Origin of the sequence: Streptomyces sp. NBC_00285, from assembly GCF_036174265.1 — a bacterium.
GTDB lineage: Bacteria > Actinomycetota > Actinomycetes > Streptomycetales > Streptomycetaceae > Streptomyces.
This window is the reverse complement of sequence record NZ_CP108055.1, coordinates 5597662-5652730: the sequence shown is the minus strand read 5'-3', so window position 1 is coordinate 5652730 and position 55069 is coordinate 5597662. Positions and strand designations below refer to the sequence as shown.

Annotated in this window: 56 protein-coding genes and 1 riboswitch (1 of these 57 cut by a window edge); of the genes, 26 read left to right on the top strand and 30 right to left on the bottom strand. The window is 70.9% G+C overall.

The features are described from left to right. Nucleotides 1-74 precede the first annotated feature (74 nt). Nucleotides 75-1349 carry a helix-turn-helix domain-containing protein gene (locus OHT57_RS26020; protein WP_328748911.1) on the top strand — a complete coding sequence of 425 codons (1275 nt, stop codon included), beginning with the start codon at nucleotides 75-77 and terminating at the stop codon, nucleotides 1347-1349. 19 nt (nucleotides 1350-1368) lie between these two features. Here the strand turns inward: OHT57_RS26020 and OHT57_RS26015 are convergent, their stop codons facing one another. Beyond that, entirely contained in the window at nucleotides 1369-2721 is a 1353-nt protein-coding gene (locus OHT57_RS26015) for a phosphatase PAP2 family protein (protein WP_328748910.1), read from the bottom strand. Nucleotides 2722-3383: 662 nt separating this feature from the next. On the opposite strand from OHT57_RS26015, the gene OHT57_RS26010 reads away from it, so the two are divergent. The 5 genes from OHT57_RS26010 to OHT57_RS25990 all read left to right on the top strand — a co-directional run bounded on the left by OHT57_RS26010 (nucleotide 3384) and on the right by OHT57_RS25990 (nucleotide 9769). Next, nucleotides 3384-3587: a cold-shock protein gene (locus OHT57_RS26010; RefSeq protein WP_007383480.1), complete on the top strand. Its 204-nt coding sequence runs from the start codon at nucleotides 3384-3386 to the stop codon at nucleotides 3585-3587. A 176-nt stretch (nucleotides 3588-3763) separates the two neighbouring features. Further along, on the top strand, nucleotides 3764-5185 hold the full coding sequence (locus OHT57_RS26005) for a DEAD/DEAH box helicase (RefSeq protein ID WP_328748909.1): 1422 nt from the start codon (nucleotides 3764-3766) through the stop codon (nucleotides 5183-5185). A 125-nt stretch (nucleotides 5186-5310) separates the two neighbouring features. Beyond that, nucleotides 5311-5613, top strand: a complete 303-nt coding sequence (locus tag OHT57_RS26000) for an SCO5918 family protein (RefSeq protein ID WP_328748908.1) — start codon at nucleotides 5311-5313, stop codon at nucleotides 5611-5613. A 433-nt stretch (nucleotides 5614-6046) separates the two neighbouring features. Further along, entirely contained in the window at nucleotides 6047-8533 is a 2487-nt protein-coding gene (locus OHT57_RS25995; RefSeq protein ID WP_328748907.1) for a SpoIIE family protein phosphatase, read from the top strand. Nucleotides 8534-8668: 135 nt separating this feature from the next. Next, nucleotides 8669-9769 (top strand): DUF3533 domain-containing protein, encoded by a 1101-nt coding sequence (locus OHT57_RS25990; RefSeq protein WP_328748906.1) that lies wholly within the window; start codon nucleotides 8669-8671, stop codon nucleotides 9767-9769. 330 nt (nucleotides 9770-10099) lie between these two features. Here OHT57_RS25990 and OHT57_RS25985 read toward each other — a convergent pair whose 3' ends face one another. The 4 genes from OHT57_RS25985 to OHT57_RS25970 form a co-directional block, all read right to left on the bottom strand. Continuing rightward, the gene (locus OHT57_RS25985; protein ID WP_328748905.1) at nucleotides 10100-10744 is read right to left on the bottom strand and encodes a class F sortase; all 645 of its coding nucleotides are present in this window, start codon (nucleotides 10742-10744) and stop codon (nucleotides 10100-10102) included. Nucleotides 10745-10927: 183 nt separating this feature from the next. After that, the gene (locus OHT57_RS25980) at nucleotides 10928-11332 is read right to left on the bottom strand and encodes a sortase-dependent protein (protein ID WP_328748904.1); all 405 of its coding nucleotides are present in this window, start codon (nucleotides 11330-11332) and stop codon (nucleotides 10928-10930) included. A gap of 179 nt (nucleotides 11333-11511) precedes the next feature. After that, on the bottom strand, nucleotides 11512-12771 hold the full coding sequence (locus tag OHT57_RS25975) for an acyltransferase family protein (RefSeq protein ID WP_328748903.1): 1260 nt from the start codon (nucleotides 12769-12771) through the stop codon (nucleotides 11512-11514). A 481-nt stretch (nucleotides 12772-13252) separates the two neighbouring features. Continuing rightward, nucleotides 13253-13474 carry a hypothetical protein gene (locus tag OHT57_RS25970; protein WP_328748902.1) on the bottom strand — a complete coding sequence of 74 codons (222 nt, stop codon included), beginning with the start codon at nucleotides 13472-13474 and terminating at the stop codon, nucleotides 13253-13255. Between the two features lie 252 nt (nucleotides 13475-13726). Between OHT57_RS25970 and OHT57_RS25965 the strand changes: the two genes are divergently transcribed. Next, the gene (locus OHT57_RS25965) at nucleotides 13727-15085 is read left to right on the top strand and encodes a hypothetical protein (RefSeq protein ID WP_328748901.1); all 1359 of its coding nucleotides are present in this window, start codon (nucleotides 13727-13729) and stop codon (nucleotides 15083-15085) included. A 52-nt stretch (nucleotides 15086-15137) separates the two neighbouring features. On the opposite strand, the gene OHT57_RS25960 is transcribed toward OHT57_RS25965, so the two are convergent. The 4 genes from OHT57_RS25960 to OHT57_RS25945 form a co-directional block, all read right to left on the bottom strand. After that, complete coding sequence (locus OHT57_RS25960) at nucleotides 15138-15668, bottom strand: TerD family protein (RefSeq protein ID WP_328748900.1); 531 nt, start codon at nucleotides 15666-15668, stop codon at nucleotides 15138-15140. A 119-nt stretch (nucleotides 15669-15787) separates the two neighbouring features. After that, nucleotides 15788-16582, bottom strand: coding sequence for an inositol monophosphatase family protein (locus OHT57_RS25955; RefSeq protein WP_328748899.1), 795 nt, complete (start codon nucleotides 16580-16582; stop codon nucleotides 15788-15790). Nucleotides 16583-16738: 156 nt separating this feature from the next. Further along, nucleotides 16739-17965, bottom strand: a complete 1227-nt coding sequence (locus OHT57_RS25950) for a sensor histidine kinase (RefSeq protein WP_328748898.1) — start codon at nucleotides 17963-17965, stop codon at nucleotides 16739-16741. A 115-nt stretch (nucleotides 17966-18080) separates the two neighbouring features. Beyond that, the gene (locus OHT57_RS25945) at nucleotides 18081-20291 is read right to left on the bottom strand and encodes an MMPL family transporter (protein WP_328748897.1); all 2211 of its coding nucleotides are present in this window, start codon (nucleotides 20289-20291) and stop codon (nucleotides 18081-18083) included. Between the two features lie 284 nt (nucleotides 20292-20575). On the opposite strand from OHT57_RS25945, the gene OHT57_RS25940 reads away from it, so the two are divergent. Continuing rightward, a complete protein-coding gene (locus tag OHT57_RS25940) occupies nucleotides 20576-22189 on the top strand; it encodes an alpha/beta hydrolase (RefSeq protein ID WP_328748896.1) in 1614 nt (537 codons plus the stop codon). A 92-nt stretch (nucleotides 22190-22281) separates the two neighbouring features. Here OHT57_RS25940 and OHT57_RS25935 read toward each other — a convergent pair whose 3' ends face one another. Continuing rightward, nucleotides 22282-22614 (bottom strand): ATP-binding protein, encoded by a 333-nt coding sequence (locus OHT57_RS25935; protein ID WP_328748895.1) that lies wholly within the window; start codon nucleotides 22612-22614, stop codon nucleotides 22282-22284. A 139-nt stretch (nucleotides 22615-22753) separates the two neighbouring features. Between OHT57_RS25935 and OHT57_RS25930 the strand changes: the two genes are divergently transcribed. After that, on the top strand, nucleotides 22754-22930 hold the full coding sequence (locus tag OHT57_RS25930; RefSeq protein WP_328748894.1) for a DUF397 domain-containing protein: 177 nt from the start codon (nucleotides 22754-22756) through the stop codon (nucleotides 22928-22930). A gap of 23 nt (nucleotides 22931-22953) precedes the next feature. On the opposite strand, the gene OHT57_RS25925 is transcribed toward OHT57_RS25930, so the two are convergent. Further along, a complete protein-coding gene (locus OHT57_RS25925) occupies nucleotides 22954-23496 on the bottom strand; it encodes a DinB family protein (protein WP_328748893.1) in 543 nt (180 codons plus the stop codon). Between the two features lie 131 nt (nucleotides 23497-23627). Beyond that, entirely contained in the window at nucleotides 23628-24116 is a 489-nt protein-coding gene (locus OHT57_RS25920) for a signal peptide protein (protein WP_328748892.1), read from the bottom strand. Between the two features lie 316 nt (nucleotides 24117-24432). On the opposite strand from OHT57_RS25920, the gene OHT57_RS25915 reads away from it, so the two are divergent. Next, nucleotides 24433-27270, top strand: a complete 2838-nt coding sequence (locus OHT57_RS25915; protein ID WP_328748891.1) for a golvesin C-terminal-like domain-containing protein — start codon at nucleotides 24433-24435, stop codon at nucleotides 27268-27270. 86 nt (nucleotides 27271-27356) lie between these two features. Here OHT57_RS25915 and OHT57_RS25910 read toward each other — a convergent pair whose 3' ends face one another. Continuing rightward, the gene (locus tag OHT57_RS25910; protein WP_328748890.1) at nucleotides 27357-27995 is read right to left on the bottom strand and encodes a phosphoribosylanthranilate isomerase; all 639 of its coding nucleotides are present in this window, start codon (nucleotides 27993-27995) and stop codon (nucleotides 27357-27359) included. A 137-nt stretch (nucleotides 27996-28132) separates the two neighbouring features. On the opposite strand from OHT57_RS25910, the gene OHT57_RS25905 reads away from it, so the two are divergent. Further along, nucleotides 28133-29704 carry a carbohydrate-binding protein gene (locus OHT57_RS25905; protein ID WP_328748889.1) on the top strand — a complete coding sequence of 524 codons (1572 nt, stop codon included), beginning with the start codon at nucleotides 28133-28135 and terminating at the stop codon, nucleotides 29702-29704. A gap of 75 nt (nucleotides 29705-29779) precedes the next feature. Here OHT57_RS25905 and OHT57_RS25900 read toward each other — a convergent pair whose 3' ends face one another. The 3 genes from OHT57_RS25900 to OHT57_RS25890 are packed head-to-tail and all read right to left on the bottom strand — an operon-like array spanning nucleotide 29780 to nucleotide 31803. Continuing rightward, complete coding sequence (locus tag OHT57_RS25900) at nucleotides 29780-30097, bottom strand: antibiotic biosynthesis monooxygenase family protein (protein WP_328748888.1); 318 nt, start codon at nucleotides 30095-30097, stop codon at nucleotides 29780-29782. Between the two features lie 36 nt (nucleotides 30098-30133). Further along, on the bottom strand, nucleotides 30134-31177 hold the full coding sequence (locus tag OHT57_RS25895) for a CU044_5270 family protein (RefSeq protein WP_328748887.1): 1044 nt from the start codon (nucleotides 31175-31177) through the stop codon (nucleotides 30134-30136). Beyond that, a complete protein-coding gene (locus OHT57_RS25890) occupies nucleotides 31174-31803 on the bottom strand; it encodes an RNA polymerase sigma factor (protein ID WP_328748886.1) in 630 nt (209 codons plus the stop codon). Before OHT57_RS25890 ends, OHT57_RS25895 begins: the two co-directional genes overlap by 4 nt. Before the next feature lie 120 nt (nucleotides 31804-31923). On the opposite strand from OHT57_RS25890, the gene OHT57_RS25885 reads away from it, so the two are divergent. Then, complete coding sequence (locus tag OHT57_RS25885) at nucleotides 31924-32274, top strand: hypothetical protein (RefSeq protein WP_328748885.1); 351 nt, start codon at nucleotides 31924-31926, stop codon at nucleotides 32272-32274. 138 nt (nucleotides 32275-32412) lie between these two features. On the opposite strand, the gene OHT57_RS25880 is transcribed toward OHT57_RS25885, so the two are convergent. The 3 genes from OHT57_RS25880 to OHT57_RS25870 all read right to left on the bottom strand — a co-directional run bounded on the left by OHT57_RS25880 (nucleotide 32413) and on the right by OHT57_RS25870 (nucleotide 35438). Continuing rightward, nucleotides 32413-33327, bottom strand: a complete 915-nt coding sequence (locus tag OHT57_RS25880) for a CPBP family intramembrane glutamic endopeptidase (protein WP_328748884.1) — start codon at nucleotides 33325-33327, stop codon at nucleotides 32413-32415. A gap of 115 nt (nucleotides 33328-33442) precedes the next feature. Then, nucleotides 33443-34102 (bottom strand): response regulator transcription factor, encoded by a 660-nt coding sequence (locus OHT57_RS25875; RefSeq protein ID WP_328748883.1) that lies wholly within the window; start codon nucleotides 34100-34102, stop codon nucleotides 33443-33445. A 130-nt stretch (nucleotides 34103-34232) separates the two neighbouring features. Next, entirely contained in the window at nucleotides 34233-35438 is a 1206-nt protein-coding gene (locus tag OHT57_RS25870; RefSeq protein WP_328748882.1) for a sensor histidine kinase, read from the bottom strand. A gap of 188 nt (nucleotides 35439-35626) precedes the next feature. Here OHT57_RS25870 and OHT57_RS25865 point away from each other — a divergent pair, with 188 nt between their 5' ends. Then, nucleotides 35627-35785 carry a hypothetical protein gene (locus OHT57_RS25865; RefSeq protein ID WP_328748881.1) on the top strand — a complete coding sequence of 53 codons (159 nt, stop codon included), beginning with the start codon at nucleotides 35627-35629 and terminating at the stop codon, nucleotides 35783-35785. 15 nt (nucleotides 35786-35800) lie between these two features. On the opposite strand, the gene OHT57_RS25860 is transcribed toward OHT57_RS25865, so the two are convergent. Beyond that, nucleotides 35801-36895 carry a sugar ABC transporter substrate-binding protein gene (locus OHT57_RS25860; RefSeq protein ID WP_328748880.1) on the bottom strand — a complete coding sequence of 365 codons (1095 nt, stop codon included), beginning with the start codon at nucleotides 36893-36895 and terminating at the stop codon, nucleotides 35801-35803. A gap of 111 nt (nucleotides 36896-37006) precedes the next feature. Further along, on the bottom strand, nucleotides 37007-37657 hold the full coding sequence (locus OHT57_RS25855) for a DUF4328 domain-containing protein (protein WP_328748879.1): 651 nt from the start codon (nucleotides 37655-37657) through the stop codon (nucleotides 37007-37009). Nucleotides 37658-37905: 248 nt separating this feature from the next. Between OHT57_RS25855 and OHT57_RS25850 the strand changes: the two genes are divergently transcribed. From OHT57_RS25850 to OHT57_RS25840, 3 genes are all read left to right on the top strand, one after another. After that, a complete protein-coding gene (locus OHT57_RS25850) occupies nucleotides 37906-38685 on the top strand; it encodes a class I SAM-dependent methyltransferase (protein ID WP_328748878.1) in 780 nt (259 codons plus the stop codon). A 170-nt stretch (nucleotides 38686-38855) separates the two neighbouring features. Further along, a complete protein-coding gene (locus OHT57_RS25845) occupies nucleotides 38856-39254 on the top strand; it encodes a luciferase domain-containing protein (protein ID WP_328748877.1) in 399 nt (132 codons plus the stop codon). Between the two features lie 7 nt (nucleotides 39255-39261). After that, entirely contained in the window at nucleotides 39262-39633 is a 372-nt protein-coding gene (locus tag OHT57_RS25840; RefSeq protein WP_328748876.1) for a DUF6479 family protein, read from the top strand. 119 nt (nucleotides 39634-39752) lie between these two features. Here OHT57_RS25840 and OHT57_RS25835 read toward each other — a convergent pair whose 3' ends face one another. Further along, on the bottom strand, nucleotides 39753-40433 hold the full coding sequence (locus OHT57_RS25835) for a DUF6445 family protein (RefSeq protein ID WP_328748875.1): 681 nt from the start codon (nucleotides 40431-40433) through the stop codon (nucleotides 39753-39755). A 341-nt stretch (nucleotides 40434-40774) separates the two neighbouring features. Here OHT57_RS25835 and OHT57_RS25830 point away from each other — a divergent pair, with 341 nt between their 5' ends. Further along, nucleotides 40775-41536, top strand: a complete 762-nt coding sequence (locus OHT57_RS25830) for a DUF4142 domain-containing protein (RefSeq protein WP_328753330.1) — start codon at nucleotides 40775-40777, stop codon at nucleotides 41534-41536. On the opposite strand, the gene OHT57_RS25825 is transcribed toward OHT57_RS25830, so the two are convergent. Beyond that, nucleotides 41537-43210 carry a glycoside hydrolase family 13 protein gene (locus OHT57_RS25825; protein WP_328748874.1) on the bottom strand — a complete coding sequence of 558 codons (1674 nt, stop codon included), beginning with the start codon at nucleotides 43208-43210 and terminating at the stop codon, nucleotides 41537-41539. It lies immediately after the preceding gene. A gap of 289 nt (nucleotides 43211-43499) precedes the next feature. Between OHT57_RS25825 and OHT57_RS25820 the strand changes: the two genes are divergently transcribed. Then, nucleotides 43500-44444, top strand: a complete 945-nt coding sequence (locus OHT57_RS25820; protein WP_328748873.1) for an LAETG motif-containing sortase-dependent surface protein — start codon at nucleotides 43500-43502, stop codon at nucleotides 44442-44444. A gap of 167 nt (nucleotides 44445-44611) precedes the next feature. On the opposite strand, the gene OHT57_RS25815 is transcribed toward OHT57_RS25820, so the two are convergent. Beyond that, complete coding sequence (locus OHT57_RS25815; RefSeq protein WP_328753329.1) at nucleotides 44612-45709, bottom strand: MerR family transcriptional regulator; 1098 nt, start codon at nucleotides 45707-45709, stop codon at nucleotides 44612-44614. Between the two features lie 403 nt (nucleotides 45710-46112). On the opposite strand from OHT57_RS25815, the gene OHT57_RS25810 reads away from it, so the two are divergent. The 4 genes from OHT57_RS25810 to OHT57_RS25795 all read left to right on the top strand — a co-directional run bounded on the left by OHT57_RS25810 (nucleotide 46113) and on the right by OHT57_RS25795 (nucleotide 48962). Then, nucleotides 46113-46337 carry a hypothetical protein gene (locus tag OHT57_RS25810; protein WP_328748872.1) on the top strand — a complete coding sequence of 75 codons (225 nt, stop codon included), beginning with the start codon at nucleotides 46113-46115 and terminating at the stop codon, nucleotides 46335-46337. 110 nt (nucleotides 46338-46447) lie between these two features. After that, a complete protein-coding gene (locus tag OHT57_RS25805; protein WP_328748871.1) occupies nucleotides 46448-47617 on the top strand; it encodes a ThiF family adenylyltransferase in 1170 nt (389 codons plus the stop codon). Then, a complete protein-coding gene (locus OHT57_RS25800) occupies nucleotides 47614-48219 on the top strand; it encodes a GNAT family N-acetyltransferase (protein ID WP_328748870.1) in 606 nt (201 codons plus the stop codon). Before OHT57_RS25805 ends, OHT57_RS25800 begins: the two co-directional genes overlap by 4 nt. A 290-nt stretch (nucleotides 48220-48509) precedes the next feature. Beyond that, nucleotides 48510-48962 carry a peptidoglycan-binding domain-containing protein gene (locus tag OHT57_RS25795; protein ID WP_328748869.1) on the top strand — a complete coding sequence of 151 codons (453 nt, stop codon included), beginning with the start codon at nucleotides 48510-48512 and terminating at the stop codon, nucleotides 48960-48962. Between the two features lie 165 nt (nucleotides 48963-49127). On the opposite strand, the gene OHT57_RS25790 is transcribed toward OHT57_RS25795, so the two are convergent. From OHT57_RS25790 to OHT57_RS25770, 5 genes are all read right to left on the bottom strand, one after another. Then, nucleotides 49128-49673 carry a hypothetical protein gene (locus OHT57_RS25790; RefSeq protein ID WP_328748868.1) on the bottom strand — a complete coding sequence of 182 codons (546 nt, stop codon included), beginning with the start codon at nucleotides 49671-49673 and terminating at the stop codon, nucleotides 49128-49130. Beyond that, complete coding sequence (locus OHT57_RS25785; protein WP_328748867.1) at nucleotides 49657-50154, bottom strand: RNA polymerase sigma factor; 498 nt, start codon at nucleotides 50152-50154, stop codon at nucleotides 49657-49659. The genes OHT57_RS25790 and OHT57_RS25785 overlap by 17 nt, the downstream gene beginning before the upstream one ends. A gap of 104 nt (nucleotides 50155-50258) precedes the next feature. After that, nucleotides 50259-50894, bottom strand: coding sequence for a class F sortase (locus tag OHT57_RS25780; protein ID WP_443053486.1), 636 nt, complete (start codon nucleotides 50892-50894; stop codon nucleotides 50259-50261). 2 nt (nucleotides 50895-50896) lie between these two features. Then, entirely contained in the window at nucleotides 50897-51259 is a 363-nt protein-coding gene (locus OHT57_RS25775) for a sortase-dependent protein (RefSeq protein ID WP_328753328.1), read from the bottom strand. 159 nt (nucleotides 51260-51418) lie between these two features. Beyond that, the gene (locus tag OHT57_RS25770) at nucleotides 51419-51856 is read right to left on the bottom strand and encodes an ATP-binding protein (RefSeq protein WP_328748864.1); all 438 of its coding nucleotides are present in this window, start codon (nucleotides 51854-51856) and stop codon (nucleotides 51419-51421) included. A gap of 184 nt (nucleotides 51857-52040) precedes the next feature. Here OHT57_RS25770 and OHT57_RS25765 point away from each other — a divergent pair, with 184 nt between their 5' ends. The 3 genes from OHT57_RS25765 to OHT57_RS25755 are packed head-to-tail and all read left to right on the top strand — an operon-like array spanning nucleotide 52041 to nucleotide 53347. Further along, complete coding sequence (locus tag OHT57_RS25765) at nucleotides 52041-52922, top strand: helix-turn-helix domain-containing protein (protein ID WP_328748863.1); 882 nt, start codon at nucleotides 52041-52043, stop codon at nucleotides 52920-52922. A gap of 6 nt (nucleotides 52923-52928) precedes the next feature. Continuing rightward, nucleotides 52929-53120, top strand: coding sequence for a DUF397 domain-containing protein (locus OHT57_RS25760; RefSeq protein WP_328748862.1), 192 nt, complete (start codon nucleotides 52929-52931; stop codon nucleotides 53118-53120). 35 nt (nucleotides 53121-53155) lie between these two features. Further along, nucleotides 53156-53347 carry a DUF397 domain-containing protein gene (locus tag OHT57_RS25755; RefSeq protein WP_328748861.1) on the top strand — a complete coding sequence of 64 codons (192 nt, stop codon included), beginning with the start codon at nucleotides 53156-53158 and terminating at the stop codon, nucleotides 53345-53347. Here the strand turns inward: OHT57_RS25755 and OHT57_RS25750 are convergent, their stop codons facing one another. Beyond that, the gene (locus OHT57_RS25750) at nucleotides 53348-53695 is read right to left on the bottom strand and encodes an ArsR/SmtB family transcription factor (protein WP_328748860.1); all 348 of its coding nucleotides are present in this window, start codon (nucleotides 53693-53695) and stop codon (nucleotides 53348-53350) included. Nucleotides 53696-53775: 80 nt separating this feature from the next. Beyond that, a riboswitch (cobalamin riboswitch) is annotated at nucleotides 53776-53981 on the top strand. A gap of 29 nt (nucleotides 53982-54010) precedes the next feature. Between OHT57_RS25750 and OHT57_RS25745 the strand changes: the two genes are divergently transcribed. Beyond that, on the top strand, nucleotides 54011-55069 hold the 5' portion of the coding sequence (locus OHT57_RS25745) for a HoxN/HupN/NixA family nickel/cobalt transporter (protein ID WP_328748859.1). Its footprint extends 51 nt past the window's final position; the window shows 1059 of its 1110 coding nt (coding positions 1-1059); its start codon is at nucleotides 54011-54013; the stop codon falls past the right edge of the window.

Genomic DNA, 55069 nt, shown 5'->3' with positions numbered 1-55069 from the left:
GGAACACACGCTGAACAGGGAGAACACGGCGAGCCTGGAACGCGTTTCCGGGACGCGGGGGTTGAGGGGAACGGGTGTCGGAGGCAACGGCGAGCGGGGAGACGGAGGCGTTCGCGCGCCGGCTGCGGGAGCTCAAGGACCGCTCGGGACTCAGTTACGGGACGCTCGCCAAGCGCCTGCACATGAGTACGTCGACGCTGCACCGCTACTGCAACGGCACCGCGCTGCCGGTCGACTACGCGCCCGTGGAACGCCTCGCGCGGGTCTGCCGGGCCACGCCGCAGGAACTGGTGGAACTGCACCGGAGCTGGATCCTGGCGGACGCGGCGCGCGGACGCAGGGCGGATCAGGGCCCGGCGACGGACGCGCCCCGGGAAGCCGGTACGGAGAGCGGTGCGGGTGACGAGGGCGGCCAGAACGGCGATCCGGTCGTCGTCGGGCCGCCGCCCGAGGTCTCCTCGTCGCGCCCTTCGTGGCTCCGCCGTCGCCGTACCGCGCTGATCGCCTCCGTCGCGGTTCTCGCCGCGCTCGGAGCCGTCGCGTACACCCTGCGTCCGACAGCCGTGCGCGCCGGGGACACCGCGTTGCCGACGTACACCGGCACCCTGGACGTCGACACCGGGCAGCCCTCAGCCACCCCCTCCGCCGACGGAAGCGGACTCGAACCGTCCCCGTCGGCGTCCGTCTCCCCCACCGGGACCGGCACGTCTCCCAGCGTCGGCAAGCAGGCCACGAGCCGGCCGGAGAGCACCGCCGCCGCGCTCACCGTCGCCACCCGTCCCTATGTGTACGACAGCCCGTGCAGCCAGCGTTTCCTCGTCGACAGCGAACCCGCGCAGGTCGGCCCGCCGGCCACCGAGCCGGATGCTCCGCGCTGGGCCGCCGCGTACGGGGCGGTCTCCTCCGACGAGCAGGAGATCGCCCTCACCGTGCAGGGCACCGGCGAGGAGACCGTCGTACTGAACGCGCTGCACGTCCGCGTCCTCACCAAGAACGCGCCGCTCGCCTGGAACGACTACTCGATGGGCGTCGGCTGCGGCGGCGGCGTCGAGACCAAGTCGTTCGTCGTCGACCTGGATCAGGGCAGCCCCGCGCTCACCGTCAGGGGCGGCCAGCGCGCCTTCCCCTACAAGGTCAGCGAATCCGACCCCGAGGTCTTCTACGTCACCGCCCGCACCGGGTCGTACGACGTCCGCTGGGACCTCTCCCTGGACTGGTCCAGCGGCGACCGCCACGGGACCGTCCGTATCGACAACGGCGGCACCCCGTTCCGCACCAGCGCCGACGCCGACCGCCCCGGCTACGACTACCCGCTGGGCGGCAGCGAGTGGATCGAGCGACAGGGCTGACCGGGGCGTACGCCGCGGGTCACAGCAGTTCGGGCTGCCGCTGCGGCTGCGACGCCGGCTCCGGCTTCGTCTCCCACCGGGCGACGGTCCGTACATAGCCGTAGATCACCGAGGCCAGCAGCACCAGGAGCAGCGGCCCGGCCACCCAGCGGTACTCGGCCATCTGCGAGGGCAGCCAGCGGTACGACACCAGGAGCGCGGTGAAGACCGCGGCACCGTAGGCGGTCAGCCGGATCCCCGCCCGGTCCCCGCCGCGGTCGTACGAGCGCAGGGCCGCCTCGATCGTGAGCGTGAAGACCACACCGGCGATGAGGTCCACGCCGTAGTGGTAGCCGAATCCCAGCGTCGCGCAGAGCGTGGCGGTCAGCCAGAACGCGCCCGCGAACCGCAGCGCCCGGGGCCCCTTGCGGGTGTGGATGAAGATCGCGGTGGCCCACGCGGTGTGCAGGCTGGGCATGCAGTTGCGCGGGGTGATCCCGTCGAACGGGATGGCGTGCGGGGCGGTGACCGGCGGCGCCGTACGCGGCCACAGATCGGCCACCGCCCAGTGCTCGCTGGGCGGCATCTTCGGCGCCCACAGGCTGATCGACGCCCAGTGCTCGGTGCCGGTGCCGTACGCGAAGACCGGTCCGACCACCGGGAAGATCATGTAGAAGGCCGGTCCGAGGAGGCCGATCACCAGGAAGGTGCGGACCAGGTGGTGGCGCGGGAAGCGGCGTTCGACCGCCACGTTGCGCAGTTGGTACAGCGCCACGAGGACCGCTGCCACCGCGAGCTGGCCGTAGACGACGTCGAGGAAGTTGAAGCCGAACGTGCCGGTGGCCGTGATGATCCGGCCCATGACCCAGGACGGGTTGCCCAGCGCGTGGTCGGCGAGCGCCACGTACGGGTCGAGTACGGTCGGCCGGGTCTTCGCGGTGATGAGCAGCCAGGTGTCACCGGTCTTGCGGCCGGCCACCAGCAGGAGACCCAGCCCGGCACCCTTCAGCAGCAGGGCGCGTTCCGGGCCGGTGCGGCGGGTGACGGCGACGACCGCACAGCCGATGATCACCCACAGCGCGCCGTTGCCGAAGGGGTGGCCGTGCTGCACCTCGATGCCGGACGCCGACCGGACCACGAAGAACGTCACGTCGACACCGATCGCGGCAGCGAGGGCGACGAACCGTTGGCGCCAGGTGAGGACCACCATCGTCAGCGCCATGCCGGCGTAGAGCACGGGGCCCGACTTGGGAGGCAGGACCAGCTCTCGCGCCTGGCTGGTGAGCGGGCCGGGCAGGCCGTAGCGACGCGCGGCGAACTCCAGCGCGACAAGGAATCCGAGCCCTGTAACGCCTACTACGACCCAGAGTTTGGGTATTTGTCTCAATTCCATTTCTCCTGCTGAGCCGCCCGTCCGACTGGAGAAGATGAACGGATTGTGGTCCGGGTTGCGGAAGGGCGCCCCATTGGCGAACGTGACGTACTTCCAGGTGTCGTACAGGGTGGTACTGACACTGTGCCCGGCGCCCACCGGGCGAGAAGTGACCGGCAGCGGATCCCCCCTCGCACCGACGACGGATGCGTGGACGCTGCCGAAGATTCAGCGTATGACATCGGCCGTGACGGTGGCCCCGACCGCCGTCCGGGAGGGCCTGGAGGGCCGCGAAGGCCGGACATCTACCACCATGACACCAAATATGCTTGCTCGGACACGCGAGGATTGTGATCGACCGGACGTCGAGGGGCAGGGCCCGACCCCGCCGCCGGACCCCCTCCGGATGGAGGTTCCGCGACCGCTGGACGAATAACTGTCGCAGTCGCGTCAGGATTGCGGACGGGGCCCGGAGAGATTTTCGGTCCGGGGTGGCCCCGGCCAGGGAGGGCGTAGATCCACCCGCCCGCCGTGTGTTAGCGTGGTAAGAGTTGCAGTTTTGGTTTCCGGGGGGCTTTACGAAGTCCTCCGAGTCTTTCCGGGTCTTCCGGAGGGGAGATCATCGCGGCGACTCGGGTTCCGCACAGTGCGGTTCCCGGCACTGCCCCCTAGGGAGATTCAATATGGCATCTGGCACCGTGAAGTGGTTCAACGCGGAAAAGGGCTTCGGCTTCATTGAGCAGGACGGCGGCGGCGCCGACGTGTTCGCGCACTACTCGAACATCGCCACCTCCGGCTTCCGCGAGCTTCAGGAAGGCCAGAAGGTGACCTTCGACGTCACGCAGGGCCAGAAGGGCCCGCAGGCCGAGAACATCGTTCCTGCCTGACGCTGACGCTTATCGGCTGGGGCCCGCACTCTTCGGGTGTGGGCCCTTGTCCATTGCCAGAATCTGTTTGTTTGCTTTCTCCTCGGCTCTTTCTTGCGAATTCTCGTGCGCTTTCGCCGCGCCCTCGGAGGAATTCCTCGACACGTGCCGCACGCATCGAGGAAGGTTCCCCACCCATGAACGGCGCTCGTCGCACTGGGAACAACACGCCCCGTGTCCGGTCCCGGGGGACGAGTCACCAGCGTTCCCGCCCGGCCGCCCCCGGCGGTGAGTTCACCCTCCCCGCCACCCTCACCGAGGCACTGCCCGCCGTCGAGGCGTTCGGCGACCTCGATCTGCCGGAGCGTCTGCAGGCCGCGCTGATCGCCGAGGGCGTCACCACGCCCTTCCCGATCCAGGCCGCGACGCTGCCGAACTCCCTCGCCGGACGTGACGTCCTGGGCCGTGGCCGCACCGGCTCGGGCAAGACGCTCGCCTTCGGTCTTGCCCTGCTGGCCCGGCTGGAAGGACAGCGGGCCGAGCCCCGTCGGCCCCTCGCCCTGGTCCTCGTACCGACCCGGGAACTGGCCCAGCAGGTCACCGACGCACTCACCCCCTATGCGCGGGCGCTGCGCCTGCGTGCGGCCACCGTGGTCGGCGGGATGTCGATCGGCCGCCAGGCGTCCGCGCTGCGGGCCGGCGCCGAGGTCCTCGTGGCCACCCCCGGCCGGCTCAAGGACCTCATCGAGCGCGGCGACTGCAGCCTGGACCAGGTGGCCATGACCGTCCTGGACGAGGCCGACCAGATGACCGACATGGGCTTCATGCCCCAGGTCACCTACCTGCTCGACCAGGTCCGCCCCGACGGCCAGCGGATGCTGTTCTCGGCCACGCTCGACCGCAACATCGACCTCCTGGTGCGTCGCTATCTGCACGACCCGGTGGTGCACTCGGTCGACCCGTCCTCGGGCACCGTCACCACCATGGAGCACCACCTGCTGCACGTCCGCGACGACGACAAGCACGCCACCGCCACCGAGATCGCCGCCCGCGACGGACGCGTGATCATGTTCCTGGACACCAAGCACGCGGCGGAGCGGCTGGCCAAACATCTGCTGTCGGTGGGAGTACGGGCCTCGGCGCTGCACGGCGGCAAGTCCCAGCCGCAGCGCACCCGCACACTCGGCCAGTTCAAGGACGGCCAGGTGACCGTCCTGGTGGCCACCAACGTCGCGGCCCGCGGCATCCACGTGGACGACGTCGACCTCGTCGTCAACTTCGATCCGCCCGCCGACCACAAGGACTACCTGCACCGCGGCGGCCGTACCGCACGCGCCGGCGAGTCGGGAACCGTCGTCACCCTGGTCCTGCCGCACCAGCGCCGCACGATGGACCGTCTGATGTCCGACGCCGGCGTCACCGCCCGGACCACCCGGGTCCGCCCCGGCGAGGCCGAACTGAACCGCATCACCGGTGCCCGCACCCCCTCCGGTGTGCCCGTCGTCCTCCCGGCGCCGGCCGTCGCCGAACCCGCCCGGCGCCCCGGTGCGCCCGCCGGGCGCGGCCGCAGCAGCCGCTCCGCTCGCGGCCGCCGCAGCTCCACACGCACCGGCCGATAGCCGCACGACCCACTGACCGGGCCCGGTGGCCTCGCCACCGGCATCCCCCGTCGCGAAGGAGACGAACAGGGCCGCACCCTGGCCGTTCTCACCGTCACGTCCCGATCGCTCCCTGTGGAGGCACCATGCGCATCGTCATCGCACGTTTTCCCTTCGACCTGACCATGAACGAGGTCGAGAGGTTGATGGAGAGCGTCCAGCCCGAACCCGCCACCGGCCAGTGCGTGACCATCGGTCGCCATGTGTACCCGGTCAAGCAGGTCGGCCAGGTGATCACCCGGCAGGACCGCCGTGACTTCACCGCGCACGAGGTGACCAGGGCGCTGGCCCGGCTCGGTTTCACCTGCCACGAGGTACAGCCGCCCCGCCCTGAGGCCTTCAACGACCCGTCGTCGTCCCTCCCCTGGGCCGACACCCCGCTGGGCTGACCCACCGACTGCGGCAGCCGCCACTGGTTCAGGGGGCGGCCGGCGCAGTGGTCCTCACCCTCGCCGTCCTCGCGCCCCGGTGAACCGGGGCGCGGTCGCGAATCCCGTCCCCTGTACGGCGCGCGACCGCACACCCGGTCACTCGGTCACTCGGTCACCCGGTCTTCGCCGTCAACGGCCCTACCGCCGACGGGAGTCGGGGGCGGCCGGCGCCGTGTCCTGGTCGCCGGTCGGCCGGCCGGGGCCGTACGGCGGCTGCTCCCCCGTCCCACCTGTCACTCCCGGAACCCGGCTCGACGCGTTCCGTTCCCCAGTCCCGCCGCCCCGTGCAAGACTGCGGCACCTCACGGCAGGGCCGCCGTACTCCTCCTGTCATCGCCTGAGCGAGCAGTCATCGCTTGAGCGGGGAGCTGCGCGGCGGGACGCTGGGAGCATGGACGGCAGGGGCAGCACATCCGGAGGCACCGTGGCAGGGCGCGTACCCGAGGACCTGGCGGTCGTCGTCGACGACGGCGGGAAGGTCACGGTGTGGAGCGCGGGGGCACGGCAGCTGCTCGGGTACGAGGCCGCCGAGGTCGTAGGGCATCCGGCCGCACGGCTGCTCGCCGCCGAGCTGCCCGAGTCCGCGCGGCGCCATGTGGCCGACGGGCGGCGGTGGGCCAGCGAGGTGGCGCTGCGGCACCGCGACGGCGAGCGGGTCGTCGTACGGCTGAAGGGCACTCCCCTCGCGGACGGCGTCGGCGCGCGGCCGTGGCTGGTGACCGCGGCCGCCCCGGAGTACCCGACCGGCCCCGCCGAACCGGCCGCCGAGGCCCTGTGGGACCTCACGCTCGCGCAGCTCCCCGTGCCCGTGGCGGTCTACGACCGTGAGGCCCGGCTGGTCGCCGCCAACGAGGTCATGACCCGGGTGATGGGCCGGACCATGGCCGAGATGCGCGGCCTGACCCTGTGGGAGATCGAGCCGACCCCGCCCTTCGACGAGTACGACCGTCTCCAGCGGCAGGTCCTGCGCACCGGCGAGCCGGTGTTCCACGAGAACCACGGCAAGGCTCCCGGCGAGGTGCGCGGACACGCCTGGTCGATGTACCTGTCCCCGCTGAAGGACGGGCGCGGCACGGTCCAGGGCATGTCGGCGGCCGTCTTCGACACCACGGAGCAGTACTGGGCCCGCCGCCGCCTCGTGGTCCTCAACGACGCCAGCCTCCGCATCGGCAGCACCCTCGACGTGACCCGCACCGCCGAGGAACTGGCCGACGTGGCCGTGACGGGCTTCGCCGACTTCGTCACCGTGGACCTGCTGGAGTCGGTGGCCCTCGGCGACGAACCGGGACCGGTGTCGCCGAACCGGCCGGTCACCGTACGCCGTACGGCCCAGCGGTCGGTCCTCGACGGCTGTCCCGAGTCGGTGATCCCCGCCGGCGGGACCACGCTCTACCCGGTGGACACACCCCCGTTGCGGGCCCTGATCGCCGGCCGCGGCACCCTGCCGCAGCCCGGGGACCCCGGACTGCGGGCGTGGACGGAGTCCTCCCCCGCCCGCGCCGAGTCCGTCTCCAAGTACCGGATCCACTCGGTGATGATGGTGCCGTTGCGCGCCCGCGGCGTCACCCTGGGCCTGGTGCACTTCCTGCGGCACCGTACGCCGGAGCCGTTCGGCGAGGACGACCTGCTGCTCGCTGAGGAGATCGCCGCGAGGGCGGCGGTGAGCGTGGACAACGCCCGCCGCTACACCCACGAGCGCCGCACCGCGCTCACCCTCCAGCGCAGCCTTCTCCCGGACCGCCCGCCGGACCTCCCGGCCATGGAGGTCGCGTACCGCTATCTCCCGGCGGGCGCGGGCGCCGACGTCGGCGGGGACTGGTTCGACGTGATCCCGCTGTCCGGCGCCCGGGTCGCCCTGGTGGTGGGCGACGTGGTGGGCCACGGCATCCACGCCTCGGCGACGATGGGCCGTCTGCGGACGGCCGTACGGACCCTCGCGGACGTGGATCTCGCCCCCGACGAACTCCTCACCCAGCTCGACGATCTCGTCGTCCGGCTCGACCGCGAGGAGGGCCCGGAGGCGCGGGAGCGGGCGGCCGGGGCCCCGGGAGCGTCCGGGGCGGACGGCGCGCGCGGGCGGGTGCCGGAGGCCGTGACGCCGGGCGAGGTGGGTGCCACCTGCCTGTACGCCGTCTACGACCCGGTGTCCCGGCGTTGCACGATGGCCCGCGCCGGCCACCCGCCCCCCGCCGTGGTCACCCCGGGCGGCGACGTCCGCTTCCTGGACCTGCCGTCCGGTCCGCCCCTGGGTCTCGGCGGTCTGCCGTTCGAGTCCGTCGAGGTGGAGCTGGAGGAGGGCAGCCTGCTCGCCCTCTACACCGACGGCCTGGTCGAGGCCGCCGACCGGGACATCGAGGTCGGCCTGGAGCTGCTGCGCGGGGCGCTGGCCGACAAGGCGGGCCCGCTGGAGGAGACCTGCGACGACGTACTGCGTAAGGTCCTGCCGGTCCGCCCGGCCGACGACATCGTCCTGATGCTGGCCCGCACGTCCGCCCTGGACCAGGCGAGCGTCCGCACCTGGCAGCTGCCGCGCGACCCGGCCGCGGTGGCCCGTGCCCGCAAGTCGGCGAGCGAGCAGGTCACGAACTGGGGCCTCGGGGACACCGCGTTCGCGACGGAACTGATCGTCAGCGAGCTGGTCACCAACGCGATCCGCTACGGCGCCGATCCGATCGTCCTGCGGCTGATCCGCGACTCGACGCTGATCTGCGAGGTCTCCGACGGCAGCAGTACGGCTCCGCATCTGCGGCGGGCGAGGGTGTTCGACGAGGGCGGGCGCGGGCTGCTGCTGGTCGCGCAGATGTCGGAGAGGTGGGGGAGCCGGCAGACGGCCACGGGGAAGACGATCTGGGCGGAGCTGGGGCTGCCGAACGAGTAGGGCACTCCTGACGGACACCGCGGAGATCCGTCGGAGGAGCCTCGCGCGCCGCGGCACGACAACAGGGTGGCAACGGGACGACAACGGCATGTCAAACGGAAGGTCCAGTTCACCCACCTGTGCGACGATGCGCCCGTGAACGCACCCCCCACCCCCGCCTCAGACAGACCCCCGACCCAGGCGGCCCCCAAGTCATCCGGTTTCGCAGCGGAGTTCAAGGACGCCGTGACCTTCCGGGCCTTCGGACTCGTCCTGGGCGGCCTCCTCGTACAACTGGCTTTCGTCGTGTCGTACGTGGGCGCCTTCCACTCCCCCACCCCCCACCGCATCCCGGTGGCAGTGGCAGCCCCGCAGCAGGTGTCCGCGAAGATCGTCGCGAAACTGAACGCGCTGGACGGCGACCCGGTGAAGGCAACCGCGGTGTCCAGTACGGCTGTTGCCCGCGAGTGGGTCCTGACCCGGCGCACGGACACAGCCTTCCTCTTCAACGCCGCCGGCACCAAGGACACCCTCCTCGTCGCCTCGGCGGGCGGCCCGTCGGTCTCCCAGACGGCCACCCAGATCGCCCAGAAGATCGAGGCGTCGCAGAAACGCCAGATCACGGTGACGGACATCCGCTCCCCCAACGCCGGCGACGGCCGCGGCATGACGTCCTTCTACCTCGTCCTGGGCTGGGTGATCGGCGGCTACCTCACCGCGACGATCATGGGCATGGCGGCGGGCTCCAGGCCGACCAACCGTCACCGCACCCTGATCCGGCTGGCGGTCCTGGTCCTCTACGCCGTGGTCTCGGGCATCGCGGGCGCGGTGATCGTGGGCCCGGTCTTCGACGCCCTGGGCGGCCACTTCTGGGCGCTGAGCGCGATCGGCGCCCTCACCGTCATGGCCTCGGCGGCAACGGCCCTGGCCCTGCAGACCCTGCTGGGCCTGCTCGGCACCGGTGTCGTCGTCCTCCTCTTCGTGGTCCTCGGCAACCCGAGCTCGGGCGGCGTCTACCCGGCCCCCCTGCTCCCTGCCTTCTGGAGCGCGATCGGCCAGGCCCTTCCCCCGGGCGCCGGCACGACCCTGGTCCGCAACACGGTGTACTTCTCGGCCCACGCGACGACTTCGGCACTGTGGGTGCTGGGCGCGTACGCGGTGGGCGGGGCCGTGTTGGCCTGGGGGGCTTCCTGGTGGCGCGAGGAACGGGTCACCGACGGGGCTTCGGCGGCGCCGGAGCCGTCGCCGGCTCTCTGAGGGCGGTTCTGCTGCTCGGCGGCGGGTGCCGACTGCTCGGCACGACTCCGGTGTTCTGAGACAGCGGGAGGATTCCCGATCCACGGGCCATCGTTCCGGGGCCGGCGAGACGCGAAGGCGCCCCGCCGGCCCCGGCGCCTGCCGTCAAGCCGGCCGTGACCGTGAAGCAACGTGTTGATTCCTTACAGGCCCTTAGGCGCTGGAGAGACAGTTGGCGTATGCAATCGAGCAACTCATGGCAATTACCTGAGACTTCAGGCAGGGAGTGTCCGGACGTCACTCGTGGCGGCAGGACGAATCCGGCCCGACCCGCCCCTCCCGTACGCTCCCTCAGCTCCGCGTCGCGTACACGATGAGGTTGTTCACCGGGTGCCCCTGGGCGTCGAAGTCGCCGTCGCACGTGATGAGCCGCAGGGCGCGGTCCCGGGTCGGGCCGTAGACCTTCTCCGTGGGGAAGGCGGTCTTGCCGACACTCTCCGTGGCCGTGACGGTGAAGTGGACGGCTTCTCCCGTCATGTCGGTGACGGTGATGTCCGCACCCTTGGTGATCTTCTTGAGGTCGTGGAAGACGGCCTTGCCGAAGCGGGTGTCGTTGTGGCCGATGATGACGGCCGCGCCGACCTCACCGGGCACGGCACCGCCGGTGTACCAACCGGCGGTCATCCCCTTCTCGGCCGGCGGGACCTCCACCGTCCCGTCCGTGTTGAGGCCCAGCTTCATCAGCGAACTGGTGATCCCCACGGAAGGGACGGCGACCTCGGCAGGGGCGACCGGAGCGTTTGGGGCCGTCGGCCGCTCGGGCTCCGGGGCGCCCGGGGAGACGGTGCCGGCGGCGCTGGGGGCCACCTGGACCGTCGGGTCCGGGGTGGACGAGCAGCCGGTGAGCGCGGTGATGAGGACGAGCAGGGCGACGGTCGCGAGCAGGGCGACGGCAAGACGGCTCCGGGACGGGGCCGGACGGGGTGCAGGGGGCAACGCGAGCTCCAGAACAGGGTGGGTGCCAGGGCTGTCGTCACGTTCCCATCGTCCGGGTGGGTGCGTGCTCTCGGCGTGCCGGGCGGGAATCCGACGACAGGCCCCAGGGGTTCGGGGAACGCACAGGACGCCGCCTGGTGAAGGGCGGCGCCACCGTTTCGTACGAGAGGTCGTGCTGCCGGGTCAGCCTTCGCGGCGGGCGGTGGTGCGGCGGCGCAGTACGTAGGTGCCGGCGCCCGCGAGCAGCAGCGCGCCCGTGGCCGAGCCGATGAGGGTGCCGGTGTTGTTGTCGTCCTGGGCGGGGGCCTCGCCCGCGGCGACACCGCCACGCGGGTAGCCCTTGCGTCCGGTCTTCTGGGCTTCCATGGCCTTCCGGGCCTCGGCCTCCTTGAGCGTCCTGGCGTCCTCGGCCTTCTTCTTCGCCAGGGCCTCCTTGTCGGCCGAGGTCGCGGCGGTCGCGCTCGGCGTCGGAGTCGGGTCGGTGGCGAAGGCCGCGGTGGCCGGGACGAGCAGCGCGCCGGCCGCGACGCCGGTCAGGACGGCGATGCGAAGAGTGCTCAGCGGGCGCAGGGTGAGACGGCGGGACATGTAAGGGCTCCAGTTCCAGCCCGGCTTGGTCGTTCCTGGTTGCCGATCCGCACCAGGTTCCGGGCATGACCCCACCCTGACGGCCACTTGTGAGGAACCTGTCAGAGCGCCGTAGTCATCCGATCAGGGTCGGTGGCGGACCCCACCGGCAACCGCAGGGTGAAGGTGGCCCCGGTCTCCTACATGGCCGCCGCCAGTACCGGCCGGGGTGCCCTCGCCGTGTGTGCCCTTCGCAGGAAGGGTTTCTCGATGGCGTAGTAGGACAGCAGTGCCATCAGCAGGGTGAGGACCACCGTGGTCGCCAGTCGGCCCTCCTTCATGCCGAGGGAGGCGAGCAGCCGTACGACCGGGTAGTGCCACAGATAGATGCCGTAGCTCAGGTTGCGGCCCACCCAGGCGAGCGGGGCCAGGGCCAGCAGCCGGGAGAGCCGGTCCTCGGGGCGCAGTTCGAGCGCCGCGACCAGTGTGGCGGACAGGGCCGCCACCGCGAGGAACCCGATCGTGTACCACGCGGCCGTCCAGATGCCGAGGTCCTCGGTCACCGGTACCTGCCAGGCCACGAGCCCCAGCAGGGCGAGGGCCGGCCACGCGAGCCGGCCCGCCCAGGTGCGCAGGAGTGCGAGGCGGGGGTCGTCGGCCCGCAGCCGTGCCAGTGCTACGGCGATCAGGGCGCCGGCCAGCAGCTGGTCGGCGCGGGTGTCGGTGCCGTTGTAGATGCGGTGGGCCGCCTCGGGGTTCCACAGGACGCAGCGCCACAGCAGCGGCAGCACGCACAACGCCGCGGTGCAGAGCAGGACCGTACGGGCCCGGAACCGTCGTAGGAGGAAGAACAGGGCGAGCGGCCACAGCAGGTAGAACTGCTCCTCCACGCCCAGCGACCAGGTGTGCGCGAGCGGGCTGGTGAGGTCGGAGTAGGGGCCGGACTCCATGGCCCGTACGACGTTGGTGAGGAAGGTCGCCGACAGGCCCGCGGCCTGCAGGGAGCCGTCGAAGCCCCACAGCGAGGTCGTCATGCCCAGTACCGCGCAGACCGCGCACAGAGCCAGCAGTGCGGGGACGAGCCGCAGCCAGCGGCGCCGATAGAAGGACATGAGGGAGATGCCGCCGCGACGGACGTACTCGGCGAGCAGCAGCCGGGTGATGACGAAGCCGCTGATGGTGAAGAAGACGTCGACGGCGACCGCGCCGCCCGGCAGCACGTCGGGCTCCACGTGGTGGACGATGACCAGCGCGACCGCGAGCGTCCGCAGTCCGTCGAGACCGCCGACCCGCCCGCTGCGGGCCACCGCGGACGGAAAACCCCGGCTCGCACGTGGTGCGACCGGGGCTGCGGCTCTGCGGACGCCGACCGCCGTGTCCGCTCTTTCCCGCTCGGTGTCCGCCAAGGCCATCGAGTCCGTCAAGTCTGTCGAGTCCGTCGCGTCCGGTGCCTTCGCCACGAAAGAGATCTCTTCTCACCTGCCCGCTGGTTCGAGTAATCCCGGTGCGCCTGTCCGGAAATCACGCTCGCATGCGTCTCTGGGCGTCGGCTGTGGCGGATCGGAGCAGATCCACAGCCCGCACACAGGGAGAGGGAGGAGAAGGGGTGAAGCGGGCCGGTGCGCCCGGAGTGGTCACGGTGGCGCTGTCGACGGCCGGTTCAGGTCATGGCGAGGGCCGCACCCGGCCGGGTGCGGCCCTTCGTCCGTACGGTCGTCCCGGTGGTGGGCGTCAGGCCGCTTCGGACCGCGTCGCGGGCATGCCTGGGGCGGCGCTCCCCTGGTCGTCCTCGAACGGGTAGGTCCCGTTCTCGTCCTCCCCGAAGTCCGGGGCCTGGAAGGGGTTCGTCGTCGGAGGCGGCAGCGCTGCGGGGGAGCAGCGGATTTGCCCTTCCGGGGCGGAGAACAGCGAGGTCAGATCGATGAGAGGTGTTCCTTTCTTTTACAGCTTGGTCATCTTCGAGTACGGACTCGGGATCCGCATCTGCGACGAGCCGAAATCCACGAGTACAGCGATTCCGTCCTCGACGCCGATCACCCGGCCGAGACCGTACATGTCGTGCGTGACCTGGTCGCCCACCTCGAAGTGCTTGGGAGCGGGTGCGACCGGTGCTTTGAAGGGACTGGTGGCCAAATGGCGCTTCGGTGCAGCAGGCTTTGTCATCCTTCTCAGTATGCTCCTACGACCGCCCCGCCCGCGCCGCCTGTCCAAGACCAGGTACGGACACCATTTGGTCACGGGCGCCGTGACATCGGCTGGTTCCGGGCCGAAAACCCCGCCCAGTTGATCTAGAAGTCGGTAAGAATCACGCCCCGCAGGCCCCTCACCTACAACTTTCCGCCCCGGCGTCTCGTCCAACCCCCGCCCGGTGCCGGATCACCGTTCCGGGGTCCTTCTGTCCCATGTGGGGTTGTCATGAGTTCTGTCTCCGTTCGGCGCGCGACGCGTCGCGGGGCGTGTGCCGCAGTCGTGGGGGCGCTGGTCGTCGCCGGGCTCGGGAGCGGGGTCGCGTTCGCCGACGACTCGGCGCCGAGCGATCAACTGGAGATCCAGGCGCCGTACGAGCAGGCGGTCGTCCTGGCCCCCGACGGCGGCGGTGCGGCGCAGTACCGGTCGATGGCGCTCGGGCTCCAGCACTACAACAGCGACTACGCCGTGACCGACGGACGCCTGACCGTCGACGTCTCCGGGCTCGCGGGCGTGGCCGAGGTCGCCTGGCCCGCCACCTGCACGCCGGACGACGCCGGCACCGTCGCCGTGTGCGACACCGGTGACGTGCCGATCCGCTACAGCCCGCAGGTGCAGCTGAAGCTGCGGGCCGCGGCCGGCGCCGCCGCGGGCGCACAGGGCGCGATCGAGTACTCGGCCACGGCCACCGGCGGCCCCGACGGCACGCTCACCGCCCCCGAGTACTCCGCTGAGACCTTCGTCACTGTCGGCTCCGGCCCGGATCTCGGCATCGCCGGCACGCCGGACGTCACCGGCGTCGCGCCCGGCACCGGCCTCACCGTGCCGTTCTCCGTCACGAACACCGGCAACGAGACGGCCCACGGCTTCACCGTGAAGCTGTGGGCGACGTACGGCCTCGACGTCACCACCCGCTACCCGCAGTGCACCTACACCGGACCGGACGTCGACGACGCCCAGTACGCGGCGATGACGTACGTGACCTGCTCCTTCGACACCGACGTCGCGCCCGGCGCCACCGTGGAGCTGCCCGAGCCGCTGCGGCTCGCCGTGACCGGCCACGCGCTGCACGAGCGGTTCGACTACGAGGTCGAGCCCGGCGGCGACGTCGCCGACCTCGACACCTCGGACAACGGCCGCGCCTGGCACATCGACGCCGCCAACACCGCGGACTTCGCCGTGCACGGCACCAAGGTGAGCGCTGCGGTGGGCGACACCGTCACCGCCGGTTTCCGCTTCGTCAACCGCGGGCCCGCCTGGGTCGCCGACGTCGCCTCCGGTGACCCGGTCCCCGCGATCGACTACTTCCTGCCGCCGGGCACCACCGCCACCTCGGTGCCCAGCACCTGCCACAGCGCCGCACCGGCCGCCGACGCCCCGGCGATCCCCCACTACGTCTGCACCCTGCCGACCTGGACCAAGCCCGACCTGAAGGTCCGCTTCCCGTTCGAACTCCGTGTCGACCAAGTCGTCCCGGACGCCACGGGCCGGGTCGTCGTCCGGCCGTACGACGGCAGCGCGTCCTTCGCCTTCGACCCGAAGGTCAGGAACAACTCGGCCGAGGTCGTCCTCAACCCGTCGGCCTGACGGCGGGAGGGAGTCAGAGGGCAGGGAGTGACGGGTCGGCTTCGGGCCCCCCTCACCCCCGCTCTCTGCCCATCTCCGCCATGAACGCCGTCGGGGCGCTGTCGAACCCCCGGATCAGTTCCCTGAGGTGCCACGCGCCGGACCCGTCCCGGACGAACTCCGCGATCGTCGCGGCGGTGGCGTCGGCGACGCCCGCGAAGTCGTCGGTCATCAGACTGCGGTAGCCCTCGACCACGAGCACCCCGGTGTGGGAGAGGTCGCCGAAGGTGCGGAGGCCGCTGTTCTGGTGGATGGCGACGCCGACCACCACCAGCCCGTACGCCGACGGCATGCGCGCGAACTCCAGCTCCATGATCTCGACGTACCCGAGGCCGAGGCCGGTCTCGCTGTGCCGGGTCATGGTGATGGTGCCGTCCGGCGAGCGGCTCTCGGTGTGCACGACGTACTCCGGCCGCCCGTACGGGTCGCCCACCGCGTAGGTCGCGGCGACGATGTCGAGATGCCGGGCCGGCTCTCCGTAGGCACTCGGATCCCACTTCAGCCGCACCTGGACCTTGCCAAGACCCGCACCACCGGCATGCATCTAGCCGCTCCCCCTCACCACGCCCCGGGACCTTCCCGCATGCTGAAGTATGTGCTCTGAGCAGCCCGTTGATGCCTCCTTAACGGTTATCTCCTGGCCAGGTCCCGACCGGGCGGGCGTCAACCGGCCGCGGCTCCCGACCGGTGCCAGAGCTCGGCCGTCTCCTCGGCGGCGCCGGGTGCCACGAGCAGCAACGGCTGGTTGTGGTACGGGAGTTCGGGCAGCGCCACCGCCCCGGCCTCCTGTGCGATCAGCAGGGCGGGGAGTCCGTCGACCGCGTGGAAGCCGCCGATCGCCGCCGCGGTGGCCCGGCCCGCCGCGACCTGGGCCAGCGAGAGCGCGGTGGAGCCCATCACGCGGACCGTGCAGTGCCGGTCGGCCAGTTCGGTGAGGAGGGCGTCCATGCCGGGCCAGTGGGCGTGGGCCGCCCACTCGGTGAGGAAGACATGGCCGGTGAGGGTGGTGTGGGCGGCCGCGTGGACCCGGGTGCCGTTCAGGTGCGCGCCCCCGCCCCGGACCGCGGTGAACGTCTCGCCGCGCCACGGGTCCGCCACCACACCGAGCAGCGGGGTGCCGTCGGCGGCGGCCAGGCCCAGCGAGAAGGAGCACCAGCCCAGCCCGTGTGCGTAGTTGGTGGTGCCGTCGACCGGATCGATCACCCAGTGCGGGGCGCCCGCGGAGCCCTCCGTGGTGCCGTACTCCTCGCCCACGATGCCGTGGCCGGGAAAGGCCCGCCCCAGCACCTCGCGGACGTGTGTCTCCACCGCTTCGTCGGTGGCGGTCACGATGTCCGCGGGGCCGTCCTTCTCCCGCACCTCGGCATCCGGGTCGCGCGGGCGCCTGATCGCCTCCGACGCCCATGCCGCGAGCTCCGTCGCGACCTCCAGTGCCCGGTCGAGATCCACGTCGGCCACAGCTCGTCACCCGTCCCTCCACGTCGTTGCCGGTGATCGCGTCCACCGGAAGTCCACACCCCAGGAAACCAGCCCGCCGGACACGGGACCCGGCACGCGGCGACGTCCCGGTGAACCCGGGGTGACACCTGCGGTCCTGCCGCGGAGCCCCGCTCCTCAGACCGCCCGCTCCCCGCTCACCGACGGCTGCAACGGCAGTGCCGTGCTCACCTCGAAGCCGCCCTGCGGGCGCGGTCCCGCCCGCAGTTCGCCGCCGACGGACTCGGCGCGTTCCCGCATGCCCATGAGGCCGAAACCCTTCCGGGGCTCGGGGGCGGGTGCGGTGGGCGGGCCCTCGTCGGTGACCGTGATGAGGAGGCGGTTGCTGGCGTAGGCGAAGCCGACGTGCGCGGTCTGGGTGGCCGCGTGCTTGGTGACGTTGGTGAGCGCCTCCTGCACGATCCGGAAGGCGGTCAGGTCCACGCCCGGGGAAAGGGGCTGCGGCTCCCCCTTCGTGGTGACGGTGACCTCGATCCCCGCGGAGGCGCACGAGGAGACCAGTTCGGGCAGCCGGGCGAGGCCGGGGGCCGGTTCCAGCGGGGCGCCCTCGTCGCCGGTCTGCCGCAACAGGCCGAGCGTGGCCTTGAGTTCGCGCAGTGCGGAGGAGGTCGTACCGGTGAGGTCGTGCAGGATCTCCTTCGTCTGACGGGGGTTGACGAGCGCGAGGTGTTCGGCGGTACCGGCCTGGGCGTTGGCGAGGGCCAGGTGGTGGGCCACGACGTCGTGCAACTCCCGGGCGATCCGCATGCGTTCCTCGGTGACCCGGAGCCGCGCCTCCTCCTCCCGGGTGCGCTCGGCGTGTTCGGCGCGGGCCCGGGTGGCCGCGAGGTAGGCCCGCCGCAGCCGGGTCATGGTGCCGGCGGCCAGCGGGAGCAGCAGCCAGAAGACGGGCCCGATGGTCCTGAGGAGCAGCGACACGTGGTCCATGGAGTCGGAGAAGGCCGCGGCGAGCGTCAGCACCCCCATGGTCGTGAAGCCGTAGCGGCGGATGGTGGGGCGCTCGGCGAGGGTGGCCAGCCAGTACAGCGACGCCATGACGGGACTCAGCAGCAGGGGCGTGAGGAGGTATCCCTGCACGATCACGATCGCGGCGCAGACCCCGTTGACCGCGACGGCGGCGCGCGGGTGGGTGCGGTGCCCGAGCAGAGCGAGGCAGGACACGCCCATGAGGACCACGGCCAGTCTGTCATCGTCCGGCGGTACGGCCCCGGGCAGCGTGAGGGAGGCGCCGAGCGTCGCGGAACCCATCAGCGTCAGGACCAGTGCCAGGTCGACGAGGAAGGGATGACGGTCCGAGAACTCCTCCAGGCGGTCCGCGTAGCGCCGCTCCATGCTCGTGGTCATCGTGTTCTCCGGTGGGTGGGCTCAGGGCTCCATGGTGAGCGAGCGGGGCCGCCCGTGCCGTACGACACGGGCGGCCCCTGCTGGGGGGGGGAGGTGGGAGCGGACGCCCACGGCCTCAGACGCGCGCCGCCTCCTGGTCGGTGGGGGCCGGCTCGGGTTCGGGGGTGTCGGCGGTCCTGGTGAGCGCCTCGCCCTCGACGTCCACCCGGGGCAGGATCCGGTCCAGCCAGGCCGGCAGCCACCAGGCCCTGGCTCCGAGCAGGGCGAGCACGGCGGGCACGATGGCCATCCGGACGACGAAGGCGTCGAGCAGCACGGCGGTCGCGAGCCCGAACCCGATCATCTTGATCATGGACTCGCTCTCGCCGATGAACCCGGCGAACACCGCGATCATGATCAGCGCGGCGGCCACGACCACCCGGGCGCTGTGCCGGAATCCGGACGTCACGGCCTGGTCGGGCGTCTCGCCGTGGACGTACGCCTCACGCATCCGGGAGACGAGGAAGACCTCGTAGTCCATGGCGAGGCCGAAGACGATGCCCACCAGGAAGATCGGCATCAGGCTCATGATCGGCCCGGTGGTCTCCACGCCCAGCAGTGAGGCGCCGTGTCCCTCCTGGAAGACCACGACGACCGTGCCGAGGGAGGCCAGGACGGAGAGCAGGAAGCCGAGGGCCGCCTTCAGCGGGACCAGCAGGGACCGGAAGACGACGAGGAGCAGCACGATCGCCAGGCCCATCACGACGATCAGGTACGGCACCAGCGCGGACTGCACCTTCCCGGAGATGTCGATGTTGAGCGCGGTGGTGCCGGTGACCTCGTAGGTCGCGCCGGTCTCGGACTCGATGCCGGGGCGCTCGCCGCGGATCGTGGTGACCAGGTCCTTGGTCTTCTCGGCGGTCGGCGCGGTGGACGGCACGACGGAGAAGACGGCGGTGTCGCCTGCCTCGTTGAAGCGGGCCGGGGACACGGACACGACACCCTTCGTCGCGCCGATGTCCTTCGAGATCGCCGCCGCCGCTGCCTTCGCGTCGTCGTCGCCCTTCGCGTCCACCACGACGGTCAGCGGGCCGTTGAAGCCCGGTCCGAAACCCTCGGCGAGCGCGTCGTAGGCCCGGCGTTCGGTGGTGGAGGTCGGCTTGGCCTCGTCGCCGGGCATGCCCAGCTGGAGGGAGGTCATCGGCAGGGCGAGGGCGCCGAGGCCGACCACGCCGAGGATCAGCACGGGCAGCGGGCGGCGCAGCACGAACCGGGCCCAGCGGGTGCCGCCGTTGTCCTCGGGCTCCTTGTCGGGCCGGGCCTGCTTGCGGTCCTTGCGGCGCAGTACCGCGTTCGGCCAGAAGCCGAGGAGCGCCGGGACGAGCGTGAGCGCGATCAGTACGGCGACGACGACCGCGCCCGCGGCGGCCAGGCCCATCTTGGTGAGCATCGGGATGCCGACCACGGCGAGCCCGGCCAGCGCGATGACGACGGTGAGTCCGGCGAAGACCACCGCGGAGCCGGCCGTGCCGACCGCGAGGGCGGTCGCCTCCTGGGGTGCCCTGCCCTTGGCGCGTTCCTCCCGGTACCGGGAGACGACGAACAGGGCGTAGTCGATGCCCACGGCCAGGCCCAGCATCATCGCGAGGGTGCCGGTCGTGGTGGACAGGCCGAGGGCGTCGGCGAGGGCGAGGATCGAGGCCATGCTGACGCCGACCCCGATGATCGCGGTCAGCAGCGGCAGCCCGGCGGCGGCCAGGGAGCCGAAGGTGACGAGGAGGACGACCGCGGCGATGGCGACACCGATCACCTCGGCCGCACCGCCCGCACCACCGCCGTCGTTCATCGCGGTGCCGCCGGCGTCGACGGTCAGCCCGCTCCCCCGGGCATCCTCGATCGCCTTCTCCAGTTGCGCCTTGCTGTCGTCGGTGAGGTCGTTCGCGGCGACCTTGTAGGTGACGGTGGCGTACGCCGTCCTGCCGTCCCCGCTCACGGCCTTCGCCTGGAACGGGTCGACGGCGCCCGCGACCTGCGAGCCGTCGGAGAGTCCGGCGACGGTGCTCTCGACGGCCTTCCTGTTCTCGGCCGCGGTGACCTTCTCACCGGTCGGCGCGACGAAGACGATCCGGGCGGTGGCGCCGTCGGCGGTGGCGCCCGGGAAGCGCTGCTCCATCAGGTCGAACGCCTTCTGGGACTCGATGCCCGGCATCGCGAACCCCTCGTCGGTGGCGCCGGGCGCCTTCAGGGCGCCCAGCCCGACGGCGGCCAGGACCGCCGCCCACACCAGGGCGACGTACCAGCGTCGCCGGAAGGCCAGGCGGCCCATGCGGTAGAGGAAAGTAGCCACGGTGGGGGGTCTCCACATCTGGTGCCGAACGGTCCACCAAGGCTCGCGGGACGAGAGCCCCGCTGTCGTCGTGCGCCTGCCGACAATCCCCGGTACTCGGAACGCAGTACGCGGCCGTTCACAGGTACGCCTGCGGGACTACCGCCGGGTGGTGGGGAGATCCCGTGGAGAACGTCCCGGGCCGGCGCCCGACGGTGTTCCGTTCCCCCGGGAACTGGAGAATCCCCGAACTCATCTTCATCTGTGGGTTCGCTGTGAACCATCCGACCAAGGGGGAACATCCTGTGACATCCGGACGCCTCAGATTCACCGCCGCCGCGGTGACCGCCCTCACCGTGGCCCTGACCGCGCCGCAGGTGTGGGCCGCTCAACAGCCCACGTCAGCACCCAAGTCGCCGCCCGTGCCCACCCTGTCCTGGTCCGACTGCCAGGGCGGCTTCGAGTGCGCCAACGCCCAAGTGCCCCTGGACTACCGGGACCCGCAGGGCAAGACCATCACCCTGGCCGTCATACGCAAGCACGCGGCCGACCCCTCCAAGCGCAAGGGCACGCTCTTCCTGCAGCCCGGCGGCCCCGGCAACTCCGGCGTCGACTTCGTGCGCAACAACTACGACGACCTGCCGGCCGCCCTGCGCGACGACTTCGACGTCTTCGGCTACGACGTGCGCGGCGTGGGCCGCAGCTCCCAGGTCGTGTGCTGGGACGACCCGACGTACACGAAGGCCATCACCGCGGCCAAGGGCGTACCCGGCCCGGACGCCTACGAGCCGGCGGTGAAGCAGGCCGCCGACTTCGACCAGGCCTGTCAGACCAACGCGGGCGACCTGCTGCCGTACGTCGGCACCCAGTACGTGGCCCGGGACATCGACCTGCTGCGGCAGGCCCTCGGCGAGCAGCAACTGACCTACTACGGCCGGTCGTTCGGCTCCTACATCGGTACGGTCTACGCGGCGATGTTCCCGAAGCGGGTCCGTGCGCTGGCGCTGGACGGGGCGTACGACCCGGAGCACTACACCAGCAAGCCCTACGCCTACGACCGGCCGCAGTACCTCGCCCTGGACGGTGCGATGGGCCGCTTCCTCGACTGGTGCAAGGCCGACCAGGCGACCTGCGGTTTCGGCGACGGCGACCCGCGCGGGGCGTTCGAGAAGCTGAAGGCCGACCTGGACGCCAACCCGGTGCCCACGGCCAACGGCGGCCAGGCGAACGGCTACACCCTCGTGTACCGGCTGATGTTCAACATCAACGAGGGCAAGGTCATCTGGCCGTCCTTCGGTGAGGCCCTGCGCAAGGCGCAGCTGCGCGACAACACGTCGTTCCTGCTGCGGCCGCCGTCCCCGGCCAGCTTCGACTTCCTCAACCCGAACGTCGTCGTCGAGTGCGTCGACAAGAAGTACCCGACCGACCCGGCCCTGCTGAAGCGCCAGGTCACGACCAACGCCGAGCTGGCCCCGCTGCTGGGCCCGGCCATGGCCTACGGCCCGCCGACCTACGACCACCAGCACGCCACCGCGTGCGTCCAGTGGAAGGGCGAGCACACCAGCCGCTACGGCGGCTCGTTCCGCGCGAAGGGTTCCGCGCCGATCCTCGTCATCGGCAACACCGGTGACCCGGACACCCCGTACCAGGACGCGGTGGCCCTCTCCCGTGAGCTCGACAACGGCCGTCTGCTCACCTTCAAGGCCGAGGGGCACACCGCCTTCGGCCGCAGCGTCTGCGCGTCCGACGCGATCACGAACTACCTGGTGGACCTGAAGGTCCCGGCCCGCGGCGCGAGTTGCGCGGACGAGACCCAGCCGCCGTCCACGGAGCCGACGGTGGCTCCGCCGGGCACGACGCTGAGCGAACTGCGCAACGGCGTCAACGAGCGGGTCGACCGGATCGGCAGCCTGAACTGACCCTCCGAACCCCTTCAGGGACGACCGCCCCTGCCCGCTCCTTCGCGGGCGGGGGCGGTCGTGGCTCCGGCGGCACTTCGCGACCCGCGTGATCACCCGCCCACCTCGAACCACAGCAGCTTCCCGGCGCGGCGGTCGAACTCCCCGTCCCCGAGCGACCAGCCACCCCAACTGTCGGCGTACTCCTGCACGAGCCGCAGCCCTCGCCCGTCCTCGGCATCCGCCGGCGCGAGCGGGACGCGATCCCCTGGCGGCGTGCCGAATGGGGCGGGGACGCGGGGGTGGCTGTCCCACACCCCGACCCGCAGGCGTCCGTCGCCGAGAGCGGTGATCCGGAGGGAGGCGGTCCCGTTCGTGTGCAGGTAGGCGTTCGTGACCAGTTCCGAGGTCAACAGCTCGACACCGTCGAGGTGGACACCGCACACGGCAGCGAACTCATCGACGGGGCAGGACGATTGGAGATGTACCGGCTCGTCCTGGACCGCATGGAGGCCGTCGCTCTGAAGCCCGGACCCTCACGGGACCTCGTCCGCCGCATAACCCAAGACATCTGAGAGGCGAACCATGTCCGACCCGACCTGGCAGAAGTCGACGTACAGCGAGGAAGGTTCCGCCTGCGTCGAGATAGCCACGACCCCCACCGCGACCCACGTCCGCGACTCCAAGACCCCCGCCGGCCCCCACCTCACCCTCCACCCCACCACCTGGGCGGAGTTCCTGTCGCACACGGCGGGGCGCTGAGCGCAAGTCGGTGCAGCCACCGGTTACCGAAAGACGGCTCCGGCCTGCCCGCGGTAGAGGTCGCGCAGCAGGGAGATCTCGGCGCCGTGATGGATCAGCTCTCTGTTGACGTGCAGGACCCGGTTCTCCATGGGGAACCGCTCGGGGCCCACCGTGGGCGGATTCTCCAGGTCGGCGTCCGAGAGTTCGCGGACCCCCGCGTTCCATCTGCCGTACGTCTCATCGAGCTGTTTCAGCGCCTCGTCGGCGGTGCCCGCGTAGGCGAATGTCCCGGAGTCGACGTCCGGGCCGCCGAAATACCATCCGACCCGATAGCCCAGGCACGAGACGATGATGTGGGCCAGCCGCCAGGCAATCGTGGTCACCGGCGCCGGAACCGGGTCGGGGGACGCGAAGTCCATCGTCCATTGCCCCGAACCTGCCGACGTGTCACGTGGACGGATGCTCCAGCAGCCGGGTACCGGCTCCCAGAAGTACTCCTCATCGGTGAGACCGTGCAGCCGCGGCCGCAGGTTCTTGTCCCAGTACCAGTCCAACTGGTCCGCGAGCCGCTCACTTCTTGTCATTTCCGCACACTACCTACGGCGGAGACGTGCTCTCGTGGGCCCTTCTCCAAGCGCGAACGGGTGCCTGGCCGGGCGGGCGCCGGTGACGGCCCTCTTCTCGGGACGCGTCACCGGCGTCCGCCCCAGTGGGATCAGCCGTACAGCGCGACCCTCGGCTGCACGGTCCCCCCGGCCGCGGGGTTCGTGACCGTGATCCGGTAGACCTGGGTCAGCGTCTCGCCCGGGTGCAGGGTGCGCTGAGCGTTCGTCAGGTCGGTGAAGAGCGTGCCGGTCTGGCTCGCGGTCTCCACGGTCCGCCAGCAGCCGTGCGCGGTGCGCTGCTCGACCGTGACGTCCGACGGGGCGAGGAAGGGGCCCGAGTCCGGTGACTCGACCAGGAGTTGCGGGGCGACGGTCAGGTCCGCCGCGGTGTCGTTGCGGTAGGTGACGGTGACCTCGTGTCGCGCGCCGTCGGGGACGAGGGCGGTGGCGGGCAGGTCCGCGAAGTCGACGGGTGCGGCGGCCTGCTGGGCCCGTACGGCTGCCGGCGCAGGGGCCGCAGCAGCCGGACCGGCCGCCGCCAGACCCGCGAGGGTCATGGCCGCGGCCACGAGAGCCACCTTGAGACGAGTGCTGTTCATCAACACGTTCGCTGTTCCTTGTCGTGCGTGGGGGATGTCATTCAAGGGGACTGCGGCAAAGGCAAAATCGTTGGCGAATTCTCGTGGATATTTCGTGGATACCCCCCGGTAGATCACCCACGGCACCCATTGCGGCCATAGCGGACTGATAGCTTCCGCGTCACCGGCCTGGGGGAGCGTCGGAGCCGGTACCCCACCTTTCATCCCTTGAATGACCGGACGGAATTCCTTGCGCACTTTCCGTGACAATCCCGGCGGCAGACACCGTTGGCGTGTGCCGAAAAGCCGGCGTGGCCGTATAGCGGCAGCCGGCGCGATGTCCGTGCTCTCACTCGCGCTCATCGCCCCGCTGGCCTCGGCGGCCCTGACCGATCCCGCCGACCCGACGGCCGCTCCGGCGGCTGACCACATCACCGACACCTCTCGACTGCCCTCCGGCTGGCAGAAGTCCGGCGACCGCATCGTCACCTACGACGGCGACGGCACCGGACTGCACGTGCTGGTCGCCGACGCGGCGGACGCCTACAAGTGGCACACCGCGGCCACCCTGTCCGAGCCGGGCATCGACACCGACCAGTGGATCGGCCAGACCTGTGTGACCGGGTCCGGCGACCGTGCCGTCGTGGTGTACGCGCCCCGGCAGGCCGTCAACGACCAACAGGGCTTCCAGCAGGGCGCGTTCGCGGCCGTCGTCGACCTGGCCGACGGCCGGGTGACCAAGCTGCCCGAACTGGTCTCGCTGGCCTACTTCAACCCCGGCTGCGGCGACGGCGAACAGGCCGTCCTGACCCGGCCCGAGGGCGGCGACACCGAACTGCTCACCGTCGACACCGCGCGGGCGAAGCTGGTACGTCAGCAGACCGTGCCCGGTCAGCTGACCTCCGCCGTGCCCTTCGGCGAGAAGATCGCGGCGGTCTCCGGCGACTCCGTGGTCTCGGTGGACGCCAAGGGCGCCACCAACACGCTGGCCAGGACCGGCGGTACGCCCTTCCGGCTGGTCCCGGACGCGCACAGCGGGCTCGCCTACCAGGTCCCCGACGGCAAGAAGGTGCAGGTTCGCCGCGTCACCTCCGCGGGCTCCGACAAGCTCCTCGGCTCCGGCACGCTCGGCGCCCTCGCGGTCCGCGGCAACGGCGGCCGGGTCTTCCTGACCGGCAGCGACGCCGAGGACGCCGTAAAGGCGCTCCCGAAGAGCTGGCAGACCCTGGACGTGCCGGCCTCCGCCGAGGTGTCCACCACCGGTGACCTGGCGCTGACCTCCGTCGGCAACGGCTCCGAGGCGTCCGGCGGCAAGAAGGCCGCCGCGACCGGCGCCCAGCCCGTCGGCATCGGCGCGGTCCTGCCGGGCAGCGACACCACCGTCGACTTCACGGTCCGGCCCAAGGCCGCGGCCCAGGGCGCCGAGCAGTCCCCGGCCCTGTCGGACGGCGTGCACACCGACAGCGTCAGCGCGCCGAGCGCCACCGCCGCCGCCTCGGACGACGACCCGTCGGCCGTCACCACCGACCCCGACCGCGCCTGCGCCGTCACCCGCAACGACCCGAAGCTCCAGTCGCTCCAGCCCTCGAACGCGCAGGCCGAGTGGGCGACGGACCTCGCCGTGCAGGGCAAGCTCGACGTGCGCCGCCGCAGCGGCTGGAACGGCAGCGAGCTCACCTCGTACACCCCGCAGAGCCTGTTCCCCTCCACCGCGCTCAAGGGCGGCGGCCGGGTGCCCGCGCAGATCATGCTCGGGGTGCTCTCCCAGGAGTCCAACCTGCTCCAGGCCAGCTCCCGGGCGGCCGCGGGCGAGAGCGGCAACTTCGTCCAGGGCGGCTACTACGGCAACGCCGGCAGCGTCCACACCGTCAACTGGGCGGCGGCGGACTGCGGTTACGGCATCTCCCAGGTGACCAGCGGCATGGCGAAGACGGACACCACGTACACCGCGGAGCAGCAGCACGCGATCACCGTGGACTACGCGGCCAACATCGCCGCCGGTCTGCAGATCCTCCAGGACAAGTGGAACCAGCTGTACGACCGGGGCCTGCTCGTCAACGGCGGTGACCCGAAGTACCTGGAGAACTGGTGGCTCGCGCTCTGGGCCTACAACAGCGGTCTCAACCTGCCCAGTTCGACGGACGCGAGCGCGCCGTGGGGTCTCGGCTGGTTCAACAACCCGGCCAACGGCCTCTACCCGGCCGACCGGAAGATGTTCCTCGCGTCCGGCTACGACGACGCCCGCAACCCCAACCAGTGGACGTACCCGGAGCGGGTCCTCGGCTGGGCCGCGTACTCCCAGCAGAAGACCGACCCGGCGACCGGGGCGACCGTGAAGTCCTTCACCGTCGGCGACTGGCCCGCCGGAGCGCCGGCCGCCGAACCGGCGCACGACACGTTCTGCGCGCCCACGGTCAACGACTGCGACATCACCAAGCCGCACAAGGTCGAGGGGTCGACGCAGCCCGAGGGCCCCTGCCAGCGGGACGACTTCAAGTGCTGGTGGAACCAGCCGGTGAGCTGGACGGACTGCACGGCCACCTGCGGCACCGAGGTGCTGAAGTACCGGGCCGGCGACCCCGAACCGAAGGTCACCGCACCCCACCCGGCCGCCTGCACGTCCACCCTCCCGGCGAACGCGCTGATCGTGGACGACGTGCCGAACACGGTGAAGTTCCGGGTCGGATCCGCCAACCCCTGCGGGGGCCGGCGCAATTGGAGCAGCCGGGGCACGCTGACGTTCACCTTCGGGTCGGCGCAGCAGAACGGCGCGACCGTCTACCCGTCGAAGATCGACTTCCATCAGCTGGGCGCGGGGTTCGGCGGCCACTTCTGGCTCACCCACACCCGGGCGCCGAGCTTCACCGACTCGGTGGTCACCGGCACCTGGACGCCGGACCGCAAGGTCACCGGCTCTGCGGAGGTCATGGTGCACCTGCCCGACCACGAGGCGAACACGCCGTCGGCCAAGTACCGCATCGACCTCGGTGACGGCACGGTCGTGGAGAAGACGGTCTCCCAGGACACCGGCGGGAAGAACGCCTGGGTGTCGCTGGGGTCGTACGAGTTCAAGGGCACCCCGAGCGTCTCACTGAGCTCGGCTACGGCGGACGGCACGGGGGACGCGTCGATCGCCTGGGACGCGTTGGCTTTCGTCCCCGTGAAGGGGAAGTAGTGCCACGACGGGTCGTCTCCCGTCCGCTGCGCCGTCGTGGCTGGTCGCGCAGTTCCCCGCGCCCCTGATCCCGTGAGCGCCCGTCGTCAGTCCACCGGACCGACGGCGGGCGCTCCCGCGTCCGCCCTCGCGCGGGCCGCCTCGACGAACGCTGTGATCAGGGCCGGGTCCTTGACGCCGCGGCTGGCCTCCACGCCGCTGGACACGTCGACGCCCCAGGGGCGGGTGACGTCGACGGCCTCGCGTACGTTCTCCGGCGTGAGGCCTCCGGCGAGGAGCCACCTCTCCCCCGCCGCGGCGACCTGCTTGCTCGACCAGTCCCACGCCGTGCCGGAGCCCGGCACCGGGGCGTCGAGGAGCAGCATGTCCTCGCCCAGTTCACCGCAGCGCGGCACGGAGTCGCCGAAGGCGGCCGCGCGGATCAACGTCCAGCCGCCGACGGAGAGTTCGTCGTAGTAGGCGCGGTCCTCGGGGCCGTGCAGCTGGACGGCCCCGATGCCGGACCCGGCGGCCACGGACCGTACGTACTCCAGGGGTTCGCGGCGGAACACGCCCACCGTCAGGACGCTCTCCGGGACCCGGGCGGCCAGCCGTGCCGCGGTGACGGGGTCGATGCGGCGCGGGCTGTCGGAGAAGACGAACCCGATGGCGTCGGCGCCGGCCTCGACGGCCGTGTCGACGTCCCGCTCGGTGCGCAGGCCGCAGATCTTCACGAAGAGGGTCATGCCGCCACCGTATCCAATACCTACGCGATTCCTATGTGTGAACAACGATCACATACGCAACCGTTGACGCGGCCATGGCAAGCGCTTACCGTCCGAAGAATACGTGCCCCCGTCACCGCACACCATGGAGACGAACGATGCACCTGAGACCCCTCATCACCTCCGTCGGCCTCATCGCCGGCACGCTCGTCGCACTCTCCGGCACGACCACGGCCCAGGCAGCCACCACCCGCTACGAGGCCGAAACAGCCCCCGCCGTCTGCACCGGAGCCGTCGAGACCGAGTACGCCGGCTACTCAGGCAGCGGATTCTGCAACGGCACCAACGCCACCGGCGCGTACGCCCAGTTCACCGTGTCCACACCCGCATCGGGCACGGCGACCCTCAGCGTCCGCTTCGCCAACGGCACCACCACCGCCCGCCCCGCGGACATCATCGTGAACGGCACGACGGTCTCCTCGGCATCCTTCGAGTCCACCGGCACCTGGACCGGCTGGACCACGAAGACGCTCACCGTGCCCGTGAACGCGGGCAGCAACACCATCCGGCTCAACCCGACCAGCGCGAACGGCCTGCCCAACACCGACTACCTGGACGCCGAGACGTCCGGCACGACCACCCCGCCGTCCAGCACCGCCCTGTACGTGTCACCGAGCGGCACCGACAGCGCGGCCGGCACGGTGACCGCGCCCACCACCCTCACCTCGGCGATCAGCCGTATCTCCGCGGGCGGCACGATCTACGTGCGCGGCGGGACGTACGCCTACTCCTCGACGGTGACCATCCCGGCCGGCGCCAACGGCACCGCCGCCGCCCGCACCACGCTCTCCGCCTACCCGGGCGAGACTCCGGTGCTCAACTTCTCGGCGCAGAGCGAGAGTTCCACCAACCGCGGCATCCAGCTCAACGCCAACTACTGGAAGATCTACGGCCTCGTCGTCGAGCGAGCCGGGGACAACGGCATCTACGTCGGCGGCAGCAACAACGTCATCGAGCGCACGGTGACCCGCTTCAACCGTGACACCGGCCTCCAGCTGGGCCGGATGGCCTCCTCCACCCCGGCGAGCCAGTGGCCCGCCAACAACCTGATCCTGAGCGCCGAGTCGCACGACAACGCCGACTCCGACGGCGAGGACGCCGACGGCTTCGCCGCGAAGCTCACCACCGGCACCGGGAACGTCTTCCGGTATGCCGTCTCGCACAACAACATCGACGACGGCTGGGACCTCTACACCAAGACCGACACCGGCGCGATCGGCCCGGTGACCATCGAGTACTCCCTGTCGTACGGCAACGGCACGCTCAGCGACGGCTCGCAGTCCGGCAACGGCGACCGCAACGGCTACAAGCTCGGCGGCGACAGCATCGCGGTCAACCACGTGGTGCGGCACAGCATCGCCTACGGCAACGGCCACCACGGGTTCACCTACAACAGCAACCCCGGCTCCATGACCATCACCAGCAACGTCTCCATCGCCAACACCGAGCGCAACTTCAACTTCGAGACCGGCACCTCGGTCTTCCGCTCCAACACCTCGTGCACCAGCGGAGCCAACGACCGGTTCGTCGGTGACGCCGACAGCTCCAACCAGTTCTGGTCCGGCACCAACGGCTCCCGCTGCTCCACCTACTCGGGCGCCCTCGGCTGGTCCTACGCCTCCGACGGCAGCCTGGTCGTGACCTTCGGCGGCAAGCAGGTCACGCTGTAGGGCACCGCGGGGACCCCGGGCACTGCGTGATCAGGGATCAGTGATCCGCGATCAGTGCCCGGGGTCCCTTCGCCGTCACTGCTTCGGCGCGGCCTGCTGGACGACCTCGAAGGTCCACAGTGTCGAGCCGGAGGAGGCGGGCTTGGGGCGGTTCTGCTCGCCACCCCCGTGCGAGGACTGCGACATCCCGGACATCCACTTCTGGAAGTCCTCCTCGCCGCGCCAGCGCGTGTAGACGAGGTAGGTGTCGGTGCCCTCGACGGGACGCAGCAGCTCGAACCACTCGAATCCGTCCGAGTTCTCGACGCTCCCCGCGCGAGACGCGAACCGCTTCTCCAGCGTCTCGCGCTGCTCCTCGGGGACCGTGAGTACGTTGATCTTGACGATGCTCATGCCCCCAAGTGTGCTCCAAGGGTCATCAGCGGAACGTCAGCGGGACACCGCCCGTGCGGGCACCTCGGCCTTCTTGTCGACGACCGCCCTCTCCATGACGGCGCTGGTGCCGGCCAGGGTCTCGGTCGTGATCCCCCGGTCCGGGTCGGTGACGTAGAAGCGGGCACCGAGCAGGACCAGGGTCTTCTTGTCGAAGATCCACTCGTCGCGGGTCGCGAAGCCGGTGTCGTCGAGGGTGATGGCGATGCCGTGCCGGCCGGCGGCGTCGACGGCGTCGGGGATCTCCCGTACGCCGGGCAGCTTCGCGGCCGCCTCGTAGAACGCGGCGGCGTTGGCCGGCGGCATGATCGTGCCGCTGATCAGGTCGCCGATCAGGGAGAAGACCGCCTGGTCCCGCGACTCGCCCTCGACCGGCCTGGCCTCCTTGCCGAGCCGGGCGAGCAGGGCGTCGGGGTCGGTGGGCAGCGAGGCCAGCCACCGGTACGTCGGACGGTCGACGCCCACCGGCCGGGGATCCGGCGACTCGACGGGGATCACCTGTCCCGGCATGATCGCGTCCTTGCCGGTGGCCTTGAGCCACCCGGTGATCCGGAGGGGACCGGGGTCCTGGGCGGTCCAGCGCTCCTCGGTGTGCAGGGCGCCGAGCCGGATGGGACCGGTGAAGGTGCCCGTGTTCTCACGGTCCAGCGTCCGCACGTACACGAACTGGTCGTCCCGCACCGGAGTCGCGTCGCTCGCCATGGCGGCCGTGGCGATCCGGTTGAGCGTGCCGGAGGCACCGGTGACGCCCGCCGACGGGGAGGCCGCGGTCGACCCGCCACGGCCGTCCACGGAGAGGGTCACGAGCAGTGCGCCCGCGAGGGCCACGGAGGCGAGGGGCACCAGGACGGCGGGGCGCGCGAGCCGACGCCGTACGGAGGCCCGTCCGGAGGCCCGTCCGGGGGTGGGGGACCCGGTGCGTCCCGCAGGGGTCTGGTCCTGGTCGATCCGGTGCATCAGTACGTCCTTGAAATGGCGGTGGCGCTCCGCGGGGAGGTCCCACTCCGCCGGGGTCGACAGCAGTTCCTCGGCCTCACTCATCGGGTCTCCTCCCGCAGGAACAGGGCCGCGAGCGCGGCCTCACTCTCCATCTCTCCGTGGGCCGGGGGCGGTTCCACCTGCGCGCTCAGCCGGGCCAGCCGGGCCCGGGCCCGTGACAGCCGGGACCGCACGGTGCCGACGGGCACGCCGAGCGCCTCCGCGGCCTGCTGGTAGTCGAGGCCCGCCGACACGCACAGCGCGAAGACCTCACGGTCCTGGCGCTTGAGCTGCCCGAGCGCCCGGTGCACGACCGCGAGCCGCCGTGCGTCGTCGATCCGGCCGGCGCTCTCCTCGGCGAAGTCCTCGACAGGACGGGGCTCGGGGCTGCGGGCCAGGAACGCGAGCCGTCTGCGCAGGCCCCGGTTGGCGTTGTGCGCCTTGTGCGTGGCGATGCCGAGCAGCCAGGGCCTGAGCGAACCGCCCTCCGGCTCGACCGTCTCCCGGGTGCGCCAGGCGGCGAGGAAGGTCTCGGACATCGCCTCCTCGGCCTCCGCCCAGTTCCCGGTCAGCCGCAGCGCGTGGTTGTACACCGCCCGCGCATGACGGTCGTACAGCTCCCCGAACGCCGCCCGGTCCCCGGCCCGTATCCGCGCCCGCTCCGGTTCCGCTGGTTCTGTTTCCTTCACACCAGTAACGCTCCGCACCCCTACCCCGAGTTCCTGTGTCCTGCGCCACACACTCCACATACGCCAACTGCGGCACAGGCACCGGCACCGGCTTCGGCGTCCACGCTCTAGGCTGCGCGCATGGAGCAGCGCGAGATCATGCAGAACGTCGTCGGAATCCTCACCGAGGCCCTTGAGATGCGGCGGCAGGTCCGTGAACACCCCGATCGGCAGGCCTCGTTGACGGGAGCCATCTCCGCGCTGCTCGTGGAGACCCTGCCACGGATCCACCTCCCCGCGGACGCCAGTGGCCACGCGGCGGCGGACGCCGTCGTCGAGGAGCTGGGGCCTGCCATCGCGAGCATCGCCAACTGCTTCTCGTTCGCCTTCGTGCAGCTGGCCGAGGTCCACGACGAGGGCCGCACCGACACCTCCGCCGCGGAGGTCCTGCGGCATATCTCCCTGCAGTTCGCCAACGGGTCGGAACGGTAACCGGGCGGGCCGTCGGCGCGGGGGCGCAGCGGAACGGGCTCCCGGAGCGGCGAGGGAGGCGCCGGGAGCCCGTTGGTGTGCGATGCGGTGCGGTGGGGTCGGGTCGGTCGGGTCGGGTTTCGAGTCCGGCCGGATACGTCAGACCGCGGGTCGCCCCTTGGGCAGGCCCAGCCGGCCGCGCGTCACCGCCAGCAGGATCAGGGCCGCCGTCGTCGTGGCGAGCAGCAGCGCGTGGGTGCCCTCGCTCTGGGACAGCTTGGGGAACATGTCCGACGAGGCCATCGAGAAGAAGTTGTTGACGCCGCAGTGCAGCAGCATGACCAGCGGCATGCTCTCGCCGGACTTGTTGAACACCCAGGTCATCACGCAGCTGAAGGTGATGGTCATCGCGATGAACTCCACCGGCACCGTCCACGCCACGTGCGGTCCGCCGCCCCACTCCGTCAGGAACAGCGGCAGGTGCCAGCAGCCCCACAGCACGCCGACGAAGAGGGTCGCGTTCAGGGGGCCGTAGCGGCGCTGCATCCGCGGCATGGCGAACTCGCGCCAGCCGGGCTCCTCCGCGAGACCCGTGGTGATCAACTGGACGAGCAGGCCCGGGAGATACGCGGCGAAGATCATCGCGGACGGCAGTACGGGATCGCTGTCGGACAGCGCCATCACGGCCAGGGTCAGCGCGGCCGGCACCGACGCCAGCACCACCAGGTACCAGCGCCAGCTGACCTTGAACTTCAGCATCCGGCGCCGCCAGACCCTGAGCCCCGCCCGTCCCTCCGTGACGCAGGTGACGAGGAGCGCCGAGGCGATCGGGCCGAGGTAGGCGCCGGGCAGGACGCCGGTGAGCTGGCTGGCCGCGCGGCCGCCGGGGAAGGTGAAGTGCCAGACGCCGAGGCCGTTCTCGGAGAGGACGTAGGGCGTCCAGACGGCCCAGCTCAACGCGAAGGCCAGGCTGAAGAACCAGGTCAGGGGGCGCCGGCGGATGCTGCCGAGCAGGCCCGTGCCCGCTTGCGGAGCCGGTCGGGTTTCGATGCTGACGGGGGCTTGGACGCTCACCGCGGGTCCCTTCCGAGGGGCTGATGTGATGCGTCCAGCACACCAGCGCCGGGCCCTCGGATCATTGCCGCGCACACCCCGACTGCCGGTACAGCAGGCACTACCCGGGACCTCCTCAGGGCCGTCGGCGCGCGTCCTCCAGGTAGCGGAGCACGGCCGCCACCCGCCGGTCCGTCTGGTCCGTCGGGGCCAGGTCCAGCTTCGCGAAGATGCTCCGGATGTGCTTGTGAACGGCCCCGTCGGTCACGAACAGCCGCTCCGCGACGGCACTGTTGCCGAGCCCCTCGGCCATCAGGGCGAGTACGTCCTTCTCGCGCGGGCTGAGCCGTTCCAGCCGGGTGTCCTGGCGGGACCGTGAGAAGAGCTGGGCGACGACCTCGGGGTCGATGGCGGTCCCGCCGTCCGCCACCCGGCGCAGTGCGTCGAGGAACTCCTCGACCCGGCCGACCCGTTCCTTGAGCAGATAGCCCAGCTTGCCGACCCCGCCGGTCAGCAGCTCGGTCGCGAAGCTCTGCTCGACGTAGGCGGACAGCACGAGCACCGCGAGATCGGGCCTGCGCCGCCGGGCCTCGACGGCGGCGCGGACGCCCTCGTCGGTGTGCGTGGGCGGCATCCGGACGTCGAGGATGGCGACGTCGGGCTTGTGCGCCTCGATGGCGTCGAGGGCGTCGTCGGCGTTGTCGGCCGTGGCGACCACGTCCATGCCCTCGGCACGCAGGAGCAGGGCGAGGCCCTCGCGCAGCAGGGGGTCGTCCTCGGCGATCACGATCCGCATGGCAGGTCCGCCTCCAGGGTCATCGGGCCGCCCAAAGGGAACATCGGACGGATGGCCCGGACAACGGCCACCCGGCCGCCCCCGAACCGGGTCAGGCACCGCACGGCAACCGGGCGGCGGCCGCGGTCGGTCACGCGCCGCACGGTAGCTCCACCTCCACCACCGTCGGGCCGCCCGTGGGGCTGGTCAGGCGGAGGGTGCCGTCGTGGGCGGCGACGCGGTGGCGGATGCCGGTGAGGCCGGAGCCGCCGTGCTCGTCGGCGCCGCCGCGGCCGTCGTCGGAGACGGTCAGCACCAGCCGGTCACCGGCGGCCCGGACCGTGACGCCGGCCTGTTCCGCCCCGCTGTGCTTGACGATGTTCGTCAACGCCTCGGCCACCACGAAGTACGCGGTCGCCTCGACCGAGGCCGCGCACCGCCGGGACATCTCGACGTCGACCGAACACGGCACCGCGCTCTCCGCCGCGAGCCCCGTGAGCGCCCCCGCCAGCCCCCGGTCCGCGAGCACCGGTGGCAGGATGCTGCGGGAGACGGTCCGCAGCTCGGCCAGCGCCTGCTCGGCGGCCGACTGGGCCCGCTCCAGGAGTTCGTCGGCGCCGGCCGGGTCGCGGGCGACCATGCGGCGGGCCGCCCCGAGCAGCACGGTCACCGTGACGATCCGGTTCTGGGTGCCGTCGTGCAACGCGCGCTCGATGCGCCGCAGTTCGGTGGCGTGGGCGTCCAGCGCGCCGGCCCGGGTGGCGGTCAACTCCGCGATGCGCAGGGAGAGATCGGCGTCGGGACCGGCCGACAGGAGCCGGCGCCCGGGTTCCGCCTGGAGCCGTGCCATGCCGGGCGCGAGCCCCAGGATGATGGCGATCCAGCCCACGCCGAGCAGGGTCACCGCGAGGGCGTCCGGCCAGGAGTGCGCGTTGCCGACGCCGATGGAGGTGGCGGTCGCGTTCTCCGGGGCGAACCGCCAGTACAGCGGGAAGGCCGTGTCCCGTACGGCGACCAGGGGCAGCAGGAAGCCGAGCATCCCCAGCGGCAGGCCCACGGCCAGGTGCCGGACCAGCCAGCGCAGTTCGCGTCGGGTCGTGGGGTCGGCGAGGGCGGCCCGCAGTCGCGTGGGCGGCGGCTCGGGGGCGACGACCTCGGGGCCCCAGCGGGCGAGCCGGGCGCGTTCCACGCCGGCCAGCGAGTGCAGCACGCCCACCCCGCCGGGTGCCAGCACCAGCCACAGCAGCACGAACGGCGCGAGGACGGCCGTACCGAGTCCGGAGACGAGCTGTCCGAGCGCGGCGGCCGCGGTCATCGCGGTCCCCACGACCAGGCGTTTGACGTCGGCGGTGGCCATCCCGGTCCCCTCTGGCTGATCCGTCCGGAAGACAACGACCTTATGTCGAAAGGGAGTTCGTTCAGCCACCGGCAGCCGGAAAGTACAGCCTGCTGTACCCCGGAACGGGCGGACCGCTGGATCGGCGGGGGCGGGTGCCCGCCCGTAGCGTCATCGGTGTCGAGACCACCCACGTCCCTGGAGGAACCGTGAACCTTCTGCTCTGGCCCCTGCTTGTCCTCAGCGTGCTGGGCAACGCTGTGGCGTCGTTCACCGCGGCCGACACCACCGTCCACCTGGCCTTCGGCACGGTCACCGCGCTGTCGGCCACCGTCCTCGCCGTACGGCGGCTGCGTACCGGCGTGTGAGCAGCCGGGCCGGGTCTACTTCAGCCCGATGGCCGCGCAGTCCGCCGCGTACTGGGCGGTGCAGATCTGCTTCACCGTGTAGACGTCGTCCTTGATCACCGTCTGCCGGATGTTGTCCCTGGTGAGGGCGACCACCGGCACCAGCATCGACGGGATGTCCTTCTGGGTGGGGCTGTCGACCTTGTCGCGGATGAGCGCGTCGAACTGGAGACCGCGACCCTGGACCTTGTACACCGCGATCTGGGCGGCGTTGGTCGCCTCCAGCAGGAACGACTTGTACACGGTCATGTACTGATCGCCCGACACGACCCGCTGCACCGCCGCGAGGCTCGCGTCCTGCCCGGTCACCGGCGGGATCTTCGTGGCCCCCGCCGCCTTGAGCTCGTCGATGACCGCGCCCGCCATGTCGTCGTTGGCCGAGTAGACGGCGGCGATGTTGTTCAGCCCGAGGGCGGCGATCGCCTCCTTCATGTGGGCCTTGGCGACCGACGGCAGCCACTCCGGGGTGTCGTACTGCTTGGCGATGACGACCTTGCCGGTGAGCTCGCTCAGCGCGCCCTTCTCGAACAGGGCGGTGTTGGGGTCGGCGACCGAGCCGTTCATCATGACGATCTTGCTGGTCTCGGCCTTGTCGCCGAGCGCTTCGACGACGGCACGGCCCTGCACCTCGCCGACGAGCTCGTTGTCGTGCGAGACGTAGGCGTCGATCGGGCCCTGGGCGAGCCGGTCGTAGGCGATGACGGGGATGCCGGCGTCCTTCGCCTTCTGGACGTCGGACCCGATCGCCTTGGCGTCGACCGCGTCCACCAGGATCACGTCCACCTTGTCGGCGACCATCTGCAGGAACTGCCGGCTCTGCTGCTTCGCGCTCGCCTCGGCGTTGGCGTAAGTGACCTTGCCCTTGCCGTGGGTGAGGGTCGCGACCTCCTTCTTGATGAGGGGGAAGTCGAACCTGTCGAAGCGGCTGGTGTCCCGGTCGGGGAGCAGCAGACCCAGCGTGATGTCGTCGCCCTTCTTGGGACTCACTGCGGTGTCGCTGCTGCCGACTCCGCAGGAGGTGAGCAGGAGGGCCGACACACAGACGGCCATGACGGAGGGGAGGCGACGCATGACGATCCTGGGGGTGGGGGGGCTGTCACGTAGGCGCAACAGTAAGTGCCCTCAATCCCGATCAAACGACCTGACCGTTTCCTTCAACGGATCACCACGCGGCACACGCAACTAGTCATCGATGTGCACAAGTTGTACGGCGGTCAGGGCGCGCACCATGAGGATCCCGGCGACGGCCGCGCCGATGACGGCGAGGTCGGCGAAGAGCAGGGAGCCCACACCGTGGTAGGCGCGGGCGATGACGTCGTCCGCGCCGCCCCGGTAGGTCAGGCCGAGCCCGGTGACCATGCCGACCAGCCACAGCGCCCACCACACGTTCACGATGACGGGCAGCTTGCGGTCCGGGGCGCTCTTGCGGTGGATGTCGACGACGATGCCGCGCGGGATCCACAGGTTGGCGAGCGGCACGATCCAGGAGGCGTAGACCCAGATGCCGGCATAGCGCGGCGGTTCGCCGGACAGGGCTCGCGCGTTGTCCCGCATCCGCCACACCCAGCCGATGAACAGGGCCGCGCACAGCAGTGTGAGCAGGTCCCCGGCGGCGCTGACCAGGTGGTAGCCGTTCTCCAGGGCGTTCAGCGGCCGGTGCCGGCCCTCGCCCTGGTCCGGCAGCCCGCCGGCGGGCTCCCCCGCCACGGCAAGCCGGACATGCCACACGGCCCGCAACACCCAGGCGGCACCGGCGAGTCCGAGCCCCACGACCGCGAGCTGGGCGGACCCGCGCACGGTTCGCAGAACAGGCAGGACAGCGTTCTCATCCACGGGGGTCCCCCTTCAAAAGGATCACGTCACCCCCTCATCGTCGCGAACCCTCCGATCGGTTCACGTGGGGGGCCCGTGGGGATCTCGGGTGGGATCACGGGTGGGGTGGAGGCGGGTTGCGGGGGTCCCGCGAGGTGGGGGCGGCCCCCGTGGGACCCCCGCGGGGTTCGGCGTCCGCCGCGCGAATCCCCGCCGAGCCCCATGGAGAAGCCGTGAAGAAATGCGGTCGGGCGAGGATCGTGGGGGTCATGGACGAACAGGGAAACGACGTGTGGGCGTCCGGCGCGGCCTACGACCGGTACATGGGCCGTTGGAGCCGGGTGGTCGCGCGCGAGTTCACGGCCTGGCTCGGCCGCCCGGCCGGACTGCGGTGGCTGGACGTGGGATGCGGCACCGGTGTGCTGTCGGCGGTGGTGGGTGAGCGTTGCCGGCCCGACCGGATCGTGGGCTGCGACCGTTCCGAGAGCTTCGTACGGGCGGCCCGGGCCACGGCCGTGGCGGATGCCATGGCGCTGCCCGTCCGGGACGGCGCCTTCGACGTGGCGGTCAGCGGGCTGACCCTGAACTTCCTGTCCGACCCCGCGGCCGCCGTCGCCGGGATGGCCCGCGCGGTCCGTCCGGACGGCGGTCTGGTCGCCGCGTACGTGTGGGACTACGCGGACCGGATGAGCCTGCTGCGCCACTTCTGGGACACCGCCACCGCGCTCGACCCGGCCGCCGCGGAGCTGGACGAGGGCCGCCGGTTCCCCGACTGCCGTCCACAGCCGCTGCACGACCTGTGGACGGGCGCGGGACTCGCCGACGTGCTCGTGCGCGCGATCGAGATCCCCATTGCCTTCACCGACTTCGCCGACCTGTGGGGGCCGTTCCTGGCAGGTCAGGGCCCCGCCCCCCGCTACGTCGCCGCCCTCGGCCTCGCCGACCGCGACGACCTGCGTGAGGCTCTGCGGGCGGCCGTCCCCACCGCCTCCGACGGTTCGATCTTCCTCTGGGCGCGCGCCTGGGCGGTGCGCGGAAAGACCGCGTGAAGGGACCCCGGCCACGAGCGGGGCGCAACAGAACAGGGCGCGACGAACTCCCGCATCACGGGGAAGTCCGTGCACCGGGCCGTCACTTGTGGCCCACGCGACACCTCACGCCCCGGTTACGTTTCCCTCAACCCCTGGTTGCGACGCGGTGAGCAGGCGACGATGGACGCATGACTCTGGCCGAGCGTGCCCTGGAGCGCCTGGAAACGTGGTCCGACCTCTACGTGGGCATGCCCAGCTGCGGAGCGGGGCTGGCACTGCGCTCCGTACGCAGCGAGATCGTGCACTTCCACCCGGGCCGGGACGTGGATCTGCATCTCACCGAACCGGCGATCCGCAGATTCCACGACGACCTCCAGGAGTCGACCGCGGTCCGTCTGATACCGGGGTCCGGGTGGGTCACCGTCCACCTCGACTGCGAGACCGACGTCGACCTGCTGATGAGCCTGGTCAGCATGGCTCTCAAGACCCACCAGGCGGCTCTCACGCCCGCCGGCCCGGCCGAGTGCAACTTCCACCGGGTGACGGTGGTGCCCCGGGACGCCCCGATCGGGTCGATTCGGGGATAATCGGACTATGAGTACGGCGACGTTTGTCCTGGCGGCCACGTCCAGCGACGTACTCGACGTGATCGCCGCCTTCGCAGGTGGGCTGTTCATCGCCGGCGCACTGGTGTGGGCCGTGCTGTTCGGCATGCGGGTCCAGGACCGGGAGCTTCCACGGCCGCTCAGCCAGGAGCAGCCGCGGCTTCCGGAGAGCGGCCCGATCCGCGAGATCCGGGAGATGCGGGAGCCGGACGAGCTGTCTGCCCCCGTCGACGGGCGGGAACGGCTGATGCCGTACCAGCTCCATCACTCGGGAAGCAGACGAGGAAAGGACCAGCACCGCAAACGCTGGCTGCCCGGTTCCAGCGGCGGCTTCGGCAGCGGCGGCCTCGGCCACGTGTGACGGTCCCCGAGGACCCGGGCCACTCCGCCGGCACCGGCCGCTCAGCGCAACGTAGTCGTGCGACCGCTCAGCGTGAATTCCGTCCGGGGATCAGATCCGCTCGCCCGGCCGGTACCGGGTCACGCCATCCAGAAGAAGACGGCCGTCATCCGCTTCTCCTCCAGCGTGCTGCCGGAGTACCCGGTGGCGCTGTGCAGGAGGTTGGCGTTGTAGAGGAGCAGCCGGTTGTACCGGTGCGGCACCCGGATGTCCTCCTCGAAGGCGTCGGGCGCGACGAACCGGGTGCCGAGGGCCTCGACGAGGTTGTTGTGCGGGGCCTGTACGACGTTGCCGCCGAGTCCGCCGCCGGGCAGGGACTGGCGGTAGAAGCTGGTGCCGCAGTCCTTGGGGACACCGGGGTTGAGATACAGCACGGCGGCGTACCGGCACAGCGCCCGCGAGTCGGTGTGCGGGCGGGGCTCGCTCTCGCCCTCCCCGACGACCTGGACGCAGTTGTGGTTGAGGGTGCCGCCGCCGGGCGCCTGCTGCACCCACAGTTCCTTCGCCCCGGTCGCCTTCTTCACCAGCCGCTCCACGCGCCCGAGTTCGGCGGGTTCGAGACCCGGCATGGTCCGCAGTCCGGGCCAGGTCTCCGAGGTGTACGGATACCCCTTCACCCAGTCGTCCTTCGCGAGACAGCGTTCCCGTACGGCGTCGACGTCCGGGAGCACGTCGTCGATCACCCAGTAGTCGCGGCCCTTGGTGGGCTTGCGGTAGGGGAGGACGGGAAGAGGCCGTTGCGACCGCTGTGGCATGGACATGCGGCGAATCTAGGTCCGGGGTGCGTAAGGTCTCTCCCGCGATTTGCCCAGGACTTCCCCGCGAACCGGTCAACGGCCGGTCAACGGCCGGGGGGGGAGGACCCGTGCGGGTGCCACGGACTCACCCTGCCCGGTCGCCCGTTGCCCATGCGGCGGGCCCCTCCGGTCGCCCGCCCGGTCCGGTCGTGATCGCGCCCCCTCCTGACCACGGCCTCGGGTGACCACGTCTCGTACGTGATGAACACCGGCGCCCCCGCGTCCGTACTCATGTGCGTCCGACCCGCCTCCCGGCGGGGATCCCCGACCGGGCAGGAGGCACGGTGCCACTCTCGCGCAACGCGATGGGAACGCTGTTTGTGGGCGGAGCCCTCACATTGACACTGGGCGCGCTCGCGTACCCGTCGATGCTTGGCGTCAGCCAGGCGGCCACCGCTCAGGACAGAATCATCGCGCAGACCCAGTGGGGTCCGCTGACCGAACTCGACCGTGACTTCGTCGTCAAGGTCCGGGCGGCAGGCCTCTGGGAGTACCCGCTGGGGAAGATCGCCCTCCAGAAGGGCACGACCCCGGCGGTCAAGACCGCGGGTGAGCACCTCATCGACGGTCACGCGGCGCTGGACACCACCGACCGCAAGGTCGCCGCGATGCTCAACATCACCCTCCCGAACGTGGCGAGCCCTCAGCAGGTGGGTTTCGTGAACACGATCGATTCGAGCTCCGGGCAGCAGTTCGACTCGAACTTCGCCAACATCCTGCGCGTGACGCACGGTTCGATCTTCAACACGATCGCCAAGGTCCGCTCCACCACCAAGAACTCGCTGGTGCGCGCGCTGGCCGACCAGGCCAACGACACGGTCCTGGACCACATCACGGTCATGGAGAAGACCGGCTTCGTCAACTTCGACCAGGCTCTGTTCATGCAGACCACCCCGCCGAAGCTGCCCGCGGTCGACCTGACCCCCCCGGCACCGCAGCCCGGCGAGCCGATGATCGTGCTCACCCCGCCGCCGAACCCGACCTCCACAACGGTCGCGCTCCCGGGTGACGCCTCCAGCGGCTCCGTGCCGAGCACGGGCGTCACCCCGACCCCGACCGTGGGATAGCTAGCCCAGCCAGGCCGTGGTGTCCGGCCCCAGCAGCCCGTCCTCCAACGGGCTGCTGGTCAGCAGCACCTCGCCCGCCGGGAGCGGGACAGCGGCGTTCGACAGGTTGGTGACGCACCGCCAGCCCTCGTGCCGGGCGAAGTCCAGCACGTCGGCCGGACCGGTGTCCGTCCAGGTCAGCTCCTCCCCCTGGAGGAGCTTGCGGCGCAGGCGCAGGGCGGTGCGGTAGAGCTCCAGCGTGGAGCCCTCGACGCCGTCCTGGGCCTCGACGGCGTACCGCGCGAACCACTCCGGCTGCGGCAGCCACGCACCGCCCGCCCCGAAGCCGTACGACGGCCCCGTCGTCGTCCACGGCAACGGCACCCGGCACCCGTCGCGCCCCTTGCGCACATGTCCGGTCTGTTCCCAGATCGGGTCCTGAAGCACCGCGAAGGGCAGCTCGGCAGCCTCGGGCAGGCCGAGTTCCTCGCCTTGGTAGACGTACGACGATCCCGGGAGGGCCAGCATGAGCAGCGTGGCGGCGCGAGCGCGTCGTAGGCCCCGGTGCGCGTCCACGGCGGGCGCGTGGCCGCCGGACAGCAGCCAGGCGTTCTCGTCGGTGCCCGGCGGGAGCACGAGGCGGGAGGCGTGCCGTACGACGTCGTGGTTGGAGAGCACCCAGGTGGCCGAGGCATGAGCCGCGCGCGCGGTGACGAGGGAGTCGGCGATGACCTGGCGCAGCTCGGCCGCGTCCCAGGGAGTCTGCAGGTACTCGAAGTTGAAGGCCTGGCCGAGTTCGTCCGCGCGGGCGTACAGCGCGCGGCGCGGGCCCGGCACCCAGGCCTCGGCGACGGCCGTACGGGGCGGGGTGTACGAGTCGAGGATCGTGCGCCAGTCGCGGTAGATCTCGTGGACCTCGTCGCGGTCGAAGAAGGGGTGGGTGCCGGGTGCCATCGAGGCGAGGGCCCGGTCCCCGCTGAGTTCAGGGCTGCCGAGGTCGCGCAGCGGTTCGCCGAGGTCCTTGACCAGGGCGTGGGCCACGTCCACGCGGAATCCGTCGACCCCGCGGTCGCACCAGAAGCGCAGGGTGGTGCGGAAGTCCTCGCGGACCTCGTCGTTCGACCAGTCGAGGTCGGGCTGCTCGGGGGCGAACAGATGCAGGTACCACTGCCCGTCCGGCACCCGCCGCCAGGCGCTGCCGCCGAAGACGGACTGCCAGTCGGTGGGCGGCAGTTCGCCGTGCGCGCCCTTGCCGTCGCGGAAGACGTAGCGTCGCCGGGCGGCCGAGCCGGGGCCGGCGGCGAGGGCCTCCTGGAACCATACGTGCTGGTGGGAGGTGTGGTTGGGGACGAGGTCGACGACCACCTTCAGTCCGAGCCGGTGGGCCTCGGCGACCATGGCGTCGAAGTCGTCGAGGGTGCCGAGGCGCGGGTCCACGTCCCGGTAGTCGGCGACGTCGTAGCCGCCGTCGGCGAGTTCGGAAGGGTAGAACGGGCTCAGCCACAGGGCGTCCGCGCCGAGCGCGGCCAGGTGTGTGAGGCGCTGGGTGACGCCCCTGACGTCCCCGAGGCCGTCACCGTCGGCGTCCGCGAAGCTGCGGGGATAGACCTGGTAGACGACGGCCTGCCGCCACCAGTTCGGGTCGTTGCTGGAGAGGTCGGGCGAGGGGACGGGCGTGGTGGTGCGGGCGGTCACGCGGGCTCCTCCGAAATACGTGCGGTTCTGGTGCGAGCGACGAGCATGAACGGCGAATACGAGCGACAAATGGGAATCTGTCCAACTCGTCGGAAAAGCGAACCTGGGGCTTTTGCGGAGTGGATCACTCCTAGTGTGTTGAAATTGTGATGGTCATTGAACCCGCGTTGTATCACCGCAGGTTGACAGGGTTAAGCAAGGCGATCCACGATGTGCGGACACTGTGGCGCATGTGACCAATGGGCCCAGTGTTTCTGAGACCACTTACTCTCATCCTGACGGGATACGTATGTCCATAGCGAGACGTGTCACCATGCGGCGCCTGCTGGGGACGGGCGCCGCGACGCTCGCCTTCTCCGCTGCCCTCGCCTCTGTCGCCTCGGCGTCCGACTGCCCCGGCGGCAAGGGCTGGGGGGACGGCGGGCACTACAAGCCCGGTACGGGCGCGGGCTCGAAGACCGAGACCGACCGCTGTGAGTTCTCGCTCGACGGCAAGAACTTCTACGCCTCGGTGAAGGTCGACGACCAGAACCTGAAGCCGGGCGACGACGGCAAGGTCCACGTCAAGGTCCGTGCCGCGGGCGACGCGTCCACCTGCACCGCCTCACTGGCGTCCTACCTCGCGCACGGCCCGACGTTCGCCACCTCCGGCGAGCAGGTCTTCCACGACTTCGACACCGTGACCGTCAAGGCGGGCTCCGTCGACACCCTCGACGTCGCGATCCCCGACGCGGGCTGCTACGGGCAGGTCGACCTCTACCGCGGCAACACGAAGTTCGACGGCAAGCTCGACGCCAACGACGGCTTCACGCACGGCGACCTCCCCAAGGGCCCGGACCACCCGGTCATCAAGGACAAGCTGATCGCGGCCTGGAACGGCGGCACGAAGGACTGCACGACCACGCAGACCACGCCTCCGGCGACCCCGCCCGCGGAGGAGTCCACTCCGCCGGCCTCGGAGTCGACCCCGCCGGCGTCCGAGTCGACGCCTCCGGCCTCCGAGAGCACGCCCCCCGCCTCCGAGACCCCGTCGACGGAGTCCCCGACCCCGTCCGCCTCGGAGTCCACGACGTCCCCCGCGGCCCCCACCCCGAACGGTGGCGGCGGTGACAACCTCGCCGAGACCGGCGCCAGCAGCAACACCCCGCTGATCGCGGGCGGCGCTGCGGTCCTCCTCGCGGGCGGCGCGGGCATCGTCCTGGCCACGCGTCGGCGCAAGGCTTCGCGCGCCTGACGAACACTGGCTGAGCATCGCTGATGCTCGCTGAGCATTTCCTGAAGAGGCCGTCCCACCGTCCACGGTGGGGCGGCCTCTTCGGCGTCCGAGTCCGTGCTGTGGCTTTCAGCGGTAGTTGGCCACTGCGGCCTCGACGTCGTTTCGGAGCTGCAGAGACAGGCGTCTCAGGCAACGAGCAGGCGCAGGCCGAGTTCCGCCGCGTCCAGGTCGATGAGTTCGCGGTTGCGCTCCGCCCAGCTGCCTGAGGCGAGGTCATCGCGGAGGTCACGGACTGCCCGCTGCTCGGCTTCCGGCCCGACCCTGGTCCATAGCGACACCGCGCGGCGCACGTGATCGTCCAGGTAAGCCTCGGGCCTGCGCCAGTAGGCTTCGAGAAAGCCGTCGGCGCAGTCCCACGGGATGAGCACCGGCTCTGTGCGGGCCCCGATCGCGTCGGCCAGCCCGGCCAGCGACCAGCCCGCGACAAGGCCGGCGGCCTCGGGCAGGTAGTCGCGGGTGAGCCAGAACCGGCGACGCCATCCGAATTCACTGGCGTCGAAGGTGAACACCACCACGCGCCGGGCCACGCGCCGCATCTCGCGCAGGCCCGCGACCGGGTCCTGCCAGTGATGAACGGTGCTGAAGGCCATCGCGGCGTCGAAGGACTGGTCCTCGAACGGCAGGTTCTCCGCGGCGGCTGCCACACACAGCGCCGCGCCCGCGGGACGCTGTGCCCGCATGACCGCCGACGGCTCCACCGCGGTGACCTCGCGACCCGGCGGCTCGTAGGAACCGGTACCGGCGCCGACGTTCAACACCGTTCGCGCGTCGCCCAGCGCGTCCCAGACCTGTTCGGCGATCCGCGGCTCCGTGTGCCGCGTCGCGGTGTATGCACTCCCGATGGTGTCGTACAACCGCGCGCCGACCATTCCCAGCTGTTGCTCCGGCGTCATCTTCATCCCCATCGCCCGCGCCTCCAGTTCCCTGTCGATGGCGGCCCCCATGGCGTCGGCACGGTCGCGCTGTTCCAGCAGCAGACCGCGCATCCGGCGCAGGTGCGCGACCGTATCGATGGACGGGTCGCCAACCAGATCGGCGACCTCCCGCAGCGTGAAACCCAGCCGCCGGTAAACCAGCACCTCCCTCAGCCGCTCCACGTCTCCCGCCGAGTAGACCCGGTACCCGGCAGCCGTCCGCGCGGACGGCTGCACGAGGCCGATCTCGTCGTAGTGATGCAACGTGCGGACGGTCACGCCGGCAAGGTCGGCCACGCGTCCCACCATCAGGTGTTCCTCCACGCCGCCGACTATGCGGCCTGACGTCACGTGAGGGTCAAGCGCTGTGCCAACAAGCCCAGCCCCGCCGGGGCCAACTGACGTGGTTCGGATCATTCGGTGCGGGCCGGATGGACAGGACAGGGCCAAGTAGCACTGCGAGTGGCCAACTATCGCTGCGAGTCACACGTGCGGGTCGGCCATGGCCTCATAAATCGAACACATGATTGAATTCAGTCATGCGATCGCTCCCCGCCCACCTCACCCGGCCACCACAGGAACGGAGTAGTACCGCCCACCTGCGGCCCACCCGAGGACCACGCCCGCGGCCCACCCCGCGAGCCGACCGTTCCGGGCCGCGCCGATGACGGGCCGGAATGCGGGACCGGATGCCCAGGACGACCCTGAAGGCATGTCCGGACCGATTCGCGTGATCGTGCTTCCCCCGTCACCCACGGGCGGCCGACGCGTCCGCGTGGACGGCGAGATCCTCGGCCTGGCCCACAACGCGGCCGACGTGGCCGAGTTCCTCCGCCGGGCCGGACTGGAGATCGACCCGTCGGAGGTGGCGGACTCACCGTGGATCGACTGGCGAGGAGTCGGCCCCGACCAGTGGGGCCCGGAAACGAGCGGTTGACGCCCTCGGCCCCGCATTCAGCACGCCTCCCCTCCCGCGCATCAATTCGAATGCGCCCTCCCGTGTGACAAGGGCTTTCCAAGATCATTCGGCTGCTACCTTCCCGCCTCGTGATCGATTCAGATATCCGCACAGATACCTCACCCGCGTTCCCCGCCGCCGTCTCGTCCACTGCCCCGCAGGACGCCTTCCGGCCCGTTCTCCTGAACCCGGCGGATGCCGACGGAGCAGCGGCTCTCGCCGCGTTGCTGGAGTCGGGTGCCGTACGGGAAGTCCATGACCGCATCGACGACCAGCTGGAAGAACTGGCGCGCTGCACGCGGCCGGGGCTGCCGCCGCAGGAGCGGAGCATGGCGGCCGCCATCACGGAGATCCTGGCCGGCGCCCCGCGCAACCGCTACGGCACCTGGGTCTGGTACCCGTGGTCGGCACGGCTGGTGCACGTCCTGCCGGCCGAGGAGTTCCGACTGGTCCGCACCGACCGCAACCGGGACAAGATCACCCGGGTCCAACAACAGGCGCTGCTCGGCCGGCGTATCGGCGTGCTCGGCCTGTCCGTGGGCAACAGCGCGGCGCTCACCTGCGCCATGGAAGGCGTAGGAGGATCGTTCCGCCTGGCGGACTTCGACCGGTTGGGGCTGTCGAACCTCAACCGGCTGCGGGCCGGTGTCCACGACCTGGGCGTGGAGAAGACCGTCCTGTGCGCACGTCAGATGTACGAGATCGACCCCTATCTCGACATCGAGATCCACCGCTCGGGCGTGACCGAGGAGACCATCGAGGCGTTCTTCGGCACCGCTCCCGGCACCGGGCTCAACCTGCTCGTCGAGGAGTGCGACACTCTCTGGGCGAAGTTCGCCGCCCGTGAGCACGCCCGCGCCCGCCGCGTCCCGGTGCTGATGGACGCCAACGACCGTGGCCTGCTGGACGTGGAGCGCTTCGACGAGGAACCGGACCGGCCTCTCTTCCACGGCCGGGCCGACGGCCTCACCGCCCACGACGTCCGCGGCCTCGACCCCGCCGGGTCGCTCGACGTCCTGCTGCGGATCGTGGACGAGAGCCGCCTCAGCCCGGCCATGACCGACGCCCTGGGCCGGATCGGCCGCACGCTGTCGAGCTGGCCGCAGCTGGCGAGCGGTGTCGCGCTCGGCGGGGCCCTGGTCACCGACACCGCCCGACGGATCCTGTTGGGCGCCCCGGTGCCGTCAGGACGCTACTACGTCGACCTCGAAGCCCTCGTCGCCGCCGAGCGGGCGGCCCCGGCCGGAGCCATGTCATGACACATCTGCCCGAACTGCACGGCGAGCACCTGTGGTTGCGTGAACTGCGGGCCACCGACCTCGCGCCCTTCGAGCGCGTCTACACCCACCGCGTGCTGACCCGCTACCTCGGCCTCGACCGCATGGACGCCCGCCAGGCACAGGACGCCTTCGCCCAGTGCCTGGCCCAGCCCTACGCCCACCCGCGCCGCAAGCACACCCTCGCTGTCTGCGCGCCGGGTGACGACACCATGGTCGGCACCATGGGGCTGCTGGTCGAGGACTACGGCAGCAACGCCATGCTCACCGGACTCGTCCTGCTGCCCGACGCACCCGTGCGCGGCCACGGCCACGAGGCCGGACGGCTCCTGATGGCGTACGGCTTCGGTCCCCTGGGCCTGCACCGCATCTGGGCCGGCCACCGCGCCGACCACGCCCGCATGCGTGACCTGATGCTCGCCGCCGGCCTGCGCCCCGAGGCCACCCTGCGGCAGCTGTTCCACACCCAGGGCCAGTGGCACGACGTCACCACGTACGCCGCCCTGGCCCCGGAATGGCGCGCCTCGGCCACCCCCGCGGAACGGGCCGTCCTCGCCGACAGCCACGGCCTCCTGCCGGCCTGAGCCACGGTCACCCGAGTGATGAGGCGCCGGAACGCGTCCCGTTCCGGCGCCGGGCCGTCACCCGGGCGTACCCGATCGCGCCGACGACCGTATCGGCCGGAATTCACAGAACCCTTGGCGGAATCCCACCGCAGAACACGTCTGAAATATGGCCGGGATTTGGTCATACGAAAAAGTGGGGCGTATTTTCGCGAGATTTTGGGTGTGTGCTCCTGGCACGCTCGGGTCGGTGCGGACGGCCGGCGCGGTCGTTCGCGTCACTTCCTCATGTCGATAGGAAAGAGAGAACAATGCGATCTTCTCTGGCCAGGGCTCTCGTCACCGCGACTGCCGTCGTCGGCATTGCAGCCGGAGGTCTCGCGGGTGCGAGTGCGAGCGTGGCGGCTCCTCAGCAGGCCACCCAGTCCACGGCCGGCAGCGCGCGCGTCTCCATCCTCGCGGTGAACAACCTCGGCCTGGACACGGCCCGGGCCAAGAACTGGCAGAGCTGCCTGAACGCCTGGGGCTTCAACGCCGGTACCGAGGACGGACAGCTGGGCACCAACAGCTGGAAGGCAGCACAGCGGCTGCTCAACGCCTGGGGCTACAACGCCGGTACCGTCGACGGAGCCGTCGGGCCCAACACGATCACAGCGCTCCAGAAGTTCCTGAACAACGTCGGCTACAACGCCGGAACCCCCGACGGGATCGCCGGACCGCAGACCAGGGCCGCGTTCTGGAATTACAACGCCACGGGCTGCTGAGCCACATCTGCATATAGTTTCGGGCCGGTCGAGCGGGAATTTTCCGCTCGACCGGCCCGAAACGCTGTCGCGGTCTCAACGGACACAGACAGACTGTTGCGCTCGGGATCGGCTTTGACGTCCTGCCCGCCTTGTTCTTTGACGCTGCTTTCTTCGGCCTGGCCGCTACGGCGCCATGGTGCTGTCCTGCGCCACACTCGCCGACGGCATGATGTCCGCCGTAGTCGGCTCTGTCGTAGCCGTGGTCGTGGGCGCCCGAGACTCGCCGGCCGTGGTGCGGGGCATTCGGCTCGGGACGGAGGTCGTCCCGGAGGGAACTTCGTCGGGGCCGGCGGGGTCGCTGGTGGCGGGTTCGGACGGCTGCGGTGTGCCGGGTGACGGCGAGCGGTCGACGGGGGGCGTCACCGAGCTGCTCGCGGGCGGCGGGGCCTGGGGGACCGTCGGGGAGCGGGGGCTCTGCGCTGACGTCAGGTTGAGGGGGAGGACGATGAGGGCGGCGATGGTGCAGGCCACGCCCACTCCGGCCGCCACGCGGGTGCGGCGACGGCGGGTCGCGGTGCGGCGGATCTCCTCGTAGCGGCCCGGGGGAGCGCCCAGGTAGGCGGGGGCGGACGCGGGCCCGAGGAGAATCAACAGAGGGTCGTCGGGGTCGTGGTCCGCGGTGGTGGGGTCGAATTCCGGGTCTGCGTCGTCGTCAAAGCGTGTGGTCAAGACTTTTCCTCAGGTGGGCACGGAGTAGTTCACGGGCCGCGTGGAGGTCGGCCTTGATGGTTCCTTCCTTGCGTTCGGTCAGCGCGGACACTTCCCGAATGGGCATGTCAGCGTAGTAGTGGAGGAGGATCGGCACACGCAGTCGTTCCGGCAACGACTGGACCAGGAGGCGTACGGACGGGTCCGACGGCTCCGTGTGGGTGCGCAGCGCGGCTTCCGTGGTCACGTGCCGCATGGCCCTTCGCTCGCGCTCCATCTTGCGCCAGTGGTCCCGGACGAGGTTCGCCGCCGTCACATAGAGGAAGCCGCGCGGCTCCTCCACCGACGTCCAGCGGGCCCACAGGCGCGTGAACGCCTCCGAGGCGATCTCGTGGGCCGTCTCGTCGTCGTCGACGAGGCGGCGGCACCAGCCGGCCAGACGCGGGTAGAGGGCAGCGAACAGCTCGGACGCTGCCGCCGCTTTCTCGCGGGACCGTTTCAACGCTCTCCATGTGCCTGTTGCCACCGGCGTGGCACTCGTGAGGGAGGACGGCGGGCCGACGGCGTACGTTCCGGCGGCCCGCCGTCCTTCGTGTTCCAGTGTGCTCACGGGTTCGTGGACGACGTCAGCGCGGCGAAGACGATCACGTTGTCGAGGTAGCCGTCCTCGTCCTTGGGGCCACCGCACGTGATGAGCCGCAGCTCCGGCCGGCTCACGTTCCCGTAGACGTCGTCCGTCGGGAAGTCGGCCTTGGCCACCGTCCGCACGGAGGTGACCGTGAACTCCGTCTCCGTGCCGTTCTCCAGACGCGCCACGATCTTCTCGCCCCGGCGCAGCCGCGACAGGCCGTGGAAGACGCCGTCCCCGTACGCGCCGACCGTGACATGGCCGAGGATCACCGACGGGCCGGTCTGGCCGGGCGTCGGCGAGTGCTCGTACCAGCCGGCCTGGTCGTGGTCGCTGATCGGAGGGACCTGCACCGTGCCGTCGGACGCCAGACCCAGCCGCATGACCGGGGTGTCGACCCCGATGGCGGGGACTCTGAGCCGGACAGGGGCCGAACGGCCCACCGCCCGGACAGACTTCGCGGCGGTGTGCTTGCCGGCGGTCGGCTGCGACGCGGCGGCGTCGGGAGTCTCGATCCCCGTCGTCCGTACACCCCCGGCGTCGGAGGAACAGCCCACGAGCAGCGAGGCCGCGGCAGCCGCGGCCCCTGTGCCGAACGCGCGCCTGGAGAGCACGGTCACGCTCCGGTCGCCCGCCGACGGCGTACGACGATCACCGCGGCGCCGGCCACGGCGAACGCGGCGGCAGCCCCTCCGCCGATCAGCGCTCCCGGCGTTCCGGAGTCCGACGACGTCTGCGTCACCCCGGTGTCGGGTGCGCCGTTCGGAACCTCGGCGACCTGGGACGGGGCGACGCTGGCGCCAGTGGTGGGGGCCTCGCTGGGCGCTGTGCTGGCCTCGTCGGTCGGTGCCTGGGTGGCCTCGGTCGGCGCGGTGGTGGGGGCCGCGGACGGGCTCGCGCCGTCGGCGAACGCGGGTGCGGTGCCCGCCAGTACGGCGGTGGCCGCGAGTGCCACGGCGCTGAGGACGGTACGGCGCACGGTACGGCGCATGGAATCGCTCTCTTTCGTCGGTCCGCCCGGAAAGTGGCCCGGCCCGGTGGTCGGGCCGGCCGGACGGCTGAGTGACGGAACGTGCGGAGAGACGAGCCGGCGGAGGAGTCGGTTGTAAAGGAATGGCAAAGTCGTTGCTCCACACGGTTACGCGTCCCGCTTCTGCAGAATGTCCAGTTCCGCCCACACCGTCTTGCCGACGGTCAGCGTCTCCACGGCCCAACGCCCCGCCAGCATCCGGACGATGAGCAGGCCCCGGCCGAACTGGTCGTCGGGGTCGGACGGCCGGGCGCCCGGGAGGCGTTCCCCTCGCGGATCGGTCACCGCGATCCTGAGCGCGGTATCAGTGAGGGACGTCTCGACCCGGAACAGGCGGTCCCGCAGGCAGCCGTGCAGCAGGGCGTTCGTGCACAACTCGCTTGCCAGCAGGGCGGCGTCGCCGGCGAGGTGCGGTAGCCCCCAGTCGACGGCGAGTCGAGCGACGCGTCTGCGAGCGAGGGGGACGCTGCGCGGGTACGGGGTGTAACTGACCTCGTCGTGACGGTCGTTGGACTTGGGCGGCCGGGGAGGACAGGAGTCGGTCACGGATTCCTCCAGGGAGTGGCGACGTCGGGGTGGCTCCGCCGCGCGGGCAGCGCGGTGCACTTCCGCCAACTGGTTTCTTTGTGTGGGCGACCGAGTACTGACGGTAGCCTCTGAGGAAGCTGGCCAGCAATCGAACAGGGCAGAAACATCGCTGGCCTACGCCAGTGTTGACGAAAGGGAGCTCATGGCAGGCAGGGACCCCAACCGCGGGAAGACCGTCACAACCGTTCTCGGGCGACGGCTCGGTGGTGAGCTGCTGAGGATGCGTGAGGCCTGCGATCTTCGGCAGACGCACGCTGCCGAGGCACTGACGGCATCCGTCACGAAGGTGGCGAAGATCGAGCGCGGGCAGGTGCCGATGCGTGATCCCGACATCAGGGCCCTGTCCCACCTCTACGGCGAGACCGACGAAACGGCTATCGGCAAACTGCTCGCCCTGGCCAAGGCGGACCGGGAACGGCGCAAGGCCAGGGGCTGGTGGAACCAGTACCCGCAACTGACGGCGCAGATCGAGTACGTGGCCCTGGAGGACATCGCCACGGAACTCCGCACCTGGCAACTGGCCTTCGTACCCGGCCTCTTGCAGACCCCTGACTACGCCCGCGCCCTCGCCGTCGGGAACGGGTCCTGGGACGATCTCGACGAAATCGAGACCTTCGTCGAGGCGAGGATGGCCCGTCAGGCACGGCTGGGCGGCGACCGCCCGCTACAACTCTGGGCGTTGCTGCATGAGGGGGCCGTGCGCCAACTGGTCGGTGGCCGGGATGTCATGCGGGCTCAACTGGAACACCTGCTGGAGGCGGCGCACCTGCCCAACGTGCGTGTCCAGGTCGTCCCGTTCATCGCCGGGGCTCACCCCGGGATGACCTGTGCCTTCACCGTCGTCTCGTTCGCCGAGCCCGGCGCTCTGGACGTCGTACAGGTGGATACTTCGTCGACGAAGGTCTGGTTGGAGAGCGAGACTGATGCCGCACACCACAACGCGACCTTCGACCGCATCACGCGGCTCGGGCTGGCGCACAGCAACTCCGTGAGACTCATCGACGACATCCGCAAGGAGATGTAGGACACCGTGTCCCACTACGACTTCAGGAAGTCCTCTTACAGCAGCGGCGACGCACACGGCGAGTGCGTCGAAGTCGCCCGCAACATACCCACCACCGTGGCCGTCCGCGACACCAAGCACCCCGACGGCCCGGTACTCCTCGTCCTGCCCGGCGCCTGGCGCCCCTTCCTGGACTCCCTGCACAGCGAACGGGCCTGATCACCCCGCACCACCCGCCACAAGGAGCTGTGAGCGTGCCGCACTTCGAGTTCGTCAAGTCCAGCCACAGCGGCGGCAACGCCGGCCAGGAGTGCGTCGAAGTCGCCCGCAACATACCCGCCACCGTGGCCGTCCGTGACAGCAAGCACCCCGACGGCCCGGTCCTCCACCTCAACCCCGGAACCTGGCGCCCCTTCCTGCGCTCGCTGCACAGCGAACAGGCCTGATCAGGACACCTGCTCCAGCAACCCCCGTACCCCCTCGTCCACCACCGAGTACCGCACGACCCGCCCCTCCTTCTCCCCCGCCACCACGCCGGCCGCCCGCAGCAGCCGCAGTGCCTGGGACACGGCGGGGTCGTTCATGCCCGTGGCGATCGCGAGGTCGGAGACGGCCAGGGGGCCGGTCCGGTGCAGGGCGAGGAGCAGGGAGAGGCGGTTGGGGTCGGCCAGGAGGGCGAACCGGTCCGACCAGGCGCGGACATGGCCGGGGTCACCGATCGCGGCGATGGCGTCGCACACCCGGTGTCCGTCGATGGTGCGGCGGTCCGCGCGGTCGGCCGGGACGAGATGCATGGGGGTCATCCTCGCAGGCGGGCGGTGTGATCTTCCATACCTGCGCAACTATGCAGCTATGCAGGAGACGGTTCGCACCCCTACCGTGGTCGAGCCGTGGTGCTCGGGAAGCCGGTGACGACCCCTCTGGGGTCCAGACCGGCGCGGCCCTCGCCACTGTGATCGGGGAGTTCCCCTCCCATGTCCCTCGCGGGACAGCCACTGGCCGTCAGCACGAGGCCGGGAAGGCGGGCAGGGAAACGTACGACCCGTAAGCCAGGAGACCGGCCACGGCAGCTCACGCGTTCATCCACGAGGTGCTGGAGTGACCACCGTATGACCGACCCTGCCCTGCCCGAGAGCGCCGCCGCCTCCTTCCGCTGGCGCCGCGAGGACACCGTCAAGACGGTCGGTCTGATGGCCGCGATCGCCGCCCTGCACGTCGTAGCGTTCGGCATCCTCTTCCTGCTCGTCGTCCCGGAGCACTACGAGGTGGGCGACAAGGCCTTCGGCATCGGACTCGGCATCACCGCCTACACCCTCGGCATGCGGCACGCCTTCGACGCCGACCACATCGCCGCGATCGACAACACCACCCGCAAGCTGATGGCCGACGGAAAACGGCCGGTGTCGGGAGGGTTCTGGTTCGCGCTCGGGCACTCCAGTGTCGTGGTCCTGCTCGCCGCACTGATCGCCGGCGGCACCCAGCTGGCCGGCAAGGTCATGAACGAGGGCTCAAGTACCCACCAGGTGCTGGGATTTCTCGGTACGACGGTCTCCGGTTCGTTCCTCTACGTCATCGCCGCCCTCAACCTGGTCGCCCTGCTGGGCATCCTGAAGGTCTTCCGGGCGATGCGGGCGGGGACGTACGACGAGAAGGAGCTGGAGCAGCATCTCGACTCGCGCGGCTTCATGAACCGGATCCTCGGGCGGCTCACCAAGTCCATCACCCGGCCCGGCCAGATGTATCCGCTGGGCTTCCTCTTCGGGCTCGGCTTCGACACCGCCACCGAGGTCACGCTGATGGTGATGGCGGGCTCGGGGGCGGCGGCCGGGCTGCCCTGGTACGCGATCCTCTGCCTGCCGCTGCTGTTCGCCGCCGGGATGAGCCTGTTCGACACCCTCGACGGCACGTTCATGAACTTCGCCTACCAGTGGGCGTTCTCCAACCCGGTGCGCAAGGTGTTCTACAACCTCGCCATCACCGGGCTGTCCATCGCCGTCGCGTTCTTCATCGGCACGATCGAGCTGGTCGGCGTCCTGCACGACAAGTTCGACCTCAGCGACGCCCTCACCACCTGGATCGCCGACATCGACCTCGACAACGTCGGTTACATCATCGTCGGCCTGTTCGTGGTGGTGTGGGCGGCGGCGATCAGCTACTGGCGGCTCGCG

Bases quoted from the DNA above. Each gene is read 5' to 3' on its own strand.
- OHT57_RS26015 (WP_328748910.1), bottom strand. From the start codon at position 2,721: ATGGAATTGAGACAAATACCCAAACTCTGGGTCGTAGTAGGCGTTACA.
- OHT57_RS26010 (WP_007383480.1), top strand. From the start codon at position 3,384: ATGGCATCTGGCACCGTGAAGTGGTTCAACGCGGAAAAGGGCTTCGGC.
- OHT57_RS26005 (WP_328748909.1), top strand. From the start codon at position 3,764: ATGAACGGCGCTCGTCGCACTGGGAACAACACGCCCCGTGTCCGGTCC.
- OHT57_RS26000 (WP_328748908.1), top strand. From the start codon at position 5,311: ATGCGCATCGTCATCGCACGTTTTCCCTTCGACCTGACCATGAACGAG.
- OHT57_RS25995 (WP_328748907.1), top strand. From the start codon at position 6,047: ATGGACGGCAGGGGCAGCACATCCGGAGGCACCGTGGCAGGGCGCGTA.
- OHT57_RS25980 (WP_328748904.1), bottom strand. From the start codon at position 11,332: ATGTCCCGCCGTCTCACCCTGCGCCCGCTGAGCACTCTTCGCATCGCC.
- OHT57_RS25970 (WP_328748902.1), bottom strand. From the start codon at position 13,474: ATGACAAAGCCTGCTGCACCGAAGCGCCATTTGGCCACCAGTCCCTTC.
- OHT57_RS25965 (WP_328748901.1), top strand. From the start codon at position 13,727: ATGAGTTCTGTCTCCGTTCGGCGCGCGACGCGTCGCGGGGCGTGTGCC.
- OHT57_RS25960 (WP_328748900.1), bottom strand. From the start codon at position 15,668: ATGCATGCCGGTGGTGCGGGTCTTGGCAAGGTCCAGGTGCGGCTGAAG.
- OHT57_RS25950 (WP_328748898.1), bottom strand. From the start codon at position 17,965: ATGACCACGAGCATGGAGCGGCGCTACGCGGACCGCCTGGAGGAGTTC.
- OHT57_RS25930 (WP_328748894.1), top strand. From the start codon at position 22,754: ATGTCCGACCCGACCTGGCAGAAGTCGACGTACAGCGAGGAAGGTTCC.
- OHT57_RS25925 (WP_328748893.1), bottom strand. From the start codon at position 23,496: ATGACAAGAAGTGAGCGGCTCGCGGACCAGTTGGACTGGTACTGGGAC.
- OHT57_RS25920 (WP_328748892.1), bottom strand. From the start codon at position 24,116: ATGAACAGCACTCGTCTCAAGGTGGCTCTCGTGGCCGCGGCCATGACC.
- OHT57_RS25915 (WP_328748891.1), top strand. From the start codon at position 24,433: ATGTCCGTGCTCTCACTCGCGCTCATCGCCCCGCTGGCCTCGGCGGCC.
- OHT57_RS25910 (WP_328748890.1), bottom strand. From the start codon at position 27,995: ATGACCCTCTTCGTGAAGATCTGCGGCCTGCGCACCGAGCGGGACGTC.
- OHT57_RS25905 (WP_328748889.1), top strand. From the start codon at position 28,133: ATGCACCTGAGACCCCTCATCACCTCCGTCGGCCTCATCGCCGGCACG.
- OHT57_RS25900 (WP_328748888.1), bottom strand. From the start codon at position 30,097: ATGAGCATCGTCAAGATCAACGTACTCACGGTCCCCGAGGAGCAGCGC.
- OHT57_RS25895 (WP_328748887.1), bottom strand. From the start codon at position 31,177: ATGAGTGAGGCCGAGGAACTGCTGTCGACCCCGGCGGAGTGGGACCTC.
- OHT57_RS25885 (WP_328748885.1), top strand. From the start codon at position 31,924: ATGGAGCAGCGCGAGATCATGCAGAACGTCGTCGGAATCCTCACCGAG.
- OHT57_RS25875 (WP_328748883.1), bottom strand. From the start codon at position 34,102: ATGCGGATCGTGATCGCCGAGGACGACCCCCTGCTGCGCGAGGGCCTC.
- OHT57_RS25870 (WP_328748882.1), bottom strand. From the start codon at position 35,438: ATGGCCACCGCCGACGTCAAACGCCTGGTCGTGGGGACCGCGATGACC.
- OHT57_RS25860 (WP_328748880.1), bottom strand. From the start codon at position 36,895: ATGCGTCGCCTCCCCTCCGTCATGGCCGTCTGTGTGTCGGCCCTCCTG.
- OHT57_RS25850 (WP_328748878.1), top strand. From the start codon at position 37,906: ATGGACGAACAGGGAAACGACGTGTGGGCGTCCGGCGCGGCCTACGAC.
- OHT57_RS25845 (WP_328748877.1), top strand. From the start codon at position 38,856: ATGACTCTGGCCGAGCGTGCCCTGGAGCGCCTGGAAACGTGGTCCGAC.
- OHT57_RS25840 (WP_328748876.1), top strand. From the start codon at position 39,262: ATGAGTACGGCGACGTTTGTCCTGGCGGCCACGTCCAGCGACGTACTC.
- OHT57_RS25835 (WP_328748875.1), bottom strand. From the start codon at position 40,433: ATGTCCATGCCACAGCGGTCGCAACGGCCTCTTCCCGTCCTCCCCTAC.
- OHT57_RS25830 (WP_328753330.1), top strand. From the start codon at position 40,775: ATGGGAACGCTGTTTGTGGGCGGAGCCCTCACATTGACACTGGGCGCG.
- OHT57_RS25820 (WP_328748873.1), top strand. From the start codon at position 43,500: ATGTCCATAGCGAGACGTGTCACCATGCGGCGCCTGCTGGGGACGGGC.
- OHT57_RS25815 (WP_328753329.1), bottom strand. From the start codon at position 45,709: ATGGTGGGACGCGTGGCCGACCTTGCCGGCGTGACCGTCCGCACGTTG.
- OHT57_RS25810 (WP_328748872.1), top strand. From the start codon at position 46,113: ATGTCCGGACCGATTCGCGTGATCGTGCTTCCCCCGTCACCCACGGGC.
- OHT57_RS25800 (WP_328748870.1), top strand. From the start codon at position 47,614: ATGACACATCTGCCCGAACTGCACGGCGAGCACCTGTGGTTGCGTGAA.
- OHT57_RS25795 (WP_328748869.1), top strand. From the start codon at position 48,510: ATGCGATCTTCTCTGGCCAGGGCTCTCGTCACCGCGACTGCCGTCGTC.
- OHT57_RS25765 (WP_328748863.1), top strand. From the start codon at position 52,041: ATGGCAGGCAGGGACCCCAACCGCGGGAAGACCGTCACAACCGTTCTC.
- OHT57_RS25750 (WP_328748860.1), bottom strand. From the start codon at position 53,695: ATGCATCTCGTCCCGGCCGACCGCGCGGACCGCCGCACCATCGACGGA.